Below are 55,837 nucleotides of genomic sequence, written 5' to 3'. Positions count from 1 at the left end.
ATTGCTTCCGCCTACGCCTGTTGGGCTTCGGCGGACAAGTCGCTGTCGCTCGCAATGACGGAGCAAGCGGAATGACGTAATGGAAGCCTTTGGCCTTTTGCTGCACGGGTTCGTCGTCCTCCTGACCTGGAAGACGCTGCTCTTGATGATGGTCGGGCTCGTGCTCGGCATCTTTGTCGGCGTGCTGCCTGGGCTCGGCGGCCCGAACGGCGTTGCGATCCTGCTGCCGCTGACCTTCACGATGGACCCGACGTCGGCCATCGTGATGCTGTCCTGCATCTATTGGGGCGCGCTGTTCGGCGGCGCCATCACCTCGATCCTGTTCAACATCCCCGGCGAGGCCTGGTCGGTCGCCACCACCTTCGACGGCTATCCGATGGCGCAGCAGGGCAGGGCCGCGGAGGCGCTCACAGCCGCCTTTACCTCGTCTTTCATCGGCTCGCTGGTTGCGGTGCTGCTGATCACCTTCCTGGCGCCGATGATCTCCTCCTTTGCGCTCAAGTTCGGTCCGCCGGAATTCTTCGCGGTCTATCTGCTCACCTTCTGCTCCTTCGTCGGCCTCGGGCGCGAGGACAAGCACAAGACGGTGATCTCGATGGCGCTGGGGCTTCTGCTCTCCGCGATTGGCATGGACACGGTGTCTGGCCAGTTGCGCATGACGTTCGGCTCCGCCGATTTGTTGCGGGGCATCAATTTCCTGGTCGCCGTGATCGGCCTGTTCGGCATCAGCGAGATCCTGCTGACGATGGAGGAGCGGCTGGCGCTGAAAGGCCACGCCGCCTCGATTTCGCTGCGCACCGTGTTATCGGTGTGGAAGGACCTGCCGAAATACTGGATGACGTTGGTGCGCTCCTCGGTGATCGGCTGTTGGCTCGGCATCACGCCGGGTGGCGCGATCGCCGCCTCCTTCATGGGCTACAATCTCGCCAAGCGCTTCGCCAAGGATCAGGAGAGCTTTGGCAAGGGCCGCATCGAGGGCGTGTTCGCGCCCGAGACCGCAGCGCATGCCTCCGGCACCTCGGCGCTGCTGCCGATGCTGGCGCTCGGCATTCCTGGCTCCGGCACGGCCGCGATCCTGCTCGGCGGGCTGATGGTGTGGGGCCTCAATCCGGGGCCGCTGCTGTTCGTCGAGCACAAGGATTTCGTCTGGGGCCTGATCGCCTCGATGTATCTCGGTAACGTCGTCGGCCTGGTGCTGGTGCTGACGACCGTGCCGATCTTCGCCTCCATCCTGCGCGTGCCGTTCGCGGCGGTCGCGCCGATGATCGTGGTGTCCTGTGCGATCGGCGCCTATGCCATCCAGAACGCGATGTTCGATATCTGGTTGATGCTCGGCTTCGGCGTGGTCGGCTATATCTTCAAGAAGATCAGGATTCCCCTTGCTCCTTTTACCCTCGCATTGGTGCTCGGCAGCCGTGCCGAGGACGCATTCCGCCAGTCGATGATCATCTCGTCGGGCGATGTGAAGGTGTTCTGGTCGAACGGCCTGGTCGGCACCATTACCACGCTCGCGATCGTGCTCCTGTTCTGGCCGCTGATCGACCGGGTGATCGGAAGCCTGGGCCGGCTGCGCACGCCCGCGGCCAAAGCGCAGGCGTGAGGCGCCGATCAAACGGACGGAAAAAGTGCGTACGATGCTCTGCATCGCATCGTGCCCAGTGCCCAGCATTTGAAATCATCGCGGCCGCGCGCTGAGCGCGCCTGCTGATCGCTTGGCAGAAATTTTGAGTTAGTGGATGGTGCGCGATGCCGGAAGGTCGGCAAGGCCGAGCCGATCGCTGCGATCATCATCCGCTTCGATCAGGTCGTGCGCAATCGCGATGGCCGCCGTATTGGCCTGACGGGCGATCTCCATCGCAGCAAGGAAGGCTTTCAATTCGATTGCGCTCATAAGACCGGTTCCGAAGTCCGCGCAAGCCGCCGTCTTGCGTGTGATCAGCATCTGCTGACGAGGCGACCATAGCCTCGTCCTCTGACGGCCTCAATCCGGCCAACACTGAAGTTTCGGCAGGGTGGCGTTCGGGCCACAGAGACGCATTGCCGCAGCCCGCACTCCTGTTCGGCTGTTGCGCGCGGCTCACACCACCCGGTGCAGCCTGAGATCCGCGATCTCGCCGTCGGTGAAGCCGAATTCGGAAAGGATCTCCTCGGTTTGCTCGCCGAATTCCGGCGGGCGCGCGGCCATCCTGCTCGGCGTGCGCGACAGCGTGAAGGGCTGGTTCACCAGCGTGATGTCGCGGCCCTCGTCGTTCGGTACCTTCTGCGCCATGCCGAGATGCTTGACTTGCGGGTCCTCGAACATCTGGTCGATGGAATAGATCGGCCCACAGGGCACCCCGGCGGCGTTGAGCTCGCTCACCCAATGCTCGGTTGGCTTCTTCACCGTGTGTTCGTTGATTTCAGCGTTCAGCGCATCGCGGTTCTTCGAGCGCGCCGGCGCGGTGGCGTAGTCGGGATCTGCAATCCATTCCGTCGCGCCGAGCACCTGACAGAAGCGTTCCCAGATGCGGCCGCCGGTGGTGGCGATATTGATGTAGCCGTCGGATGTCTTGAACACGCCGGTCGGAATGCTGGTCGGGTGGTTGTTGCCGGCCTGCTTGGCGACGTCCTTTTCCATCAGCCAGCGCGCGGCCTGGAAATCCAGCATGAAGATCTGCGCCTGCAACAGCGAGGTCTGCACCCACTGGCCTTCGCCGGACACCTCGCGCTCGAGCAGCGCGGTCAGGATGCCCATCGCGCAGGAGAGCCCGGCGGTGAGGTCGGCGACGGGAATGCCGACCCGCATCGGGCCTTCACCTGGCGCGCCGGTGATCGACATCAGCCCGCCCATGCCTTGCGCGATCTGATCGAAGCCGGGCCGCTTGTGGTAGGGGCCGTCCTGGCCGAAGCCGGAGATGCTGCCATAGACGATGCGCGGATTGACCTTGCGCACCGCCTCGTAGTCGATGCCGAGCTTGGTCTTGACGTCGGGGCGGTAGTTCTCGATCACGACGTCGGCCTTGGCCGCGAGCCGCATGAAGGTCGCAACGCCCATCGGATGCTTCAGGTTCAAGCTCATCGCCCGCTTGTTGCGATGCAAGTTCTGGAAGTCGGCCCCGTGGCGCGGACCGCCCATCCCTTCGCCGCCGTCTTCCGTCAGCGCGTCGATCTTGATGACATTGGCGCCCCAATCGGCGAACTGCCGCGCACAGGTCGGCCCGGCGCGCACCCTTGTGAGATCGAGCACGGTGAAGCGAGACAGGGCCTGCGAGGCGCGCGGAAAAGCCATGCGAGAGAACTCCGGAGCGTGACACGCCTGTATACGTGACACGCCTGTATAGGAGAGCGCGCGATGCCGGACAATTGCGCGGGCCGCCGCGACGGGGGCATAGCCCATGACGCCGATGCAGGGCTGCCAGCGCGCGTCTATTCGGCGGCCTCCGCCGTCTGGTTGCGGGCGGCCTTGATATCCCGGACCGGCGGCCGGCCGAAGAGCTTGCCATAGTCGCGGGTGAATTGCGGCACGCTTGCATAGCCGACCGCGAAGGCCGCGCTGCCCGCGCTGATGCCTTCCGACAGCATCAGGCGTCGCGCCTCGATCAGCCGCAACTGCTTCTGGAATTGCAGCGGCGAGAGCGAGGTCAGCTTACGGAAATGCTGATGGAACGAGGATGGACTCATGCCGGCGAGCCCGGCGAGGTGTTCGATAGAAACGGTTTGCGCGAATTCGGCGCGCAGCACCGCGACCGCGCGCGCGATCCGTTGCGCGTGGCTGTCGGGGCCGCCGATCCGGCGAATGGTGCTGCCATGCCGCCCGGCCAGCAGCCAATAATGCAGCTCGCGCATCAATTGCGCCCGCAGCACCGGCACCGAGGCTGGACGATCGAGCAAGCGCATCAGCCGCAGTGCCGCATCGGCGGTCTCGCCATCGGTCGGCTCGACCCGTACGGCCGAATGGTCGGTCCCCGAGATGACTCCCATTTGCGCCGACAGGTCTGCAAGCACGGCAAGATCGAGCTCTATCACCAGCGACAGATAAGGCCGGCCAAGGCTGGCGCGGGTGATCTGGCTGAGCGTCGGCACGTTGGCCGTGATCAGCAGCGAATCGCCTGCAGAGAATGAAAAAGCCTGCGTACCCATGGTGACATGCTTGCTTCCCTGCAGCACGAGGCAGGCGAGCGGCCGCTGGATGTCGTAGACCAGCTCGCTCGGTTTGATGGCGCGTACCAGCGTCAACCCGGGGATCGGTGGCCGCGCGATGCCATTGGCATCAGCGTGGGCCATGGCATAGCGGCTGACGGCGGCGAGCAGGTTGGTCATGGCGCGAACCTAACGCGCCGCCGCTCCGCGCGCACGTTGTTTTGGAGGATCAGGCAAAAGACGGCGAGGTTCCGGCAACAGGCGAGGGCTCGCCCGATCGATATCAGGCGGGTCATCAAGGAGCTGACCATGACCAAGATTGCACTCGTCACAGGCGCCAGCCGCGGCCTCGGCCGCAACACCGCCCTCAACATCGCCCGGCACGGCGGTGACGTCATCCTGACCTACCAGAGCCGTATCGATGACGCGCAGACTGTGGTGCGCGAGATCGAAGCCATGGGTCGCAAGTCGCTCGCGTTTCAGCTCGACAGCGGCAATGTCGCGGTGTTTCCCAGCTTTGCCGAGCGCCTGCGCCGCGCCTTGCGCGAGACCTGGCAGCGCGAGAGCTTCGACCATCTGGTCAACAATGCCGGTCACGGCGACCATGCGTTGATCGGCCAGACCACGGAGGCGCAATTCGACCGGCTGGTCAACGTCCACTTCAAGGGCGTGTATTTCCTGACCCAGACGCTGCTGCCCTTGATTGCGAATGGCGGCCGTATCGTCAACCTGTCGTCCGGCCTGACCCGCACCTCGCTGCCCGGCTACGCAGCCTATGCGGCGGTCAAGGGCGCGGTGGAGGTGCTGACCCGCTACATGGCCAAGGAACTCGGCAGCCGGGGCATCGCCGTCAACACGGTGGCGCCGGGCGCCATCGAAACCGATTTCGGCGGCGGCGCGGTGCGCGACAATCCGGAGATCAACAAGCTCTTCGCCGACATGACCGCGCTTGGCCGCGCCGGCGTGCCCGACGACATCGGTCCTGTCATCGCGTCCCTGTTGTCCGAGGACAATCGCTGGGTCAACGCACAGCGCATCGAGGTGTCCGGCGGACAGGGAATTTGATCGGGCATTTGAGCCGTCGGGATGGGACTCGGGATTGCGCCGCCGGCGTTGAGATGCGCGGAGCCGTCACGGCTCTGGATGGGCGAGACTTGGAAATGACGGAAACGACAACGCGCCCGGCCGCGATCGACCGGCTTTACGTTCTGAATGCGGGGATTGCGGTCGCACCGGACCGGTCGGTCTACTCGCCGGGACGATGGCAGGGCGAGCCGGTTACGCTGACCTGCAATGCCTATCTGATCCGGCGGGCCGGCGAGTGGATCCTGTGGGATACCGGCATCGATGATGCGGTCGCAGCCGAATCCGGCGGCCGCGTCATCGCCCACAATATCCGCGGCATCGTTGTCAGGACCATCGCGTGCCAGCTCGCGGACATCGGCATCGCACCCGCGGATGTGAGCCGCGTGATCCTGTCGCACGCGCATTTCGATCACGTCGGCAACGCGAAGCTATTCAGGCATGCGACCTGGCATATCCAGCGCCGCGAGTATGATGCGATGTTCGGCCCGGATTATCAGCAATATGGCTATGCTCCGGAGCTTTATGCGGATCTGAAGCAGGCGCGGGTCGAACTGATGGATGGCGACTGCGATCCGTTTGGCGATGGCGCGATCAAGGTGATTTCTACGCCGGGGCATACGCTCGGCCACTGCTCGCTGCTGGTGCGGCTGGCGAAGACCGGGCCGGTCCTGCTCTCGGGCGATGTCGCCCATGACAGCTACAACATGGAGCACCGCTGCGTGCCGACCATGAACGCGGATGCCGAGGCGACGCGGCAATCAATGGCGCGGGTCGATGCTCTCGTTCGCGAGGAGAGGGCCCAGCTCTGGCTCAACCACGACACGGTGCAGACCGCGACCATCCCGCATGCACCGGCTTATTTTGATTAGAAGCGCGAGCATAAGCCACTAAGAGACCGTCATTGCGAGGAGAAGGCGACGAAGCAATCCAGTCTGTTAGGATGCCAACAGTCTGGATTGCGTCGCTTCGCTCGCAATGACGGAGATCGTCGTTTGGTCAGTTCGCGCTGGTGCGCGGCAGCTTGTTCTCCAGCGCGGCCGCCATCGCCGAGATCAGCGGCTTCATGAAGAACGCGTCGCCCTGCGGCGTGATGTCGGGCTTCAGTCCGTGCGCCGCCAGCTCCTCCGTCACGACGGGACCGATCGAGGCGATCGGCGTCTGCCTCAAGCCTTCGATCAGCCGATCCTCAACGCCATGCGCCCTCGCAACGTCGAACAGCCGGCGCGGCTGGCCGGATGAGGTCAGCGCGATCGCATCGACACGGCCGGCGGCCATCTCGTCCAGCGCGGTGAGGATGTTGGTGTCGGCGGCCTTGGCGTCGTAGACGTAAGGCAGCACAGTATCGACCTCGGCGCCCTGCGCTGATATCGCGCCGATCAGCGCCGCATGATCCTTGTCCGGATAGAGCTGCAGGCCGACCCGATGGCCCTTCAGGTCAAGCCGCGACAGCATCTCGGCGACGCCCTCCGAGGTCGGCTTCTCGGTCGTGACCTGCGGCTCCAGGGCGATCTCGCGCAAGGCGCGCCCCGGCTTCGGGCCGCGGGCGAACTTGCGCGCCTTGCCGAGCGCTGTGATGAAATCCTGCTCCACACCCATGCGCCGGACCACCTTCATCAGCCGGCGCAGCCCTTCGCCCGTCAGCAGCACGAGATCGTCGAGCGGTGTCTCGATGCAGCGCCTGATCCAGGCCTCGATCGGAGCAGGGTCAGGCGCATCGTTGATCGCGACCATCGGACATTGCAGCACGCTCGCGCCCTGCTCGGCGAGCAGCCGCGAAAACTGCGCTTCCTCGCGGGTTTCCAGGATCAGGATACGGTAGCCGGTGAGCCTGTCAGCCATGATGGTGCCTTAACGGATTGATGGTGGTGTTCATCCTGACTCTGGTTCGGCAGTTGGCGCAAGGCAGCGGTCGGTGATAGAGCAGGGCGCAAAACCGCGTCTCTGCCCAATCCCCCATCAGGCGACCCCAATTCCGCACCTCATGTCCGATCATCAATATGTCCTGACCTTGTCCTGCCCGGATCGCCCGGGCATCGTCTCGGCCGTCTCCACCTTCCTGGCTCATAACGGCCAGAACATCCTCGACGCGCAGCAGTTCGGCGACACCGAGACCGGTCATTTCTTCATGCGGGTGGTGTTCACCGCCGCCGATCTCGCGGTCAATCTGCCGGCGCTGCAGACCGGCTTTGCCGCGATCGCCGAGCGCTTTTCCATGGATTGGCAGATGCGCGACCGGGCCGCGAAGCGGCGGGCGATGCTTTTGGTCTCGAAGTTCGATCACTGCCTGGTCGACATCCTCTATCGCTGGCGCACCGGCGATCTTGCGATGGTTCCGACCGCGATCGTCTCCAATCACCCGCGCGAGACCTATGCCGGGCTCGATTTCGGTGACATCCCGTTCCACCACATGCCGGTCACCCGTGAGACCAAGCGCCAGCAGGAGAGCGCGATCCTGAAGCTGGTCGACGAGACCAAGACCGACCTCGTCGTGCTCGCCCGTTACATGCAGATCCTGTCTGACGAGATGTCGGCCTCTCTCTCGGGCCGCTGCATCAATATCCATCATTCGTTCCTGCCGGGCTTCAAGGGCGCCAAGCCCTATCACCAGGCGCATGAGCGCGGCGTGAAGCTGATCGGTGCCACCGCGCATTACGTCACCAGCGATCTCGATGAGGGACCGATCATCGACCAGGACGTCGAGCGCATCAGCCATCGCGACACGCCGGAGGATCTGGTGCGCAAGGGCCGCGACATCGAGCGCCGCGTGCTAGCGCGCGCCATCCGCTATCACCTCGAGGATCGCGTCATCCTCAACGGCCGCAAGACCGTGGTGTTCGTGGACTAACCGAAGAACGGGCGGAATCCCCGCGCGATCCAGCCGAAATCGTTCACCGCCGGCGTCGCGTCGAACGCCATGTCCTGCATCATGCGCAAACCCATCGCGACGTTCGCGCCGGGAAACAGCGGCTGGATCAATGGAAATGCTGCCCGCCACAGGGCGGCGGGCACCGGCACGGTCCGGCGCGGCTTTCCGAGCGCGTCGAAGATCCGCCCGATCATTTCGCGATAGGGAAGCGTCTCGCCGCCCGTCACTGAGTAGACTTTATTGCACGCTGCAGGGTGAGCGGCAGCTTCGATCATGCCGCGAGCAAGATCCTCGGCATGCAGCGGTTGCCGCAATCCCATGCCGCCGCCCACCAGCGGCATCACGCCGATGCGGCGGATCAAGCGTGCCAGCGGCGTGATGTTGCGGTCGCGCCCTTCGCTGTAGATCAGGGTCGGTCGAAGGATGGTCCAGCCGACGCCATTGCGGGTGCAGACCGCAATGATCTGGCGCTCGGCTTCGACGAGTGAGCGCACGCCGCTCCGCTCACTTTCGATTTCGCTGTCCAGCTTGGTCAGGATGCTCGTCGAGCTCAGCACGACAAGGCGCTGCAAGTCGGGACGGATGAAATGTGTCAGGGCCGGTGCCAGCAATGTCGCATGCGCCGTGCAATACAAAATGGTGTTCGGCGCAAGCGTGAACGGTGCCGGACGTTGCAGGTCGTAGGGCTGGTAGACGATATCAGCTCTGGCTGGAGCCGAGCGCATCAGCGTCAGCGGACGTTCGCCGCGGCCGACCAGTTGATCGAGCAGATAACGGCCGACGAGGCCGGTTCCGCCGATCACGGCGCTGCTCTGGCCTTCGCTTGGATGATCGCTCCCCATTCGCCTTGCCGTGCTTGATCCGGCGACTGCGCCCAGCGGTGTCAAGCAGATAGGTGCGAAGATGTTCCTGCACACCATGCTGCAGCCGTCCCGCCTGGATCGCCTGCGAGGCGGCCCGGCCGGCTCAACGCGCCGGCGCCGGCTGCGCCGTCTCCGACCCGACCGGCGGCAGTTTCTCGCGCTCGGCTGCCGGCATCTGGCGGCGGCGCTCGCGCTCCTTCATGAACGCATCATATTGCGGTGTCCCCGGCCGCGGCGGCGCGTCCGCCGGCAACCCGCCGGCCCATTGCGGGATCAGGTCGCCCATATTGGGTCCCGTCGACGCGCAGCCGGACAGGCACGAGGCCATGGCCATCGCGATCAGCGGGATCAGAACAAGGCGAGACTTGGTAGGCATGGTTCAGAGAAGCCGGAATGCGCAGCAACTTGCGGGTGCAGTCGTCGTTCTTGCCTTCAATTGGTAAATTCCGTCTATTTGATGTTCGGTATCAAAATACCGCATCCGCCTTGGCTTCGCGTCCCCGTTACGACTAAAGATGAGCCCACCGGCCGTTGATCCAGAAATTCCGGAGTTGCATGGCTGGCACACGGAATCTATTCCGAATTGCTATAGCTGTTAGAGCGGCCGGCAGATGTTCGGATGCCGTAAATCGCTCTACGGTCGCCAAAAAATATGGATGATCAGATCATAAGCGCCGCCTTCGAGGCGGCGCAAATGGGAGGATGGCGCGTGTACAATCGAATTGCGGGTTTCATGGTGCTCGGTGCGGTCGCTGCCGGGCTCGCCTCTTGTCCGGCTTACGCCGATGACACGTTCAAGATCGGGCTGGTCGTGCCGATGACCGGCGGTCAGGCGTCGACCGGCAAGCAGATCGACAATGCGATCAAGCTGTACATGCAGCAACATGGCGACACGGTTGCCGGCAAGAAGATCGAGATCATCCTCAAGGACGACGCGGCGCTGCCCGACAACACCAAGCGGCTGACGCAGGAGCTGATCGTCAACGACAAGGTCAATGTGATCGCGGGATTCGGCGTGACGCCGGCGGCCTTTGCCGCAGCGCCCCTGGCGACGCAGGGCAAGATCCCGGAGGTCGTGATGGCTGCCGGCACCTCGATCATCACCGAGAAGTCGCCCTATATCGTGCGCACCAGCTTCACGCTCGCGCAGTCCTCGACCATCATCGGCGACTGGGCGGTGAAGAACGGCATTAAGAAGGTCGCGACCCTGACCTCCGACTATGCCCCGGGCAATGACGCGCTCAACTTCTTCAAGGAGCATTTCACCGCCGGCGGCGGCCAGATCGTCGAGGAGGTCAAGGTGCCGCTCGCCAATCCGGACTTCGCGCCGTTCCTGCAGCGCATGAAGGACGCCAAGCCGGACGCGGTGTTCGTGTTCGTGCCGGCCGGGCAGGGCGGCAATTTCATGAAGCAATATGCCGAGCGCGGGCTGGACAAGGCCGGCATCAAGGTGATCGGACCGGGCGATGTCACCGACGATGACCTCCTGGCCGACATGGGCGATGCGGTGGTCGGCGCGGTGACTGCGCACATCTATTCCGCCGCGCACCCGTCCGAGGTCAACAAGGAGTTCGTCGCGGCCTACAAGAAGGCCTATGGCAGCCGCCCGGGCTTCATGGCAGTCGGCGGCTATGACGGCATTCACCTGATCTACGAGGCGCTGAAGAAGGACGGCGGCAAGACCGACGGCGACTCGCTGCTGGCGGCGATGAAGGGAATGGCCTGGGAAAGTCCGCGCGGCCCGATCTCGATCGATCCTGACACCCGCGACATCGTCCAGAACGTCTACATCCGGAAGGTGGAGAAGAAGGACGGCGAGCTCTACAACGTCGAGTTCGAGACCTTCAACGCCGTCAAGGATCCGGGCAAGACCAAGAAGTGACATTGCGAAGCGATGTCATCCCGGAGCGCACGGACGGTGCGCTCCCTCCCCCGCTTGCGGGGGAGGGCTGGGGTGGGGGCGCCACGCGGTACGCTGCCCGTGTGGAGAGACTTCCCCCACCCGCATCGCATCTCTGATGCGATACGACCTCCCCCGCAGGCGGGGGAGGCTGGATCGAGCAAGCGTCGTATGCGTGCCCTTCAGAGGAAGGGATGAGACCGGGGACTGAACTTAGACCCACATGACCGCCATCCTCACCAACCTGTTCGACGGCGTCGCTTACGGCATGCTGCTGTTCGTGCTGGCCTGCGGGCTCGCCGTGACGCTCGGCCTGATGAATTTCGTCAACCTGGCGCACGGCGCCTTCGCCATGGCCGGCGGCTATGTCTGTGCGGTGCTGGTGAACCAGTCGGGATGGCCGTTCTTCGCCGCGCTGCCGCTCGCCTTCGTCGCCAGCGCGGCTATAGGCGCGGCGCTGGAGCGTACGCTCTATCGGCATCTCTATGCCCGCAGCCATCTCGACCAGGTGCTGTTCTCGATCGGCCTTGTCTTCATGTCGGTGGCGGCGGTCGATTACATCATGGGATCGTCGCGCATCTTCATCAACCTGCCGGACGCGCTGCAGGGCCAGTTCGATGTGTTCGGCGTCGGCATCGGCCGTTACCGGCTCATGATCGTGGTGATCTGCGGTCTGCTCACCGCGTTCTTGCAGCTCGTGCTGGCGAAGACTCGCTTCGGCAGCCGCTTGCGCGCCGCAGTCGACGATCCCCGCGCGGCGAGCGGGCTCGGCATCAACGTGCCGCAGGTGTTCGCCTTCACCTTTGCGTTCGGCTGCGGCCTTGCCGGCCTCGGGGGCGCGCTCAGCGCCGAGATCCTTGGCCTTGATCCGTACTTCCCGCTGAAGTTCATGATCTACTTCCTGATCGTGGTGACGGTCGGTGGCTCCTCCTCGATGACCGGGCCGTTCTTCGCCTCGCTGCTACTCGGCATCGGCGACGTTGCCGGCAAGTACTACGTGCCCAAGATGGGCCCGTTCGTGATCTACACCATGATGATCGTCATCCTAATCTGGCGCCCGAACGGCTTATTCGGCCGCACGGCTGCGCGGTGATATTTCGATGACCGCCCAGTCCGACGTCGCCTATCACGCCCGGCAGCATGGCCGGTGGCACTGGAGCGAGATCGCCTTCTGGGTGATCGTGCTCGCCTGCGGCTTCGTCTTTCCCTCGCGCTACCTGATCATGACCGAGGTGGTGCGCCTGGCACTGTTCGCGCTCTCGCTCGATCTCATCCTTGGCTATGCCGGTATCGTCTCGCTGGGGCATGCGGCGTTCTTCGGCGTCGGCGCCTATTGCGCGGGGCTGCTATCAGTCCACGGCGTGATCAACGAGCCGGTGCTGGCGCTGATCGTGGCGGGACTGGCCGCCATGGTGCTCGGCTTCGCCACCAGCTTCCTGGTGATCCGCGGTGTCGACCTGACGCGGCTGATGGTCACGCTCGGCATCGCACTGCTCTTGGAAGCCCTGGCCGAGCGCTTCTCCAACATCACCGGCGGCACCGACGGTCTGCAGGGCATCGAGATGCAGCCGCTGGTCGGCCTGTTCGAGTTCGACATGTTCGGCAAGACGGGCTTCTTCTATTCGCTCGCCGTGCTGTTCCTGCTGTTCCTGCTTGCACGCCGGATCGTCCATTCGCCGTTCGGCCTGTCGCTGCGCGCGATCAAGAACAATCCGCTGCGCGCGGCCGCGATCGGCATTCCCGTCAACAAGCGGCTGATCGCGATCTACACCATCGCCGCGTTCTACGCCGGCATTGCCGGCGCGCTGTTCACCCAGACCACGCAGCTCGCCTCGCTCGACGTGTTCGCCTTCGAGCGCTCGGCGGATCTGATGCTGATGCTGGTGATCGGCGGCACCGGCTATCTCTATGGCGGCCTTTTGGGCGCCGCCGTGTTCAAGCTGCTGCAGGTCGCGTTCTCGACCATCACGCCGCAATATTGGGGCTTCTGGATCGGGCTCGTGCTGGTCGTCATCGTGATGGTCGGTCGGCACCGCATCCATGCGGCGGCCCTGTTCGTACCGAACCTGATTTTGAAGCAGATCGGCGGCCGCAAGGCCGTAGTGGCCTTGACTGACAATGAGGCGCCATGAGTATCGCGCTTGAAACCAGGAATCTGGAGAAGAATTTCGGCGGCCTGCGTGTCACCCGCGATCTGTCGCTGAAGGTCGCAACCGGCGCGCGCCATGCCCTGATCGGCCCGAACGGCGCCGGCAAGACCACCGTGATCAACCAGCTCACCGGCGTACTGAAGCCAAGCTCGGGGCGTATCCTGCTCGAAGGCCAGGATATCACCGATCTGTCGGTGCATGGCCGTGTGCTGCGCGGCCTGTCGCGCACCTTCCAGATCAACCAGCTCTATCCAGATCTGACGCCGCTCGAGACGATCGGCCTTGCGGTGTCGGAGCGGCTCGGGCGCGGCGGCGACTGGTGGCGGCGGATGGGCACCCGCGACGATGTCAATGCGGAGATTGCCGAGACGCTGGCGCGCTTCCGCCTGCTCGACGTCATGAACGATCTGACCTCGACCTTGCCTTACGGCAAGCAGCGCCTCTTGGAGATCGCGGTTGCGATCGCGGCAAAGCCGCGCGTGCTGCTGCTGGACGAGCCTGCCGCCGGCGTGCCGGAAGGCGAGCGCAAGGACATCCTGGCAGCGGTCGCCTCGCTGCCGCGCGATGTCACGGTGCTGCTGATCGAGCACGACATGGACCTGGTGTTCTCGTTTGCTGACAGAATCTCTGTGCTGGTCTCCGGTGCGCTTCTGGTCGAAGGCGCGCCGGACGAGGTCGCGCGCGATCCGCAGGTCAAGGCGGTGTATCTCGGCGAGGCGGCGTGATGGCGGAACTGCTGACGATCGACGCATTGCGCGCCGGCTACGGCCAGGCCGTGGTGCTGCCCGGCATGTCGCTCAGTCTGCCGGAGGGGCAGGTGCTGGCGCTGCTCGGGCGCAACGGCACCGGCAAGACCACGCTGATCAATTCCATCGTCGGCGTCACCCGCCGCTTCTCGGGCAAGCTCGCGCTGGCGGGGCAGGACATCACCGGCCTGCGGGCCGACCAGCGCGCCCGCGCCGGCATTGGGTGGGTGCCGCAGGAGCGCAACATTTTCCGCTCGCTTACGGTCGAGGAGAACATGACCGCAGTGGCGCAGCCGGGGCCGTGGACGCTGGAAAAGGTCTATGCGATGTTTCCGCGGCTCAAGGAGCGGCGCAACAATTTCGGTAACCAGCTCTCCGGCGGCGAGCAGCAGATGCTGGCGATCGGCCGGGCCTTGACCCTGAATCCGAAAGTGCTGCTGCTGGACGAGCCGACCGAGGGGTTGGCGCCGATCATCGTCGAGGAACTGCTTGCCGCGATCGGCACTATCAGCCGTGCTGGCGGGTTGTGCTCGATCATTGTCGAGCAGCACGCGCAGAAGCTGTTAGGTTTGGCCGACCGCGTCGTGATATTGGAGCGTGGCACGATCGTTCACGATGCGCCGTCCAGCGCGTTGAAGGCCGACCCCGCGCCGCTGGAGCGCCATCTCGGCGTGTCCGGGAGGTCCTGACTATTTCTCTCGTCATTGCGAGCGAAGCGAAGCAATCCAGAATCAGGAAGGAAGTCTGGATTGCTTCGTCGCTCCGCTCCTCGCAATGACGGTTGGAGAGGCAAGGAAATCGCAACCGCTTGGTAGGAGGAGACAGATCCATGCAGAGAACAAGAGCCCCATTCCGTGCCGATGAGGTCGGCAGCCTGCTGCGCCCGCAGAAGATCAAGGACGCTCGCGCCAAGCTCGAAAAGGGCGAGATCTCGGCCGATGAGCTGCGCAAGATCGAAGACATGGAAATCGAGAAGGTCGTGCATCGCCAGGCCTCGACCGGCCTGAAGCTTGCGACCGACGGCGAGTTCCGCCGCTCCTGGTGGCATTTCGACTTTCTCGCCAAGCTGACCGGCTGCGAGCTGTTTCATCCCGACACCGGCATCCAGTTCGCGGGTGTGCAGACCCGGCACGACGCGGTGCGCGTGATCGGCAAGCTCGACTTCCCGGCCGATCATCCGATGCTCGATCACTTCCGCTTCCTGAAGAAGCACGCCGACACGGCGCATGTGACGGCGAAGATGACGATCCCGTCGCCGGCGGTGCTGCACTTTCGCGGTGGCCGGAAGTCGATCTCCAAGGAGGTCTATCCCGATCTCGATGCGTTCTATGAGGATCTCGGCAAGACCTACCGCAAGGCGGTGAAGGCGTTCTACGACGCCGGCTGCCGCTATCTGCAGTTCGACGACACCGTCTGGGCCTATCTGTGCTCGCAGGACGAGCTGCAGAAGGCGCGCGAGCGCGGCGACAATCCCGAGGGCCTGCAGCAGATCTATGCGCGCATCATCAACTACGCCATCGCCGAGCGCCCCGCAGACATGGTGATCACGACCCACGTCTGCCGCGGCAATTTCCGCTCGACCTGGATTTCCTCGGGCGGCTACGAGCCGGTCGCCGAGACGATGCTCGGCGGCACCAATTACGACGGCTACTTCCTCGAATACGACACCGAGCGGGCCGGCGGCTTCGAGCCGCTGCGCTTCCTGCCCAAGGGCAACAAGGTGGTCGTGGTCGGCCTGGTGACGTCCAAGAGCGGCGAACTGGAGAAGAAGGACGACATCAAGCGGCGCATGGAGGAGGCGGCGAAGTTCGCCCCGATCGATCAACTCGCGCTGTCGCCGCAATGCGGCTTCGCCTCCACCGAGGAGGGCAACATCCTGAGCGAAGAGGAGCAGTGGGCCAAGCTGCGCCTCTGCGTCGAACTCGCCGACGAGATCTGGGGCAAGTAGGCCGCTCTCGGTTGGCGACAAATGAGCCGGATCAGGCGCCGCCTGGTCCGGCTTTCTCTTTGCGGCACTGTCCACGCAACGCTAATTGGAGCAGGAAAGGCTCTGGAGCTTGGGTCTGTAAGCCTCGAGTTTGTAAGTCTTGGTTAGTCTGTTCGATCAGCCGCAGGCGAGCGCCGTGCCGTGCTGGATGGCCTCGTTCCACGCGCGATAGCCCTCCGCGTTCAGATGGACGCCATCGATCGTGAACGGGGCCTGCACCTCGGGCCATGGCAGCAGGGTGGCGCCGGTGCGCCGCGCCAGGTCGGGCAGCGCCGCGCGGTAGCTGCCGATCGTGGCCATGGCGGTCTTCGCCATGTCAGGCGTCATCCGCGCGCGCGCCTCCACGGGGGGGATCTCGATGAAATAGATGCGATCGGTCAGTTTCGACAGCTCGCGCAGCAGCGCCTCGTAGCGACCGGCAAACGCGTCCGCGTTGCCGGCCGAGTTGGTTGGCACGTCGTTGATGCCGAGCGAGACGATGATCGCGAACGGCCGGCTCTCGCCCACCGCCGGCTTCAGCCAGCCGGCGAGATCGCTGGCGGTCGAGGCGCCGCTGAGGCCGGCATTGACGAGGGCATGTCCGCAGGCGCTCGGCGGCAGGATCGCCGCCTCGACGATGCTGTCGCCGAGCACGATGATGGGCGCCTCAGTCCGGCTCAAGGTGAGGTAAAGGACCTGCTGGCGCACCATGCGATGTTCACTGCCTGGCGGTGGGGTCCGACGCGCCTGCTGCGCGCGCCCCAGCAGGAAGGCCGCGACCACCATCGCCATCAACGCCACAAGAGCCACACCCCAACGTGTCTGCGTCGCATCTCGCATCATCTGCTACGGCTCGATGTTGTTTCGGAGCCGCGCGCCGGCGACGGCCGTTCCCTGGAGCATATGGCTTGCAGGCGCATTTCGCGACGATGCGGCGCGCCGGAACCAGGCCTGCGCCGATTCGCAGCGCCCCCCTTCCTTTGGTGGGCAGATCGTGCTAGGAGCCCAACGCTGTTTCTTGTTGCCCACCCCTGTCCCAATTCACCGCCGGATGACCAACGACCAGATCATTGCCCAGATTTCCGAGTTCTGCCGTCAGGCAGACATGGCGGAATCGACCTTCGGCCGGCGGGCGGTCAATGATGGCAAGCTGGTGCACCGCCTGCGGGAGGGCAAGCGGATCACGATCGACACGCTGGACCGTATCCAGGCCTATATCGCGACCTCGACCGGCACACTGCCGCCGCCGCGGCTCGCCGAGGTGCCGGAGAAGCGCGATCCCAAGAGCAATTTCCGCTTCTTCGAGAACCGGCAGAAATACCTGTTGTTCGTGCACACTTGCAGCGAGAAGCGCGTGGTGGCCGAGCGGGTAGGGCTGGAGCTTGCGGCCATCCATCCGCGCCCACCGGCGCTGCGGGTGTTCGATGCCGGCGTCGGCGACGGCACCGTGCTCTCCAAAGTGCTGCGGACCATGCATGGCCGTTTTCCGCAGATCCCGTTCTACGTCGCCGGCAAGGAGCTCAGCCTCGAGGACGTCCGGCTGACGCTGGAGAAGGTGCCGGACCGGCTGTTCGAGCATCCCGCGAGCGTGTTCGTCTTCACCAACATGAATTACGCCGAGGCGCCGTGGCTGACGCCAGCCTCGCCCGCGGTCGCCGCCAGCATGATCTGGCACGAGGTGGTGCTGCAGGGCGCTTCCTCCGGCGAGTTCGAGGCGCAGATCGCAGGCTTGAAGCCGTTCCTGGACCAGAACTGGCGGGCCAATGTCAGCCCCCGCACCGGCATGCCGGTCTATGAGCGGCCGATCGCGCTGGTGCTGTATCGCGAGGACCACCGCTTTCTCTTGGACGCGATCATCCCCCGCGCCGGCCGGGTCGAGGCCAATTTCGATCTTGTGATCGCCTCGCAGCCCTACCGGGCCAAATCTTCTGTGAATTTCCGCGCCAAGCGGATCATCGCGCCGCTGGCGCGGGCGCTGCGGCCGGGCGGACGGCTGATCGGAATCCACTCCCACGGCCAGGATCCGGGCCTGGAAATCATCCAGGCGGTGTGGCCGGGAGAAAATCCTTTCTCGGTCAGCCGCCATGAGCTATTGCGCGCCGTGAAATACGAGCTGGGGTCGAGTGGGCGGGATTTAAATTTTAACGCCTATGCCGACAATCGCTCGATTTTCAGGTATGACATGGAGGCTCTGCCCAACGAGGTCACCGGGACCATCGGAACCTCGACGGCTTTTGCAGCCTGGAATGCGGCGGTGTATGTCGCCCAAATCGAGGAAGATCGCTTGACCGACATCGCTCACAGTGGCCGCGCTCTCGATGCCGCCAGAGAGGTGCTGCGAAAGCACAACGGGTTGTGGTTCTACGACGAATCCTACGTCATCTCGCGGCGTCGCGACTGACATTCCTGGGATCGATATCAAAAACGACCGCCGTGGGCGGCGAACAAGGGGTTGCTTGATGCGCGCGTCATATCTGTTCACCTCGGAGTCGGTGTCCGAGGGCCATCCAGACAAGGTCTGCGACCGGATTTCCGACGAGATCGTCGACCTGTTCTATCGCGAGGGGCCGAAGGCCGGCATCGATCCGTGGGCCATCCGCGCCGCCTGCGAGACGCTCGCCACCACCAACAAGGTCGTGATCGCCGGCGAGACCCGCGGCCCCGCCTCGGTGACCAATGAGCAGATCGAAAGCGTCGTCCGCGACGCCATCAAGGACATCGGCTACGAGCAGGACGGCTTCCACTGGAAGACCTGCGACATCGAGATCCTCTTGCATCCGCAGTCGGCCGACATCGCGCAGGGCGTCGACGCGCTGCAGCCGGGCGAGACCAAGGAAGAGGGCGCCGGCGACCAGGGCATCATGTTCGGCTATGCCTGCAACGAGACGCCCGATCTGATGCCGGCGCCGATCTTCTACGCCCACAAGATCCTGCGGCTGATCTCGGAAGCCCGCCACTCCGGCCGCGAGAAGGTGCTGGGCCCGGACTCCAAGAGCCAGGTCACCGTGCAATATGAGAACGGCAAGCCGGTTGGCGTCCGCGAGATCGTGGTCTCGCACCAGCATCTGGTCGAGGACATGACCTCTGCGCAGGTGCGCGAGCGCGTCGAGCCTTATGTGCGCGAGGCGCTGCCGCAGGGCTGGATCACGCCGCAGACGATCTGGCACATCAACCCGACCGGCAAGTTCTATATCGGCGGACCGGATGGTGACTCCGGCCTTACCGGCCGCAAGATCATCGTCGACACCTATGGCGGCGCGGCCCCGCATGGCGGCGGCGCCTTCTCCGGCAAGGACCCGACCAAGGTCGACCGGTCCGCAGCCTATGCCGCGCGCTATCTCGCCAAGAACATCGTTGCCGCCGGCCTCGCCGACCGCTGCACCCTGCAGCTCGCTTACGCCATCGGCGTGGCGCGGCCGCTGTCGATCTACATCGACACCCACGGCACCGGTAAGGTGCCGGAGGACAAGCTCGAGAAGGCCGCCGCCGAGGTCATGAACCTGACCCCGCGTGGCATCCGCACCCATCTCGACCTCAACCGTCCGATCTACGCGCGCACCTCGTCCTACGGCCATTTCGGCCGCACGCCGGACAATGAGGGCGGCTTCTCCTGGGAGAAGACCGACCTCGCGGAAGCGTTCAAGCGCGCGGTTTGATGTCTAACCTCTCCCCGCGCTCGTCCGCCGTAGCTCGAAGAGCGAAGGCGGATGCGGGGAGAGGTCGATCGCGCAGCGATCGGGTGAGGGGGTACAGGTCTCACTATGCGCACCATTCGTGCGTCCGCCCCTCACCCATAGCCGATGCTTCGCATCGGCGTTCTAAGATTAGGAGCGGTGGCCGCAGGCCGCCGTTGCCTCTCCCCGTAAGAACGGGGAGAGGGGCTAGACTGCGCCTTTGAAGCGCTCAGTTTCATTTCGTCACGACCAGTCCGAATTCATCCGATCAGGAACCCACACATGCCCGCCTTCACCGACTACATCGTCAAGGACATCTCGCTCGCCGATTTCGGCCGCAAGGAGATTTCGCTCGCCGAGACCGAGATGCCCGGCCTGATGGCGACGCGGAAGGAATACGGCCCGCTTAAGCCGCTCAAGGGCGCGCGCATCGCCGGCTCCCTGCACATGACCATCCAGACCGCGGTACTGATCGAGACGCTGGCCGCGCTCGGGGCCGACATCCGCTGGGTCTCCTGCAACATCTATTCGACCCAGGACCACGCCGCGGCCGCGATCGCCGCTGCCGGCATTCCGGTGTTCGCCGTCAAGGGCGAGACGCTCACCGAATATTGGGACTACACCGCAAAGCTGTTCGACTGGCATGGCGGCGGCACGCCGAACATGATCCTCGATGACGGCGGCGATGCCACCATGCTGGTGCACGCCGGCCTGCGCGCCGAGCAGGGCGATACCGCCTTCCTCGACAAGCCGGGCTCGGAAGAGGAGGAGGTGTTCTTCGCGCTGATCAAGCGCCTCCTCAAAGAAAAGCCCAAAGGCTGGTTCGCCGAGATCGCTGGCAACATCAAGGGTGTCTCCGAAGAGACGACCACGGGCGTGCACCGCCTGTACGAGATGGAGAAGACCGGCAAGCTGCTGTTCCCGGCGATCAACGTCAATGACAGCGTCACCAAGTCGAAGTTCGACAACCTCTATGGCTGCCGCGAGTCGCTGGTCGACGGCATCCGCCGCGGCACCGACGTGATGATGTCGGGCAAGGTCGCGATGGTCGCGGGCTTCGGCGACGTTGGCAAGGGCTCGGCCGCCTCGCTGCGCCAGGCCGGCTGCCGCGTCATGGTCTCCGAGATCGATCCGATCTGCGCGCTGCAGGCGGCGATGGAAGGCTATGAGGTGGTGACGATGGAAGATGCCGCACCGCGCGCCGACATCTTCGTCACCGCCACCGGCAACAAGGACATCATCACCATCGAGCACATGCGCGCGATGAAGGATCGCGCCATCGTCTGCAACATCGGCCACTTCGACAACGAGATCCAGGTGGCCTCGCTGAAGAACCTGAAGTGGACCAATATCAAGCCGCAGGTCGACGAGATCACCTTCCCCGACGGCAAGCGCATGATCCTGCTCTCGGAAGGCCGCCTGGTGAACCTCGGCAACGCCATGGGCCATCCGTCCTTCGTGATGTCGGCGTCCTTCACCAACCAGACGCTGGCGCAGATCGAGCTGTTCAAGAACCAGGGCAAGTACGAGAAGAAGGTCTACGTGCTGCCGAAGACGCTGGACGAGAAGGTGGCGCGGCTGCATCTCGCCAAGATCGGCGTCAAGCTCACCGAGCTGCGGAAGGACCAGGCCGACTATATCGGCGTCAAGCCGGAAGGCCCGTACAAGGCCGACCACTACCGCTATTGATCGTCACACGATCATCGTCTGAAACGCGACGGCCGGGGCATAGCCCCGGCCATTTGCTTTGTACGCTGGCGCCCCACAGATGATCGAGCCGCCCTACGTCGCGCGGGCACGCGAATGCGCGTTGCGGGCGGACCGGATCCGGCCCACCTTCGCCGATGCGATCTTCCGCAGCTTCGCCGCCGCGACCTTGACGTGCTTGGCCGAGCCGCGCTCATGCCGCGCCGCCAGGTGCTTCCGCGGCTTCTCGGCGGCGTGGGCCTCCCGGGTCGTGTCGCCGCCGCGGCGGGAGACGTATTCCTTGCCGTCGATCGGGCCGACATGCGGCGGGTCGTAGCTGAGATAGGGCCGCCCGATGCCGAACTCCTTGCCGTGGGCGTCGATCCATTTCCAGAGCGCTTCGGTGAAAGCCCAGCGCTCGGTGCGGGTGGCGCCCTTGGTGCTGACGATGTCCGCAGCGAGCCCGTGGCCGTAGCCGCCGCGCAAGCTGCCGCCGTGATAGGACTTGTTGCTGGCCGCCTTCAGCCCGCTGGCGATCGACTGGCGATAGTCGTCACGAAACGCGCTGGTGATGCCGGGCGACAGGCCGGCGGCCTCCGCCGCGTGCAAGGTGTAGAACAGCTTCAGCTTGAAATCCCGGTCCATGCCGCCGATCACGTAGTCCTCCATCGGCAGTCCGGCTTTCTCCGAAGCCTTCCGGTCCTTCCACGCGAAATCCTCGTCGACCGATTTGTAGAAGGTTCTGGTCACCATCACCAGCTTGCGCTTCCGCTTGATCGTCACCTGCCTTTGCTCGGGCACCTTGATCGTGTCCTGCTTGGGCGCGCGCTGATACAGCTCCCACAGATACCGATCGACGCAGGTGTCCAGGATGAAGCACTCGTCGGCGGCTTCGCTGACGGCAATGCTATCGGTCCGGTCGCTCGCCTCATGATCCGGCGTGCTGATCGCCATGGCTTGAGGCGCTAAGCGGGGTGCCGGCAGCACCTCCGACGGATTGGCCGAGGCGGTCTGGACGGCCGGTGTCGGCTGGTCCATCGTCTGGGCGCGATCCGGCACGTCAGGCGTAGGAGCTGCGGAGGAGACCTTGGATGCCGGTGCTGCGGCCGCAGCCATTGTCCCGGTCGCGTCATCGGCATGCGCATTGAGGGTAGCCGTCGGCGTCTCGGCTGGCCTTGCTTCACCGCTCGGCGCGGCCGCGCCGCTCTCGACCACCGGCGCCGCATTGGTGCTTTCGATCTCGCTCGAACTGAGCACCTGCGGCCAGGCGACGACACAGCTTGCGAGGACGACGGACCGACACAACGCCACCGTTGCTAATCGTCGCGGCTTCATGATCCCAGCCTCCTGTGATCCGTTCGAGCCAGATACGCAGCCAATCATGCCAACACGGCCGATTGTTCGGATCACGGCCCGCCCGCGCAATAGCGCGGCGGTGGCCGGGATCGGCTTTTCCGGGAACCGTTGCTCGAATGCAACGTGCCCTTGCAGGTGATTTCCGCACGATTTCGGCCGCGGTGGAAGCGCAAATATCGGCTTGCGCAAGCCGCCGCTGTCTGCGCAGCCGATGTCCCGTCTCCCGGGGCGCGGCTCCCGTCAGCGTTGCCTTGATCGCGCCGTCCGGCAATCGCATCATGTCGGCAACCGCAAATGGACGCGCATGACCCATAGAGCCCTCGCATTCCTGATGCTATTGCTTGGCCTGCCGGGTGCGGCCGCACCGGCCAGGGCGGGCGAACTCGACGAGGCCGTCGCCGCCGCGCACCGGGGCGACTACGCCGCGGCGCTGAAGCGGCTGCCGCCACTAGCCGAGAAGGGCGATGCGCGGGCGCAGTTCGACCTCGGCTTCATGCATGCTTTTGGCTGGGGCTATCAGCGCAATCCGGCGGAGGCGATCGCCTGGTATCGCAAGGCCGCCGATCAGGGGCTTGGCGTGGCGCAGCATTTTCTCGGCCTCGCTTACGTCAATGGCGAGGGCGTGCGACCCAATGACGAGGAGGCCGCGCGCTGGTTCGGCCGCGCCGCCGCGCAGGGCTTTGCCCAGTCGCAATACCTGCTGGGGCTGATGCTCCTGGATGGTCGCGGCGTGCAGCAGGACGTCGTGCAGGGCTATGCCTGGATGGTGATGGCGGGGCAGGGCGGTGTCCGCTCCGCCGGCCGCACCGTGCAGCGGCTGGTGCTCACCGAAGCGCAGCGGGCGCAGGCGCAGGACTTCATCGCCCATTGGAAGCCGAAGCCGGAATCCGCGATTGCCAGCGTGGCCAATCCGGGCGCGGACGATCTTCTCGGCCTCGACCGCCATCTCGGCGAGGTCGTGGATGCCACCAGCTGGCCGGCCTCGGCGATCGGCGTCGTCGCGGTCGCGCATTTCTCGACCGGCGGCCATTGCACGGGCACCTTGGTCGGGCCGCGCCTGGTGCTGACAGCCGCGCATTGCCTGTTCAACGGCACCGCGCCGATCACGCCAAGCAGCGTCCACTTCCTCGCCGGCATGGACAAGGGCACACCGGCATCCTCCGCGGCGGCCGAGCGCTTCATCATCGCCAAGGAGTTCATCCCGACCTTGCGCGGCCGCTGGACGCTCGATCGCTCGCCGGCCGATTGGGCGCTGATCGTGCTGCGAGACCCGGTCCCAGCGCGGCCGGTCGCCGTGAGAGCGCTGACGCCGGAGCAATTGGAGGCCGCGACGCAGGCCGGCACGATCTCGCAGATCGGCTATGGCGAGGAGCGGCGCTATTCCCCCACCGCGCAACGCAATTGCCGCGCCGAGCGCACCCGCGACAGCCGGCTCCTGCTGGTCCGGTGCCTCGCCAATTTCGGCTATTCGGGCTCACCGATCCTGGCCGAGATCGACGGCGCGCCGGTCGTGACGGGCGTCTTCTCGGCCTTTCAGGAGGAAACGCGCTTGATGTTCGCGTCTCCCGCCAGCCAGTTCGAGGCCGCCGTCCGCGACGAGATCGCGGCCGAAGCGGCGCCGGCGCGGTGACGCGGCAGCGATGGATCGCGCTTGGTCGTACCCGGCGCTAGCCGGTCATCATCTCTTACTTGGCTGTTTTTGATCCATATGGCGAAGCGCGACTTGCTCTTCCCAGAGCCGTAATTCGATGAAATTGCGCTCGATGTCGGTGAGATAGGTCTTCAGCAATCGCTCGTATCGGCTGATATTATTCCGGTGAGTTTGGCAACTTTCGAACTCAACAAACGCCATCTTGATCCACCCACTATACGTTCATTATCACCACTTGCTTTTGTTTTTGGGAAGCCATCCCGTCGAAATGACCATGTGACGGAGATAATTTCCGCCTTCCAACTATACGAAAGTATGTCAGAACTAATTAATGGCGTCTGCCACAAAGCGAGCATAAGGCCCTGATCAAAAGTGATCTTTTGATGGCATCGGGTAGCTAACTACTTCTGTCGACGTTTCGGCGCAACCTCTGTGCCATCGGGGAGATTTAGAACTCGCGAAACGGACTTAGAAGCTACTCGGGCTTCTGGGCTCAGAAATAGTTCGTAGGGCGGGTTGCTCTTGCGTCATAACGGACGTCATTCGGCGGCGAGGCCGCAGGCCTTGAACCCGGAATCTTCGTATTGGCTTGCGTTTGTTTCGAGATTCGCGGGTCATCGCAAATGCAAGGGCGCTTCGCGCCTTCGCATCGACGATTGCCCCCGGAAACGACAGTGAAAGCGGCTGCTCAGCCCTTCGTGACACAGCGCGTAGGGTAAGTTAGCGACCGCGCTAGGATTCCGAAAATAGAGCGTGTGTTGATGCGCGGTCGCGTAACCCACTAGGGGTACCGAGAAGGTCGGTGGGTTACGCGACCGCCATCTGCGGCAGATGTGCCGAGATCGCAAACCCGCGGTCGCTAACCCACCCTACGCCTTTCGCAACTCATGTTCTCGCCAACCCAATCCGCAAGCGCCGGTTCTGCCGGCCCTTGTTGTCGATCTTCAGGATACGGATGGGTCGCGCATGGCCGGTTGAGGCGAGGTGCGTGCCGCCGCACGCCTGCTGATCCAGGCTTTCGATATCGACGATGCGGATCAGGCCGTCGGCCTGCCGGGGCGGCGCGACCGACTTGGCGCGGAACAGGCCGGCCGTTGCCTCCGCCTCGTCGTAGGCCATGTCGAAGGCGCGGATCGGGCGATCATCTGATATCGCGGCATTGACGGCCCTCTCCACGGCTACCAGCTCCTCCGCCGACACTTTTGGCAGATCGAAATCGATGCTGAACTCATCCGTCGCCGTCATGCGGACTCCGGTCAACAGCGCGCCGTCGAACAGCTTGTAGACCGCGCTGTTCACCAGATGAGCGACCGTGTGCTGCTCGCACATCAGTTGCCGGAAGGTCGTCTCGACCCGCGTCAGGAGCCGCCCTTCGGGCGCGATGTCGGCGTCGATCAGGTGCCAGAGCCCGTTCGCTGCCGCCTCGAAGGCGACGACCTGGCACGTCCTGCCGTTCCACGCGATCGTCCCACGGTCCGGCAGCTGGCCGCCGCCGCCGGGATAGAAGGGGGAGCACGCCAGCAGCACCGCGCCGGGGCGCGCGTCGAGCGCGTCGGCTTCGAGCTCATGCACGCCGGGATGATCGACGGCGTAAGGCCGGGAAAAGAGTTCACTCATGCGATAACGCCGCGACCGAGTTGTCGGGCAGATCGGCACGCCGAACAACCTTGTTGCGGCCAACCAGAATCCAGTACATGGCTCCGCCGCAAAAGCCTGAAAGCGCGGTGGCGAGCCACATCCCGTAGCCGGGAAATGCGAAGCTATTTTCCAGCAGATCGAACACTTGTGCGAGATCAGGAAGCGCCAGCACCATCAAATATTGAAGGTAGGCTCCGAGCCCGATCAGTGCACCTCCATAAGCGTGAAACCAAAACGAGCGGATACCTCGCTGTTCCGAATAGATGATCGTGGGGAGGGCTGGCAAAAGACCAAGAACCGCGGCGAGTTCGCTTGAAACCGCGATCACGATGAGAAGGCCCTTCAGATCATACGAAACTGGAAAGAGAAACAGCTTGCCTGAGTGAATGCTGATCGTCAGCGAAAGCCAGAGAAACAAGATGCTGCCGGCCACGAGGCTGGCGGCCAAATAGGACAACGCAATTGCGCCGAGACGATTACCTCGGGTCATACAAATGATTTGGCATCGTGATGTCCGTCCCGTGTTCGCGGCAGGTACTCCTGGGGTGTGAACGGCCGAATGGCGGTTTGGATCTCATCAGCCTATGTCAGCTCGCCACGAACAGGAACGGTCCGCCGCGATGGCGGCGCCCGCACCGCGAGCTCGACGTGAACTTGGCGCCGCCCAACTTGCTTTTGATGTGGCCGCGTAGCCCGGACGAGCGTCAGCGATATCCGGGGCATCGATATACGTCCCGTATGTCGCTCCGCCCATCCGGGCGACACCATCGATGAAACACTGTGGCCGATCCGACACGTCGGGCAAATCAGCTGCGCGATCTTGCCGTCGCTGGCTTGTGCGGAGGCAGCAAACAAGGGCGAGAAAGCCTGCGTCAAACGACTAATTTCACAAGCGATCTCAACGCGCCGCGTGCTGTCCAGATGGCGCGCGAAAAATATTCCGCTTTCGTTTTCGGAAAATCGTGTCTTCCTTCAGTCCATCCCGCCTCATGCGGAGGGGCGTACGCGTCGTCACGAGACGTAGAGGCGGGCTGCGATGGACGTGCAGGCGACGGCAGACGACCGGCGCAGGCGCGGACGGTGAAATCGTGTGGTCCTGGCCTCCCGGTGCTGAGGCCAAGTCTGCGGATAGCGACGAGCTCGCGGGCGATGGGGGCAATCAAGCCGGTCCCCAGGGAGATCACGTATAAGCCGTAAACCATTCGCGCAGGGAAGGCCGGGCTGTCTTGGCCGATCCTGTGGTGACTGCCGCCTGCTTTCTTTGTCGCAGGCGGGCCATGGGGGCGGCGAGCTCCCGGCCTTCCCTGCGCCCTCCCGATTTTCGAGGGCTCAACGTGAAGCAAAACTCGGGCGATGTCCGCTGCGAGATCGCGGAGTCATGCCGATGAAAGCTTTGTTTGTATCACCGGCATGCTGTGGCGGTGAACCAGGCCATGCCGAGTGCGCCGTCATGCAGGCGGACGCAGGCGGGATCGCCGATCTCGGCAGCATCGTAGACATCGCGCGGGACTGTCGCATCGTGCGGCGCGGCCATCGGTCCCCAGGGCGCGAGCGTGAGATGATAGCTGGCGATGCGGCTGTGGCCGAGATGCTTGCCTGTGATCCGGCTGCGCAGCACCGATTGCGGCGCGCGGTCGAGCAGGACGTTGGCCTGGCCGAGCGCGCCGAATGCATAGGCACCGGTCAGCAGCGCCGCGATGGAGAGGCGCCACCAGCGCCGGCGCAGCCGGGTCTCACGCCTGAGGGCAGCGATCAGGAACACGATGGCAATGGCGGCGGCAAAGGCCGTCAGCGGCAGCCAGCTCAGCAGGTTGAGATCGAACAGGGTGCGCGCGAACAGGGCGCAGGCCGGCACCGCGCAGGCGCTGCCGAGATTCGCCTCGTAGCCGCTGCCGAGCCCGATCCGGAACAGGTCGCGCCGTGCGATGACCGCAGTCATCGCAAGCAATGGCAGTGCGATCAGGAGTGTCATCAGCGCGCCGTAAGGCTGTGGCCGGAACAGCGCCCACACCGCGACGAGGATGGCGATCAAGGTCAATGCGGCGGCGAGTTTCTGGGCCCGGGGGATCGCGTGCCCGCGGCTGTCGCGTACATCGTCCGGATCGTCGCCTGGTTCGGCCATCGGGTGGTCCATTCAAGTGCCGCGCTGTCGGGCCGGTCTCATCTCCATAGCGGGGGAAGATTGATCCATTGCCAACATCGATCCGGATTTGACACGCGGGGTGCCCGTTGTCAGTCTGCGGGCAACAAAATCAAAGGCGGCGTCACGGGAACGCCAAGGGGAACGCCAAAAGGGAAGCCATGTCACCGGAGCATTTCGACGTGCTGATCGTCGGCGCTGGCCTCTCCGGCATCGCCGCGGGCTATCAGCTCAAGCGCAAATGCCCGGGCAAGACGTTCGCGATCCTGGAAGGGCGGGGTGCGATCGGCGGCACCTGGGATCTGTTCCGCTATCCCGGCATCCGCTCCGACAGCGACATGTACACGCTGGGCTATTCATTCAAACCGTGGACCGACCCAAAGGCGATCGCCGATGGGCCGCAGATCCTGAACTATGTGCGCGAGACCGCCTTCGAGAATCGCCTCGAGGAGGCGATCCGCTTTCATCATCGCGTCCGCCGCGCGTCCTGGTCGAGTAGCGAGGCGCGCTGGACTGTCGAGGCCGAGCGCACGGTTGGCGAGGGTGCGATCCAGACCGTGCGCTTCACCTGCAATTTCCTGTTCATGTGCGCCGGCTACTATCGCTATGAGAGCGGCTATCGGCCCGAATTTGCCGGCGAGGCGGACTTCAAGGGCCGCATCGTCCATCCGCAGGCCTGGCCGGAGACCCTCGATTATGCCGGCAAGCGCGTGGTGGTGATCGGCTCCGGCGCCACCGCCGTGACCCTGGTGCCGGCGATGGCGAAGACAGCCGCGCATGTCACCATGTTGCAGCGCTCGCCGACCTATGTGGTGTCGCGCCCGGCGCAGGATGCGCTCGCTAACAAGCTCCGGCAGCATCTGCCCGCACGCCTCGCTTATCACCTGATCCGCTGGCGCAACGTGCTGTTCTCGATGTATTTCTTCCAGCTTAGCCGGCGCAAGCCGCATGCCGTGAAGGAGCTGATCCTTGGCGGCGTCAGGCACGCGCTCGGGCCCGATTACGATGTCGCCACGCATTTTACGCCGCGCTACAACCCCTGGGACCAGCGGCTCTGCCTGATTCCCGACGGTGATCTCTTCAGGGCGATCAGGGACAAGCGCGCCTCGGTGGTGACGGCCGAGATCGATCGCTTCACCGAACACGGCATCGCCTTGAAGGACGGCAGCGAGATCGAAGCCGACATCATCGTCACCGCGACGGGCCTCGTGCTGCAGGTGCTCGGCGGCATCGAGGTCACGGTCGATGGCCGCGCCGTCGATTTCTCGAACACCCTGAGCTACAAGGGCATGATGTATTCGGACGTGCCCAATCTCGCCGCGGCGCTCGGCTACACCAATGCCTCCTGGACGCTGAAATGCGACCTCACCTGCGAATATGTCTGCCGTCTCGTCAACTACATGGACCGGCGAGGCTACAGGCAATGCACGCCGCATAATGACGATCCGGCGATCAAGCCGCAGCCTGCGCTGAGCTTCACCTCCGGCTATGTGCAGCGCGCGATCGCAAAGCTGCCCAAGCAGGGTGACCGGCGGCCGTGGCGGCTGTACCAGAACTATGCGCTCGATATCGTCGCCTTGCGCTTCGGCAGGGTCGATGACGGCGTCATGCACTATTCATGATGGCGCGCCCCGCAAGCCGCGTCAGCCGGCGGGGTCGCGGGTCACAGCAGCGCGATGCCGAGCGCCGCGTCGGCCTCGATCGCATCCTGCACCTGCTTGAGCAGAGCGTCGCAGTCTGGATTGATCTGCGCCTGGCGCCTGTTGATCGGTCCCCAATGCGTGCGCGTATGTCGCAGCGCGACCGCCGCGTATTCAGCGGCGAAAGCCGGGCATTCCTTGCACAACTGTTGAAAGTCGCGACCGTCGCCCGAGCCGAAATTCTCCAGGCCCGACGGCTTGCACCTCACGCCCTCCTTGAACACGTCCAGAAATCCCGATGGCCTTGCCTTGTAGCCGGCAAAGATCTGGCCGAGCAGCGGGCTTGCGCCATTGGCGTCGAAGCTCATCTGGAACAGGCCGGCTTCCGCCGTGTCCGATGTCGTGTTGTGGGCCGTGATGTCGCGTCCTTCGCAATATTGTCCGGAGCTTTCGCGCATGCCGAGGCCGATCAGCAGTACAAACAGATGGCGCAGCGTGTCGGCGCCGTCGGCCGTATTGCTCATGCCGGCGGTGCGGAACAAATCGGCATACCAGGCCAAGGCATCGCGATTGGAATTCCGGGAGTTCTTGCGAGCCATGTCGAGCGCGGCCGCATCCCCGCGCTTGAACTTGGCATAGACCCGTCCGAACACCAATGCCATCCCGACAATGTAACCCTTCGGCGCCCTGCCGCGGTCGCGCCAATTGAAACGGGCGATGTTGCTGTTGGCGGCCATCGTCTTGAGCTCGTCGATCGACGCAGGAGGCGGCCCGGCGGGCGGCGCGGCTGCGGGAGTAGCGAGCGCTGCGGTCAAAGCGGGTGCTGCGGCCACTTCGAGGGACGCCCACGTCCGCGGTCCGACGATGCCGTCCGGCACCAGATCGTGGTCCCTCTGGAACTGCCTCAGGGCCGCCTCGGTGATCGCCCCAAAGCTGCCGTCGATGTCGATCTTCAGATCCGCCTGGAGCTGTCGAACGAGATCTCCGCGTGCGCCGCGCCGCAGGGTCGGACGGCCGTCCGCATCAACAGCGGGAATGATGGTCGGTGCGGGAGCCGTCCCGGCCATGATGCTTGCGACCTGGGTTCGGAATTCGTTCATGTCGAAGGACGGATCGTCCTTGCGGCCCTGCGGCAGGGCATATTCCTTGTGGCCGGCGCACATGATCGGATTGGCGCCGATTTTCTTGAGAATCGCCGCGACGCCTCGGCGATACGCGTCGAGTTGCACCGCAGGCCAGGGATCGCTCGGCAGGCCGGTGTTCTCTGCTTCGATCCCGATGAAGTTCTGATTGCCTTGGCTCAGACCCTGCCACATGCCGACGCCAGCGTGATTGCAGCGGCCTGCAGCGACGACGAAATATGTGCCGTCTCGTCCAAGGCCGAGTTGTGCCAGCGGACCGGCGAGATCAGGCCGTCCGTTGGTGATGATGCCAAGGCTCGGCATGATGCCCTTCGCCGGACCGGCCGTGTGATGGCAGATGACTCCCTTGACGGGTCCCATTTCACCGCGGCCGCGCGAGCGCCAGCCCGGTTGTTCGGCGACCTTGAGGCCGGCTTCCTCAAGGACTTCGGCAAGCCACGTCAGCGAAAATGCCATCTCACTCGCTCCCCCCAATGGCTACAGGCAGCTCCTCGTCGCGCGTCGGTTCATCCAGCGAGAAATCCAGCTCGCAGCCATCGCTTTCGTCGGGATCGTCGGGCTCTTCCGCAGCGTCGGCTTCGACACCGCCGCTGGCCTGGGGCAGCTCCTCATCGGAGGTGGCTTCGTCGGCGACGGGCTCCATGCCGCAAAGGCAATCGTCTGAATCTGAATCGTCGGCCGGTATATCCGAAGCAATCGACATGCTTCTCTCCCGGATACCATCAAATGAATTGCAATATGAAAAACGACTATCAGACGTAGAGTATAGGCGTACGCGTATTAGTCAATCCGAAGATGAATTTCGGTGCGATACACGCCGTGCGGCGGTACCATTCGGTGGAAAGGTGCACGGCGTTTCCGCTCGATCAGCGCGCGTCGGTGGTGCCATCCCGCAGCGGCGCACGGCTGAGCTCGTTGCCGGCGGCGATCGCCTTGCGCAACAGGCGCATCAGCTCTTTGGACTCCGCCGCCGTCAGCCCGCGCAGCATGCTGGCCTGCGCAGCCTCGACCGCCGGCGTGATCGCGCGCAGCGTTGTCTTGCCTTCTTTGGTGATTGTGAGCACGCGTGCGCGTCGATCGCGGCTGGAGGCCTCGCGGATCACGAGGTTCTTCTGCACCAGGCGATCGATGACGCCGGTGATGGTGGTGCGGTCATAAGCGATCAGGCCGGCGAGCGTGATCTGATCGATGCCGGGATTGGCGCCGATCGCCGCCAGGGCCGCGTATTGCACCGGGGTCAGGTCGAAGCCGGCCTGCTCGACCTCCGCAAGAAATACGGCCACCGCGATCTGCTGGAAGCGGCGGGCGAGGTGCCCGGGCATATCTTCCGTCTTTGTCACCGGCAGTCCTCCCCGTCGATCCGTTTGACAAGTATACTGATGATCAGTATACTGATCAATAGCGAAGTGGCTTTCAAGGCCCTCGGCCGGGACCGAGCGAACGTGTCCGGCTGGCTCAGACGGGAGGGATGTCCGATGCAATTCCATCTCAACGGCTTCGAGCCCGGCGATCCCGACATTGCCGATCCGGTCACGCGCGTGCATGGCGGCGGGGCACGCGGGCCAGTGCCCGCGGAGGTCGACGTACTGATCGTCGGCTGCGGACCCGCGGGGCTCAATCTCGCGGCGCAATTGTCGGCATTCCCCGACATCAAAACCTGCATCGTCGAGCAGAAGCCGGGTCCGTTGCTGCTCGGGCAGGCCGACGGCATCGCCTGCCGGACCATGGAGATGTTCAACGCCTATGGCTTTGCCGAACGCGTGCTGCGGGAGGCCTGCTGGATCAACGAGACCACCTTCTGGAAGCCGGAGGAGGGACGAAGTGAGAGCATCATCCGCAGCGGCCGCGTGCAGGACGTCGAGGATGGCTTGTCGGAGATGCCGCATGTGGTGCTGAACCAGGCCCGCGTGCATGATTTCTTCCTCGACGTGATGCAGCGGTCCGCAGCGAAGTGTGAGCCGTACTACGCGCGAAAGCTTACGGCCCTGCAGGTCGATCGTTCGGCCGGCATCGAGGATCACGCCGTCACCGTCACGCTCGAGGGCTGCGACGCCGCGCATGAAGGGCAGGTCGAGACGGTCAAGGCGCGCTACGTCGTCGGCTGCGACGGCGGGCGCTCGGCGGTGCGCAAATCGATCGGGCGCGAGTTGCGCGGCGATTCAGCGAACCATGCCTGGGGCGTGATGGACGTGCTCGCCGTGACCGACTTTCCCGACATCCGATTCAAGTCGCTGATCCAGTCGGCGCGCGACGGCAGCCTGCTCGTCATTCCGCGCGAGGGCGGCTATCTGGTCCGGCTTTATGTCGAGCTTGCCAAGCTCGAAATCGGCGAGCGGGTCGCCAGCCGCAACATCACGCTGGACGCGCTGATCGCAAAGGCGCAGCGCATTCTCAAGCCGTATACGCTCGAGGTGAAGGAGGTGCCGTGGTGGTCGGTCTACGAGATCGGCCAGCGGCTGTGCGACAAGTTCGACGACGTTCCGGAGGCTGAGGTCGAGACGCGGCTGCCGCGCGTCTTCATATCGGGCGATGCCTGCCACACCCACAGCCCGAAGGCGGGGCAAGGCATGAACGTCTCGATGCAGGACACGTTCAATCTCGGCTGGAAGCTCGCCGCCGTGCTGCGCAAGCGCTGCACGCCGCGGCTGCTGCACAGCTATTCGGCCGAGCGGCAGGCGATCGCCAAGGAGCTCATCGACTTCGATCGTGAATGGGCGGCGCTGCTCGCCTCTGCGGCCAAAGGTACGGAAGGTTTCGATCCGGCGAAGACGCAGAGCTATTTCGTCCGCAGCGGGCGCTACACGGCGGGCACGGCGACGCATTACGCGCCGTCGATCATCACCGGCAAGGCGCACCATCAGCATCTGGCATCCGGCTTTGCGATCGGCACGCGCTTCCATTCCGCGCCGGTGATCCGCCTTGCGGATGCCAAGCCGGTGCATCTCGGTCACGTCGTCAAAGCCGATGGACGCTGGCGCGTCTTCATCTTCGCGCCCGCCGGGCAGCCTGAGCAGGCGAGCGCTTCGGTCCGCGCGCTCTGTGATGCTCTCGCCGGGGACATTGACTCGCCGATCAGAAAATATACGCCCGATGATGCCGACATCGATGCGGTGATCGACGTCCGCGCCGTATTCCAGCAGGAGCATCGCTCGCTCGCGATCGAGACGATGCCGCCGCTGCTCGTCCCTGCGAAGGGAAAGTATGGCTTACGTGACTATGAGAAGATCTTCTGCGCCGATCCGAGAGGAGACATCTTCGCAATGCGCGGCATCGATCGGGCGGCGGGATGCATGGTCGTGGTGCGGCCCGATCAATATGTCGCCCATGTGCTGCCGCTCGACAGCACGGCAGGGCTCGCCGCGTTCTTCGATCGTTTCATGCTGTCGGCGCGGTGAGCTGATGGTGCGAGGTTAATGGAAGCTGAAAATGCGGCACACAGTCCGAGCTGTTCCGCTAGCCAGATCCAAATCTTTACTGCCTACAACTTTCCGAACCGATGCATGCTGTGCTGACTGAGCGGATGAGAGATCGAGATGCTGGCGAACCGACGCAAGAGTGAACGTCGCTTGTGCAGGAGGATTGCGAAGATCCATTGGGGTACCGGCTCGTTGCCGCGCGATTGCACGATCACCGACATCTCGGACGGCGGCGTCAAGGTGGTCGCCGAGCTCTTGGAGATTCCCCAGCACTTCAACATCATCTTCTCACCGGATAACTCGCGCAAATGCCGCTTGGCCTGGCGTATCGGCTGCGAGTTCGGTGCCGAGTTCATCGACTGAGGGATGCGCGGCGGGCCCTCGGCAGCATTGGCCGTCTTAACGGGACCTTAGGGTTAATAGGGCAGCGTGCCTGAACCATCGCTTTTTGATTGTTCAGTGCATGCGTCGATCGCCTCGTCTCCGTCCGCTCGCCAGACCGGCGATCTTCACCGCGTCTTTCGCGGTGGTGCTGCTTGGCCTTGGCGCCTGCCAGACCACCGATCTCGCCGAGGTCACCGGCGCGCTCAGCGACAAGGCCGAGAACAGCCGTCCTGCCGATGCGCGCGCGGACGTGGAGGTCTATCGGGAGCGCTTCCGCGCCTCGCCTGGCGATCCCGAGATCGCATTGAGATATGGCAATGCGCTGCGCGCCACGGGCCAGCGCTCGCAGGCCGTCGCCGTGCTGGAGCAGGCGACGATCGCCAATCCGAACCACAAGGAGCTGCTCGCCGCCTACGGCCGGGCGCTGGCCGACAACGGCAATTTTCAGCAGGCCTATGACGTGCTGAGCCGGGCGCACAGCCCCGAGGATCCGGATTGGCACATCCTGTCGGCGCAGGGTGCCGTGCTGGACCAGCTCGATCGCCACGACGAGGCGCGGCAGTACTACGCGACCGCGCTGAAGATCGCGCCGGACGAGCCCTCGGTGCTGTCCAATCTCGGCCTGTCCTATCTGCTCGCCAACGACCTGCCCAAGGCCGAGGAGACCCTGCGCAAGGCCTTTGGCCGGCCCGATGCGGACAAGCGGGTGCGCGTCAATCTCGCTGTTGTCGTTGGGCTCGGTGGGCGCCTCGGCGAAGCCGAAGCCATCATGAAGTCCGGTCTGCCGCCGGACGAAGCGGCCGCGAGCGTGACCTATCTGAAGCGGCTATTGGCGCGCAAGCAGACCGCGCAAGCCGCGCAGAAGGATCAGAAAGCATCGGCGGCGCGGCGGGAGCAGGCGAGAGCGGCGCCCGACAAGGAGCTTGCAAAAATGCTCAGCCGCGAGGACTGAGCCCTTCGTCTCAGCCTACTTGACGCCCAAGAGCCGTGCGATCGGCGCCAGCAGCGAACTGCGCTGCGGCCGGTGGTCGACGTGGCCGGCGAGGCGCTTGGCAAGCCCGTGGAACAGCTTGGTGGTGCGGCTGAGCGCCGCGATCTCGGCGATCATCTGCCCGTTATTGGCGGCGGTGCCGAACAGCTTGCAGTCGAACGGGATGGTGGCGACCGGCTCGCTCTCGACCGTCTTGGCGAAGCGCTTGAGGTCGATCTCCGGCCGTTTCGGCATGCCGACCTGGTTGAGGCAATAGAGTGGCGGCCGGTCGTTCGGCCGCGATGACTTCAAGGTGGCCAGCAAATTCTTGGTGTTGCGCAAGTTGGCGAGATCGGGCTCGGCGACCACCAGGATGTCGTCGGCATTGATCAACGCGTGCCGCGTCCAAGCCGACCATTGGTGCGGGATGTCGAGGACGATGCATTGCTGCGTCATGCGTAGCGTGTCGAAGATGGCATCGAAAGCCTCGGCACCGAAATCATAGACGCGCTCAAGGGTCGCCGGCGCCGCCAGCAGGTTCAGATGCTCGCCGCATTTGGCGAGCAGGCGTTCCATCAGCGCGGTGTCCGGCCGATCCGGCTGGAAGATCGCGTTCGCGATGCCTTGTGCAGGGTCCTGGTTGTAGTCGAGGCCGGCAGTGCCGAAGGCCATGTCGAGGTCGATGACGACGGAATCCAGCGTCAGGTCGCGCGCCATGGTCCAGGCGATGTTGTGAGCGACGGTGGAGGCCCCGACGCCGCCCTTGGCGCCGACGACCGCGATGATCCGTCCCGTCGTCACGGCCTCTGAGGCCGAGAACAGGCTGCAGATGCAGCGGATGATATCGAGCGTCTCGACCGGCCCGACCACATAGTCGTTGACGCCACGGCGCACCAGCTCGCGGTAAGCCACCGTATCTTCGGGGCCGCCGATGACCACGACTCGCGTACCGGGATCGCAGACGGTGGCGAGCTCGTCGAGCCCGTCCAGCACGCTGGTGCCGGGCTTGGTCTCCAGCACGATGACGTTCGGTGTCGGCTGCGAATGATAGGTCTCGATGGCGCGCGCCATGCCGCCCATCTTGATCGTGATGTGAGCCTTGCCGAGCCGGCGGTCCTGGCTCGCGGCCTGGATCGCGGCCGAGGTCTGCTCGGTCTCGCAGAAGGCCTGCACCGAGACGCGCGGGACCGGTGCGATGTGATCGTCGGCGGCGAGCGGCTGCGGCTCGGCCGGCTGCTCCGAATTCTGTCGGGACGCGCTGATCATTTGCCTGTGTCGCTGAGTTTGGCTTTTTCGGCTTCGGGATAGGTGATCGCGGTCGACTCGCCCTTGCGATATTTCTCGAACGCGGCCGAGCGGCGCGGCGTATAGGCCGCGGTCTCCGAGCGAGGCTGCTCGAGGTCGGCCGGATTGTCGATCATCGCAGCCAGATTGCGCTGGGTCGCGCAGCCGAAATTATAGTAATGGCGGTTCTCGTTGTATTCGGGGTTCATGATGTTGGGGCCGAGATCCTCCGGCCACAGGCCACAGGGGCCGGCGACCGCCGCGATCCTGGGATAGCTGATGCGGATCGCCGCCAGCTGATACGGGTTTTCGGGCTGGTAGGGCCGCATCGTGATCGCGCGCGGCGGCACCCCGCCCTCAGCAAGCACCTCGCGGATCTCGCGATAGGCATCGGCCGCGGCGCGTGCGTTCGGCGTATCGACCGGCACGCGGGTGACGATCACGCCCGTGCCCTCGCGCTGCCATGATCGCGCCACGCCGGCGACGTCGGCGCGCTGCTGCGCGGTCAGTCCGCCACGGCCTTGGCCGACGAAGATGGCGAGCGATTGGTTGGCTTCCTGGATTGCGATCGGATGCCGGTGCTTGTAGTCGTCGGGCACGGTCGCTGTCACGACCTCCGTGCTCGTCAGGGTGCAGGCTCCAAGCGATAGCGAGAGGCCGGCAAGCGCGCCGATCAGGCGCAGGCGCTCGGCCAGTGTGCTCGACATTGTCTATTCCTCCCGTCCGCAACGACCGTCGATCTCAATCGATGATGAAGCCGAAATCGGTCTGGTAGCCCGCAACCGGCTCGACCCGGCCGGCGATGCCGTAGAGCCGATTCAGGCGGCCAAGCAGCGCCGACTGCGAATCCGAAGCCGACGCAAAGCCGTCGTCCGGACGCGACAGCTGGTTCTGCGCCACCGCGCGCACCACATAGGGCGTCACCAGCACCATCAGCTCGGTCTCATTGTTGACGTAGTCCTGGCTGCGGAACAGCTGGCCGAGCACCGGCACCTGGTCGAGGCCGGGCAGGCCGTTGATCGCCTGTTTGGTCTGGTTCTGGATCAGGCCAGCCATCGCCATCGAACCGCCCGAAGGAACTTCCAGCGTCGTCTCGGCGCGCCGGGTCTGGATCGCAGGAATCGTGACGCCGCTCAGATTGACCGAATTCTGGTTGGAGATTTCGGACACTTCGGTCATGACACGCAGGCTGATGCGGCCTTCGGTGAGCACCACCGGCGTGAAGTTAAGCGAGATGCCGAACTTCTTGTAGGCCACCGAAAGCTGGCACTGCTGCACGGAGCCTGCGCTTGTCGCCGGTTGGCAGGTATAGCCCGCGGGGATAGGGAACTCCCCGCCTGCGATGAAGGTGGCGGACTCGCCGGAGATCGCGGTCAGGTTCGGTTCGGCGAGCGTCTTGATGACGCCGGCGCTTTCCATTGCGCGCATGGTTGCGCTGACGGATCCGAAGCCGCCCAGCGCGGCGGCGGCGGCGCCGTTGCCGCTGACCAGCGGCACATTATTGGCCGTGAACGGATTGCTGTTGTTGAATTTCACGACCGCGGTGCCGTAGTTCATGCTGGCGCTGAGATCGATGCCGAGCTGCTTGATGATATCGCGCCGGACCTCGGAGACGCTGACCTTCAGCATGACCTGGTCGCGGCCGCGCACCACGATCGAGTTGACGACCTTGTCGGTGCCGCCGACCAGCCTTGCGGCGATCTCGCCCGCCTGCTGCGCCTCGACCGGGCTCGATACCGAGCCCGTCAGGATGACGCCGTCGCCGACGCCGTCGATCTGCACACCCGGCGTGCTCTGGCGCAGCGCCGATCGCACGCCGTTGAGATCGCGCTTGATCGCGATGTCGTAGGCCGCGACCTGCTGGCCGTCCGCATTGAAGAACACGACATTGGTCTGGCCGACCGCCGCGCCAATGATGTAGGCCCGGCGTGCGGAGCGCACCACCGCGTTGGCGATCTTCGGATCGGCCACCAGCACGTCCTTCACCTCATCGGGAAAATCGATCACGACCGACTTGCCGATGCCGAGCGACAGGAAGCGCATCTTGGCCGAGCTTGCCGAGACGACTGGCGTCTCGGCGTCGGCGGCGAGCACAGGTGCAACAGCCGGATTCAGCGTGAGCGCCGCCGCGGCGGAAAACGACAGCGCGCGGACCAGCCAAGTCCGCTTCAAACGCTGATTTTCGCTGCTCTTCATCACGGTCGTCCTCACTTCTGCGTCGTTATCGTGCTGGAAATGCCGTAGCGGACGACGGCAATGCCGCGGGGGCGGCTGGTCTCATCGATCCTGTTCTCTGCGACGTTGACATCGGCAATCGAGCGCAGTGCCAACGACAGCGAGCCGGCCGAGCGCGCCGCCGTGAGCGTCGCAGTCTGCTCAGGTCGTAGTTCCAGAGTGACGGTCTTGCCGACCACGGTGGTCTGGCCGTCTTTTTCCTTAGGTGCCTGATCGATCGCGAGCACGCGGATATTCGCCAGGATGATCTCTGAGATCGAAATGTCGGATTGGTCGGGATGATCCGGGTTCTTCTGGCGACGGGTCAGCAGAACGTCGACCCGATCGTTCGGGAGAATGAAGCCGCCGGCACCCGTCTCCGGAGATATCTCGGTCGAGACGGCGCGCATGCCTGTTGGCAGGATCGCGGCCATGAAACCGGAGCCGTCGGCTTTCACGAGCTTCTGCTCGCGGATCGGCTCGCCGGTGAGGAAGGGGAAGCGTGCGATCGATCCGACCAGCTGATTGGTCGCATCAGGCCGGTCGCTGCGGCGAATGAAGACGTTGCTTGCAGCTTCCGGCCAGGCCTGCCACGACAGGTCACCGGGCTTGATCGCCTGGCCGAGTCCGATGTCGACCTTCGCCACCAGCACTTCGGCGGTCGGAAGCTGTACGACCGGCGCGGTCGGCGCTTGTTGCTGCTTGTCGGTGTTGCTCACCAGATAGGCCGCGACGCCGCCTGCGCTGAGAGCGATGGCTAACACCACGATGCGTGCGGTCATCATACGCGTGACTACTCTTAACCGATACGCCGGGACGCGCGAATAAGCCGATGAGAGCTTCCCCGTCGCGTATGACTAAGCGGCAATGGTATAAGCGATCTTGCAAAGCCGAGCCGGCCACGGTTGCCGACTACGACGATTGCACCGATGGTGAATGGAGCGTTACGGTCAAACAGTGTAGCTCGACGAGCGCGTTATTAGTTCTGCAAGTTCGTCTCTTCGCGACAAGGGTGAGGCCCCATGACACCGAACTTACTACGGGTTGCGCCCGCTGACGTTCGTTAACTACGTCGTCCGATAAAGCTCCACTTGATCGCCGATATCTGCCCGGCACCGTGCGTTACAACTCACGGGCGCATTGTCAGGATTGAAGCGTAGTTCTGATGGCAGCGCCACGCGCGGCTTGCTCTCTATCAGCTCCAGAACAGATGCTGTGGTTACCGCGACCGATCAATCTCGCTTTGATCGCGGCATTCCGAGCTCTTCGAGGCTCGGGAAGGCCGGTTGCGAAGCTCCGTAGTTGCACGGGGTCGGATCTTCAGGGTTTCGAAAGGGACCGCCCGTACGATCCCTTAGGGCGAATCTGTCCGCATCTTTTCAAAATTCGTTAGGGTCTTCGCGCGCAGTCTTTGCGCATGAAGATCGGCACTTTCCTGCTCCGTGCATCTCGGCCGGATCGGTCCATCGCGGTTGTGCTGGACGCGTCCTGTCCTCCACCTCTTGGGCGGCGCCGAACCACGACAGGCTGTCTTCCTGGATCTTCGGGATTCTAGGAGCGCGCTATGTCGGTTACACGGTTTCTCAAACAGCGCGCCGTCAGGATTCAGGCACCTGGCACTTACACGCTACCGAATTGGTATGATCCGGAGGGCCGTTTGAGGACCTTCGCGTGCCGGACCACGCGTGTCTCGCCGTTCCGCATGCTGCTGGACGTACCGGTCGTGGGCAAGGTAGGTGATCGCCTGACCTCGTATTTCCGGGAGTTCGGCAAATTCGACGGCCACATCAGCGACACCGTGCATGGCGGCATTCTGCTCGAGCTCGACATGACACGTGCCGAACGGGCGCGACTTGCCGATATGCTGGTCTGGCTGGAGAAGAAGCACAAGGATCCGACCATCCGCGATGCGCGCAAGGCGGCGCGTTATGTGCCGACCAGCCCGCACTCGGCGCTGACGCTCGCCGATGGCAGCGTCGTGCCGTGCTTCGTGATCAATGCGTCGATGTCGGGCGCAGCGGTCTCGGCGGCAATCCAGCCATCGGTTGGGACCCCGCTTGCGGTCGGCAGCTGCGTGGGACGCGTTGTCAGGCGGTTTTCGGAAGGCTTTGCGGTCAAGTTCGCCGAGGTGATGCCGAGCCTCGGTGATCTCGAACGCCGCGTCATCACGCCACCGGTGCGTCCGAGATATTTGACGCCGGTGCAGGAACTCCACGCGCGGCCGGAGCGTGCGGAGGACTATGGCCTGGTCTGAGCGAGGTGCGCTGCTTGAGCTCGCGGCCTGCACGGTTAACGCCGTATTAATCCACATGATGAAAGCTTCTGGCGCCGGGATGCTCGTGCCAGGAGAAATCCCATGGAGGCCCAGAAGACCGCAGTGGAGGCCGTCGTCGTCTTGACCGGCTGCGACCGCGAGGCGGTGACCATGTTCATCCGCCGCCTGTATCTCGCCGGCGTCAGGGATCCCAAGCGACTCACCTTCAAGGGGCTGCAGGCGCTAGCGCAGCACTGATAGGGCAGGTTGTCCGGCGCGATAAGCTGCACGACCAGGATCCGGTATTAGCTGCTGCCGTCGCTATAGGAACGTGCCTCCTGTTGCCGTCGGGGCACGCGGAAGCAAAATCGCGCCTCGTATCCGGTCACATCTTGCTCACGAGGGGGTGCAGCACATCGCACTTGCCGATATGGTACGGGGTTGCGGCCTTATCGCTGGATTCCGGCCGGCCTCGCCGATCGAGGCCAGGGCAGGGGAAGTCCGGACAGGCGCGATCTTGGGAACCGGACATGTTGAGACAGCTTTTCGCACCACAGCTCGTCGCGCTCTATATTTTGATCGGCACGACGATCTACGTGCATTTTCGCGGCAAGCAGCGGCTTCGCTTCGCGCGCCAGCTCGGCGACCACTCGACCTATCTCGCGCCCTATAACGTCCTGTTGTATGCGGGTTCGGCGGTGCCGAACCAGCCGGTGATTCCGGTCGAGCAGTTTCCGGAACTGCAGAAGCTCACCGACAACTGGCAGATGATCCGCGACGAGGCGCTGCGGTTGTTCGATGAGGGCTTCATTCGCGCTGCCGCGGGCAACAACGACTGGGGCTTCTATTCGTTCTTCAAGAGCGGGTGGAAGCGCTTCTATCTCAAATGGTACGACGATTTCCTGCCTTCGGCGCGCACGCTGTGCCCGAAGACGGTCGAGCTGTTGAATTCGATTCCGTCCGTGCACGGCGCGATGTTCGCGATGCTGCCGCCGGGCGGCAAGCTCGGGGCTCATCGCGATCCCTTTGCCGGCTCGCTGCGCTATCATCTCGGGCTCGTGACGCCGAACTCGGACAAGTGCAAGATTCTCGTCGACGGCGTGCCCTGCGTCTGGCGCGACGGCGAAGCCTTCATGTTCGACGAGACCTTCATCCACAGCGCCGAGAACGCGACCGACGTGAACCGCATCATCCTGTTCTGCGACGTCGAGCGCCCGATGAAGTACGGGTTCATGACCGCGATCAATCGCTGGGTCAGCCATCACATCGTCAAGGCCTCCGCGACCCAGAATGTCGAGGGCGAGCATGTCGGCGTGCTGAACAAGGTGTTCGGCAAGCTGTACGAGATCCATCTCGCCAGCCGCAAGGTCAAGGAATGGAATCGGACTGTGTATTATGCCGCGAAGTACACGCTCACGGTCGCGATCGTCGGCGCGATCGTGGTGTCGGCGTTTAGGTGAGGGTGAGAGAGTAGGGCGGATTAGCACAGCGTAATCCGCCGCAGTCATTCGCGGACGAACGGCGGGTTACGCCTACGGCTAACCCGCCCTACGAGCTGCTGATTGAGCCCTCAGCGCGAACGGCTGCTCAGCCGCGCGGCTCGCCGATCGAGACCTTCAGCGTGCCGACGCCGTCGACGCCGCATTCGATCTTGTCGCCTGGGACCAGCGCGGCGACGCCGGCCGGCGTTCCCGTCATGATGATGTCGCCGGCGCCGATCTCGACCTGCTGGGAGAGCTTCCAGATGATTTCCGGCACGCTCCAGATGAGTTCGGTGAGATCGCCCTTCTGCCGCTCGGTGCCGTTCACCGACAGCCAGATCTTGCCCTTCGTGGGATGGCCGATCTTCGATGCCGGCTGCACGGCGGAGCAGGGCGCGGAGTATTCGAAGGACTTGCCGATCTCCCAGGGGCGCTCCTTCTTGCGCGAGGCGGTCTGCAGGTCGCGACGGGTGAGGTCGATGCCGACGGCATAGCCGTAGACGTGGTCGAGCGCCTTCTCGACCGGGATGTTGGCGCCGCCGCTCTTCATCGCGACGACCATCTCGACTTCGTGGTGCATGTCCTTGGTCAGCGACGGGTAGGGGATGACCGCGCCGTCCGGGACCAGCATGTCGGCGTGCTTGGCGAAGAAGAACGGCGGATCGCGCTCGTCATTGCCCATCTCACGGATGTGCTCGAGATAGTTGCGCCCGACGCACCAGATGCGGCGGACTGGGAACGCGCCGGCTTCGCCGACCACGGGCAGCGAGGCTTGCGGCGGGGCCGGAATGACGAAATGAGGGGCGGTCATGAAATCGATCTCGGGGTGAGTGGCGAGGGAAACGTCAGGATGCGGCGCTGATCGGCGCGATCAGAGGCACCGGCCCCATGTCGCGCTGCTGCAGGCGGAAGAACGAAGCATAGCGGCCGCCACGGCGCAACAGATCGTCATGCCGGCCCCGCTCGACGATCTCGCCGGCCTCGACCACCAGGATGGTGTCGGCATGCATGATGGTGTGCAGGCGGTGGGCGATCACGATCGTGGTGCGGTTCTGGCAGAGATGCTCGATCGCCTCCTGCACCTGGCGCTCCGATTCGGAGTCGAGCGCCGCAGTGGCCTCGTCCAGCAGGATGATGGGAGCGTTGCGAAGCAGCGCGCGCGCCACTGCGACGCGCTGGCGCTGGCCGCCGGAGAGCTGGGTGCCGTGCTCGCCGACCGGCGTGTCGTAGCCGAGCGGGAAGCTCATGATGAAATCATGCGCGCAGGCTGCTTTCGCGGCCTCGATGATCTCAGCCTCGGTGGCATCTGGCTTGCCGAAGGCGATGTTGGCGCGGATGGTGTCGCGGAACAAATAGACGTCCTGGCCAACATAGGCTGTCTGCTCGCGCAGGGATCGTCGGGACACCTGCGAGATCGACTGGCCGTCGATCAGGATCTCGCCTTCGGTCACCTCGTAGAAGCGCAGGAGCAGCGCCAGCACCGTCGACTTGCCGCCGCCGGACGGGCCGACGAGCGCGGTCATCTTGCCCGGCTCGGTGATGAAGCTCATCCGGTTCAGCACCGGCTCCTTGTCGCGATAGGCGAAGCTGACGTCGCGCAGCTCGATCCGCGCCTGCGACAGCTTGAGCGGTGGCTTGTCGTCGTCGGATTTCTCGCTGGCCGGGCTGTCGACGACCTCGAGCAGCATGCGCGCGCCGACCAGCTGGCTGTTGAGGTCGATGTTGAGCCGAGCAAGCCGCTTGGCCGGCTCGGTGGCCATCAGGAACGCGGTCATGAAGGAGAAGAACTGGCCGGGCGTCGCGTTGAGCGCGACCACGGCATAGCCGCCATACATCAGGCAGCCGGCCACCGCGAAGCCGCCGAGCATCTCCATCAGCGGGTTCGAGCGGTTGGAGACCCGCGCCATCTTGTTGGCATTTTGCTCGACGATCGCGATGTTCTCGTTGATGCGCGCGCGCATCGCGTCTTCCAGGGTGAATGCCTTGACCGTGCGGATACCCTGCAGCGATTCCTGCATGGTCTCGAGAATGTCGGCGGTGCCGGTGAACTGGTCGTAGGCCAGCCCCTTGATGCGCTTGACCAGCTTGCGCAGCACCAGCATCGCCGGCGGCACTGCGACGAGCCCCAGGAACGACATCAGCGGATCCTGCGCCACCATCACCGCGATCATGCTGATCAGCAGCAGGAGATCGCGGCCGATCGCGTTGATCAGCATGTTCAGCACGTCGGTGATGGACTTGGCGCCGGCGGTCAGTCGCGCCAGGAACTCGGACGAGTGCCGCTCGGAGAAGAAGCCGATGCTCTCGCTCATCAGCTTGGCGAACAGCCTGCGCTGATTGTTGGCGAGAATGGCATTGGAGATCTTGGACAGGATCACCGCATAGCCGTAGGTCGTCACGCCCTTGACGAACAGCAGCAGCACGGTGACGCCGGAGAGCGCGACGATGCCGGGTATGCTCTTCTCGACATAGGCCTTGTTGATGACCTGGCCCAGGATATAGGCAGCACCGGCGCTGGCCCCGGCCGAAAGGCCCATCAGCGCGAACGCCATCAAATAGCGCCGCCAATAGGCGAGCCCCTGTTCCATGAACAGGCGGCGGATCAGGACCGCGGCGCCATAGGGATCGTCGGTGATCTTCTTCGGAAACTCGGCCATGCTCATCCCTGGGCCGGGGCCGGGTCAAATCACCCGGTCGGCACAGGGCTGCTTGCCCGCTCGGGACGGCTTTTTCAAGCCCAATAAGGGGTTGCGGCGGCGGCCAGATCAGGCAGAGACCAGCTGCCGGACCTCCCCGTGGCGTTCCCGAAACAGTTTCTCCTCCCAGGCGAGCGCATGGGCGGCAATGGTCTCCAGATCGTCGCAGACCGGCGTCCAATCCAGCGTGGTTCGGATGCGGCCGATATCGGCGACCATGGTCATGATATCCCCTGGCCGCCGGGGTGCGAACTGCACCGGAATCTTACGGCCAGAGACGCGACGCACCGCTTCGATCGTCTCCAGCACGGAATAGCCGTGGCCATACCCACAATTCAGCGTGATCGAGCTGCCGCCGGCGCGGAGATAGGCCAGTGCCGAGCGATGGGCCTGGGCGAGATCGGCGACATGGATGAAGTCCCGAATGCAGGTGCCGTCGGGCGTCGGATAGTCGGTGCCATAGACGTCGATCTTGGCGCGCTGGCCGGTTGCGACCTCCATCGCGATCTTGAGCAGATGCGTGGCGCCGACCGTGGCGAGCCCGATACGCGCCAGCGGGTCGGCGCCGGCGACATTGAAATAGCGCAGCACGACGTAGCTCATGTCGTGCACCGAGGCCACATCATGCAGCATGATCTCGGTCATCAGCTTGGAGCTGCCATAGGGCGACGATGGGCGCGTGCGCGCCGTCTCCGGCACCGGAACCTGCTCGGGATTGCCGTAGACCGCAGCCGTCGACGAGAAGATGAAGCGGCTGACGCCGCGCTTCACCGCCGCATTGAGCAGGCTGCGCGTCGTCATGGTGTTGTTGCGATAATACAGCAGCGGGTCGCGCACCGATTCCGGCACGACCACGGAGCCCGCGAAATGAATGATGCTTTCGACGCCGTGCTGGCTGATCACGCCGTCGACGAGGTTTTCGTCGCCGGCATCGCCGATGAACAGCGGCACGCCTTCCGGCACCATGCTGGAAAAACCGGTCGAAAGATTGTCGATCACGACGACGCTCTCGCCCGCCTCAACCAACGCGAGCACCATGTGGCTGCCGATGTAGCCGGCACCCCCAGTGACGAGCACGGTCATTGTTTGACTCATTCCCTGTTGTTTTGACGAAGCTAGTCCGCTTTGGGTGAAGGGAGGGTTTCGATAAAGCCGAACTGGCGACTATCCTTAATGTTGCGTATAGGGAGCTGCATAAAGGGAGCCCGACGTGCCGACCGACACTTGTCCTGCCGCGGATATCGACGTCATCGTGCCTAACCTGCATCGCCGCTATTCGGGCGTCACGGCGACCAATCGCATGGTGGCGCCGAAGCTGGCGCAGCGCTTTTGCGCGGTGTGGTTCGGCTCGCATGCGCCAGGCGGCATCGCGCGCCTGGGGATGGCTGATCTTCTCACGCTGTGGCGACGCAGGCGGCCGTTGATCTGGCACGCGCGGCGTAACAACGAGATGATCGCAGGCGTCTTGCTGCGCGCGCTCGGCTGGCCGCTCAAGCTGGTGTTCACCTCGGCGGCGCAGCGGCACCACACCTGGATCACGCGCTGGCTGATCCGCCGCATGGATGCGATCATCGCGACCAGCGAGATATCCGCATCCTACCTGAAGCGTCCGTCCACCGTGGTCATGCATGGCGTCGACACGGATGTCTATACGCCGCCTGCCGATCGCGCAGCTGCCTTCGCCGAAAGCGGCTTGCCGGGTGCCTATGCGATCGGATGCTTCGGCCGCGTGCGCGCGCAGAAGGGCAGCGACGTATTCGTCGCGGCGATGTGCCGGCTGCTGCCGCGCTATCCGGATTTTTCCGCCGTGCTGGTCGGCGCGGTGACGCCCGAGCAGGCGCCGTTCGCGGGTGAGCTGAAAAAGCAGATCGCCGCCGCCGGATTGGAGCAGCGCATCGTCATCACCGGTGAGCTCGACATCGCGGATGTGCAGCGCTGGTATCAGCGCCTGACGATCTACGCCTTCACCTCGCGTAACGAGGGCTTTGGTCTGACGCTGATCGAAGCAATGGCGGCAGGCGCCGCGCTGGTGGCCTCACGCGCGGGGGCGGCCGAGCTCGTGATCGAGGACGGCGTGACCGGCGTGCTGGTGCCGCCGGGCGATGTCGATGCGCTGGTGGCCGCGCTCGAGCCGCTCATGCAAGATCCGCCTGCTGCGCGCGCCATGGGTGAGCGCGCCCGCGTGCGCGTCGTGGCAAATTTCAGCCTCGATGCCGAAGCCGACAAGATTGCGGCTGTTTACCGCACGCTGGTTTGAATCATCACCCCGGCGACGAAGGCATCCAGATCGCCGCCCTTGAACAGGAAGCCGGGCAGGCCGGCGGCTTGCGCGGCTGCGATGTCGGAGGAGCGGTCGCCGATGACGAAACTGCCTTCGCGGCGCACCGGCCAATGCGCCATCAGGTCGAGGATCATGCCGGGTGCGGGCTTGCGCCAGGGGTGCTCGCGCAAGTAAGCCTCGACAGAGCCCTCGGTGTGATAGGGGCAGTAGCGGATGTCGTCGATGCGCGCGCCTTGTGCTGTCAGCTCCGCGCACATCCAGTCGTGCAGGGTGACGACGTCATCCTCGGTGAACAGGCCGCGCGCCACGCCGGATTGGTTGGTGAACAGGAAGACGTGATAGCCGGCGTCGTTCAGGCGCCGGATCGCCTTCGCGACGTTCGGCATCCAGCGGATGCGCTCGCGCGTGCCGATATAGTCGTCGTCGTGATTGAGCACGCCGTCGCGGTCGAGAAAGGCGGCGGGCTTGAGTGTTCTCGTATCGCTGCTCATGACTGCGTGGATGTCCGCATCAGCGCCTGCTCGACCGCGGCGCAGATGCCATGTGCGGTCGCCAGATGAATCTGCTGGATGATCGGCGTGTCCTCGCTGGGTGCGACCAGCAGGAGATCGCACAAATCGCCCATCGCCTGACCCTTGCTGCCGGTGAAGCCCACGGTGGTGAGGCCGCGCGCGCGAGCATTGATGAGCGCATTGAGGATGCTGGGTGAGCGTCCCGAGGTCGAGATCGCGAGCAGCACGTCGCCGCGCTGGCCGAGCCCCTCGACCTGGCGCGCGAACACCTGGTCGTAGCCATAGTCGTTGCCGATCGCGGTCAGCGCCGAGGTATCAGTAGTCAGAGCGATCGCGGCATAGGCCGGCCGCTCCTGCTTGTAGCGGCCGACGATCTCGGCCGCGATGTGCTGGGCGTCGGCGGCACTGCCGCCATTGCCGACGAGGAGCAGCTTATTGCCGGCGCGAAGCGCCGCCACGATCGCAGCGGCGATCTTGCGTGCAGTTTCCAGCAGTGTCGCATCCTCGCTGGTGCGCTCGAACGCGGCGAGGGACTCCGCGAGATGGCTGGCGATCAGGTCGTTGCTGCTCATGTCTGCTTCGGAAATTCTCATCGTGTCTTGGTATCTATCGTGATCCTGCTCCGCAACGATCCGATCCTGTCAGCGCGCCGCGCGTGCACCGGCTTCAGCCAGCACCCGCGCGGTGATCGCAGCGACGTCGGAGGCCGAAATGTCGCGCATGCAGCGGTGGTGCTTCATGCGGCACACAGGGCGGTGGCAGGGCTGGCAGGGCACCTTGGTCTTGGTCTGCACCGTGGCCGCAAGGCCGTTGAGCGGCGCCCAGTGATAGGGGCTGGTGGGTCCGAAGATGCCCATGGTCGGGGTCCCCAGGGCGGCGGCGATATGCATCAGGCCCGAATCGTTTGATATGGCGACGCTGGCCGCCGCCATCGCGAGCACGCCGTTGCGCAGGTCAGTTCCGGTCAGGTCACGCACGCCGGAGCCGCCGGCAGCGACAATCTCGGCCGCTAAGGCCTTCTCGCCGGGGCCGCCGACCACCCAGACGTCCAGCCCCTGGGCGATCAGCAGGCGGGCGGCCTCGCCATAATAGGGCCAGCGCTTGGCCGGTCCGACCGACCCCGGCGCCAGCGCCACTCCGGGGCCGCTGCCGAGCCCATTGGCCTGACGCCAGCGCTCGATCTGCTCCGGCGGCACCCGCAGCTGCGGCACCGGCCATTCCGGCGGCAGGGCTGCGCCATCAGGTAGTGCCAGCGCGGCATTCTTGTCGATGAAGCGGGGCAGCTTCCGCTCGCCCCAGCGCCAGCGGTTGATCAATCCGAACCGGAACTCGCCGACGAAACCCACCCGCTCCGGGATACCTGCCAGGGTCGGGGCGATCGCGGCCTTCCAGGTGCGCGGCATCACCAGGGCAGTCCGGTAGCGCCGTTCCCGCAACATCGCTGCCAGCTTCCATTGCTTGGCCAGCGCCAGCCGGCTGCGCGGCAGGTCCCAGACGATTCCAGCGCGGACGCCGGGCATGTAATCCGCCAGCGGTGCACATAGCCTGGTGGTGAGCAGGTCCACCGGGCGATTCGGCCAGCGCTCCTTCAGCACCCGCACCACCGTATGGCCGCGCACGAAATCCCCGATCCACATATAGGGAATGATCAGGATCGGGCTGGTTTCGTCAGCGTCGGCGTTGATTGAATGAATATTCATTCTTTGTGCATCTGGACCATCAGCAGGTGGGTAGCGACTCGCTCACAGAAGGTAAAGCGGCCGGGCTAAATCGCTTACACTTTGCGGAATGATGGGCTAGGCAGGGCGCCGACAGGGACCATCGAGATAAGGTAACCGAATGTTGCTGGTGACCGGCGGGGCCGGCTTTATCGGATCGAATCTGGTCGCCGCGCTGAACGAGGCCGGCCGCACCGATGTCGTAGTCTGCGACTGGCTCGGCGATGAGGGCAAGTGGCGCAATCTCGCCAAGCGGCACCTGGCGGATTTCGTGCCGCCTTCAGAGCTTGCCGATTGGCTAAAGGGCCGCCGGCTTGATGCCGTCCTGCACATGGGCGCGATCTCCGCGACCACGGCTGTCGATGGCGACCTCGTTATCGACAGCAATTTCCGCCTGTCGCTGCGGTTGCTCGACTGGTGCACCGCAAGTGCCACGCCGCTCATCTATGCCTCCTCGGCGTCAACCTATGGCGACGGCGAACAGGGCTTCTACGACAATCCTTCGCTGGCGGCGCTGAAGGCCTTGCGGCCGATGAACCTCTACGGCTGGAGCAAGCATCTGTTCGACATGGCGGTGGCCGCGCGCGCCGAACGGCACGAGAAGCTGCCGCCGCAATATGTGGGGCTGAAGTTCTTCAACGTGTTCGGTCCCAACGAGTACCACAAGGGGACGATGATGAGCGTGCTGGCGCGGCGCTTCGACGACATCAAAGCTGGCCGCGTGGTGGAGCTGTTCAAGTCGCATCGCGAGGGCATTGCCGATGGCGACCAGCGGCGCGATTTCATCTATGTCGACGACGTGGTGCGGGTGATGATGTGGCTGCTGGCGACACCCAGCGTGTCGGGCCTGTTCAATGTCGGTACGGGCGAGGCGCGCAGTTTCAAGGACCTGATCCTCGCAGCCTATGGGGCGCTCGGCACGACGCCCAACATCGTTTATATCGACATGCCCGAAGCGATTCGCGGCAGCTATCAGTATTTCACGCAAGCCGAGGTCGATCGGCTGCAGGTCGCCGGCTATAACGGCGGCTTCACGGCGCTGGAGGACGCGGTCGGCCACTATGTCAGGGGCTACCTCGAGTCCGCCGACCGCTACCGCTGACGCTTGCCTCGGGACACGTAACGATGTTCGATTTTGACGCCCTGTCGCAAGCGCTGTGCCGCCAGACCGTGCTTTGCATCGGCGACCTCATGCTTGACGAATTCGTCTATGGCGAGGTGTCGCGGATCTCGCCGGAAGCGCCGGCACCGGTCATTGCCGTCCAGCGCAGCGAAACCAATATCGGCGGGGCCGGCAATGTCGCGCGTAACATTGCAGCGCTCGGCGCACGCTGCATCTTCGTCGGTCTGGTCGGCGATGACGCCGCCGGCACTGAGCTGCGCACAACGCTGATGTGCGAACCCGGCATCGAAAGCGTGCTGGTGACCGATTCCGGCCGGCCGACCACGCGCAAGGTGCGCTTCGTGTCGGAACATTTCTCCACCCACATGCTGCGCGCCGATTGGGAGCGCGCCGCACCTGCCGCACCCGAGATCGAGCAGAAACTGATCGATACGATCCTGCCGCTGCTCGCACGCGCCGACATCGTGCTGCTGTCGGATTATGCCAAGGGCGTGCTCACCGCGCGGGTGATCCGCAACGTGATCGATGCGGCGCGAAAGCGCGACATCCGCATCATCGTCGATCCCAAGAGTGCGAATTTCGCGATCTATCGCGGTGCCACTCTGCTGACGCCGAACCGCAAGGAGTTTTCGGAAGCCACCCGCAGCCGCGCCGAGACGGTGCAGGAGATCGCCTCCGCGGCGCAGGACGCGATCCAGCTGGCCGATTGCGAAGCGATCCTGGTGACGCAGAGCGAGCGCGGCATGACCTTGGTGCCGCGCCAGGGCGAGCCGGTCCATGTGCCGGCTTTTCCAGTCAAGGTGCGCGACGTCTCCGGCGCCGGCGATACGGTCGCCGCCGTGCTGGCGGCGACCTTCGCGGCCGGTGCCGAATGGGAGGATGCGCTGCGGATGGCGAGCGCGGCCGCAGCCGTGGCCGTCAGCAAGCAGGGCACTGCGAGCGTGAGTGCGGACGAATTGCGGCGGAAGATCCTGCCGCACGCTTATCTTGCCGCCGAAGAGAAGATCCTCGCGACCGACGATGACCTCTACGCGCGGCTCGCCGATTGGCGGGAGCAGGGCCTGCGGATCGGCTTCACCAATGGCTGCTTCGACATTCTCCACCCGGGCCACGTCAAGGTGCTGACCGCGGCACGCGCGGCCTGCGACCGGCTCGTGGTCGGGCTGAACAGCGATGCCTCGGTGAGGCGGCTGAAGGGCGAGAGCCGTCCGGTTCAGGACGAGCGCGCCCGCGCCGAGGTGCTGGCAGCACTGGAGGCGGTCGACCTGGTCGCGATCTTCGCCGAGGACACGCCGATCCGCCTGATCGAGCAGATCAGGCCGAGCGTGCTGGTCAAGGGCGGCGATTACACCCGCGAGCAGGTGGTCGGCCACGAGATCGTCGAAGCCGCGGGCGGACAGGTGATCCTGGTCGATATCCTGAAGGGCTTCAGCACGACCGCGCTGGTCGATCGCGCCCGGGGAGACAAGCGATGAGCACGCTCGCCGGACATTCCAGCGCGGCGATGCTGTCGCGGCGGTGGCGCGACCCGGCGGCGTGGCGCACCACGGTGGACGTGGTCGCGATCCTGCTGGCGCTCGCATTACCCTGGTCGACCTCGCTGGTGTCGATCTTCGGCGTCGTGCTGATGCTCACCATGGTGCCGTTACTCGATGTCGAGGCGTTCGTGGCGTCATTGAGACGCCCGATCTGCCTGGCGCCGATCGCGCTGTTCGTGTTGGCGCTGGTCGGGACCTTATGGTCCGACGCCGCCTGGGGCGTGCGGTTCTATGCGGTCGGACCGGCCGCGAAGCTGCTGGTGCTGCCGGCACTGTTCTATCATTTCGAGCGCTCCGAACGCGGCACCTGGGTGTTCGTTGCATTTCTCGGCTCCTGTGCGCTGATGGTGGTTGCCTCGACAATTGTTGCCTTCGATCCGGCGCTCGCGCTCAAGCCGCATGCCGATCGCGGCATCTTCGTCAAGAACTACATCGATCAGGGCCAGGAGTTTTCGCTCTGCGCCGTGGCGCTGGCCTATCCGTTGGCAAACTTCGCCGGCCAGCGACGGTGGTGGTCGGCGCTGCTGCTGTTGGCGCTCATGCTGCTGTTCCTCGCCAACATGGTCTTCATCGTCACCTCGCGAACGGCGCTGGTGACGATCCCGATCATGCTGGCCGTGTTCGGCCTCATGCATCTCAGATGGCGGGCGAACCTGGCGATCGCCGTCGCCGCGATCGTGGTGGCCGGAACCGCCTGGATGGCCTCGCCGCAATTGCAGCAGAAGGTCGCGACCTTCAGCAGCGAGTATCAGGCCTACAAGGAAGATCGCGCGACCACCTCGATCGGCGAGCGGCTGGAGTTCTGGCGCAAGTCGCTGCACTTCTTCGTCGAGGCGCCCTTGATCGGTCATGGATCAGGCTCGACGCGGCATCTGTTCGAGCTGGCGAGCGATCATTCAGACCTTGCCTCCGGCCAGGTGATCGGCAACCCGCACAACCAGACGCTCTACGTCGCCGTACAGTGGGGCGCGGTTGGGGTCGTCATCCTCTGGACGGTGTGGCTGTCGCATCTGCTGCTGTTCCGCGGCGAGGGGCTCGCCAACTGGATCGGCCTGCTGGTCGTGGTGCAGAACATCTTCACGTCTTTTCTTAACTCCCACATTTTCGATTTTCATGAGGGCTGGATGTATGTGCTCGGCGTAGGCGTCGCCGGCGGCATGGCGCTGAAGGCGCAGCGGCTGCAAGCCGCTGCGCCCGTCGGCAGCTCGCCGCAGCCGGAGGGCGCTGCGTCATGACATCGGCTCTCGCTCATTGGGCGGCCGCCGCATGACGCGCCTGTCCCGCCTGACATACCGCAACGTGCTGATCATCGTGCACGACCTGCTGGCGACCGTCGTGGCGCTGTTCGCCGCGTTCTACATTCGTTTCGAGGGCAGCAACAACTTCTGGGATCGCGTACCCCTGCTGTTGCAGATCCTGCCTTATTTCATCGCCTTCAGCTTCCTCGTCTTCTATCTGTCCAACCTGATGACCACCAAATGGCGGTTCATCTCCTTGCCGGACGCGCTGAACATCGTGCGTGTCGCCACCATCCTGACGCTCGCGCTCCTGGTGCTCGACTACATCATCGTGGCGCCGAACGTCCGCGGCACCTTCTTCCTCGGCAAGGTGACCATCGTCCTCTATTGGTTCCTGGAAATCTCCGGCCTGAGCGCACTGCGTTTTGCCTATCGTTATTTCCGCTACACCCGGGTGCGTTATCACGCCAAAGCCGAGGATGCCGCGCCCGCACTGCTGATCGGCCGCACCGCGGATGCCGAGGTGGTGCTGCGCGGCATCGAAAGCGGCGCGGTGAAGCGGATCTGGCCGATCGGAATACTGTCGCCGTCCATCGCCGACCGCGGCCAGCTGATCCGCAATGTTCCGGTGCTCGGCGGCTTCGACGATATCGAGGACGTGTTTGCCGACTTCGCCAAGCGCGGCAAGCCGATTGCGCGCGCGCTGATGACGCCGTCCGCGTTCGACCCGGAATTCCATCCCGAGACGTTCCTGATGCGGGCGCGGCGGCTGCGGCTGATCGTCAGCCGCCTGCCGGCGCTCGAGAGCGGCGATGCGCCCAGGCTCGCGCCGGTCGCTGTCGAGGACCTGCTGCTACGGCCGAGCGAGAAGATCAATTATGGCCGCCTGGAAGCCCTGGTGAGAGGCAAGGCGGTGGTTGTCACCGGCGGCGGCGGCTCGATCGGCGCCGAGATTTGCCATCGCGTCGTGACCTTCGGTGCCGCGCGGCTGCTGGTGATCGAGAATTCAGAGCCGGCGCTCTATGCGATCACCGAAGCGCTCGCGGCCAGCGGTGAAGGGGGCGCGACAGTCGAGGGCCGGATCGCCGATATACGCGACCGTGAACGGGTGTTCCGGCTGATTGCCGAATTCAAGCCGGATCTGGTGTTCCACGCCGCGGCGCTGAAGCACGTGCCGATTCTCGAGCGCGACTGGAGCGAGGGCGTCAAGACCAACATCTTCGGTTCGATCAACGTGGCCGACGCCTCGGTGGCGGCGGGCGCCGAGGCGATGGTGATGATCTCGACCGACAAGGCGATCGAGCCGGTCTCGATGCTCGGGCTGACCAAGCGCTTCGCCGAAATGTATTGCCAGGCCCTCGACCGCGAGCTGGCCGAGCGTCGCACGGGTAAGCCGGCGATGCGGCTGATCTCGGTGCGATTCGGCAACGTGCTGGCCTCGAACGGCTCGGTGGTGCCCAAGTTCAAGGCGCAGATCGAGGCGGGTGGCCCGGTGACCGTCACGCACCCGGACATGGTGCGCTATTTCATGACCATCCGCGAGGCCTGCGATCTCGTCATCACGGCAGCGTCGCACGCGCTGGCGCCGGAGCGGCCGGGCGTCTCGGTCTATGTGCTGAACATGGGCCAGCCGGTGCGGATCGTCGAGCTCGCCGAGCGCATGATCCGGCTCTCGGGCCTGCAGCCGGGCTACGATATCGAGATCGTTTTCACCGGGATCAGGCCGGGCGAGCGTCTGAATGAGATCCTGTTCGCCAGCGAGGAGCCGCCGGTCGAGATCGGCCTTGCCGGCGTGATGGCGGCCAAGCCCAACGAGCCGCCGATGCAGACTCTAAAGAAGTGGATCGCCAGCCTCGACCAGGCGATCGAGCGCGACGATCCCGTCACCATCAAGGCGATCCTGAAGGACGCCGTGCCGGAATTCGGCTCAAGCGCGGCCTGAGATCCGCGGGCGCGCGAAACGGCGCAGCACGACAGCGACGGCGGCTAAGCCTGCAACCAAGAGCAGGACGTCGATCGCAGGCGCATCGAGTACGATTGACGCGACCGCCAGCGCCGCGAGCAAGAGGTTGAGGACGAACACCTCGCCGACCACGCGCGTCACG

At 64.5% G+C, this 55,837-nt stretch carries 51 protein-coding genes (1 of these 51 only partly in view); 26 read left to right on the top strand and 25 right to left on the bottom strand.

The annotated features are described in order from the left end of the window. The first annotated feature begins 79 nt into the window (after positions 1-79). Positions 80-1,600: a tripartite tricarboxylate transporter permease gene (locus tag P6U24_RS28005; RefSeq protein ID WP_407155675.1), complete on the top strand. Its 1,521-nt coding sequence runs from the start codon at positions 80-82 to the stop codon at positions 1,598-1,600. Between the two features lie 129 nt (positions 1,601-1,729). On the opposite strand, the gene P6U24_RS28000 is transcribed toward P6U24_RS28005, so the two are convergent. From P6U24_RS28000 to P6U24_RS27990, 3 genes are all read right to left on the bottom strand, one after another. Continuing rightward, positions 1,730-1,891, bottom strand: coding sequence for a hypothetical protein (locus tag P6U24_RS28000; RefSeq protein ID WP_407155674.1), 162 nt, complete (start codon positions 1,889-1,891; stop codon positions 1,730-1,732). Between the two features lie 186 nt (positions 1,892-2,077). Further along, complete coding sequence (locus P6U24_RS27995; protein WP_407155673.1) at positions 2,078-3,268, bottom strand: CaiB/BaiF CoA transferase family protein; 1,191 nt, start codon at positions 3,266-3,268, stop codon at positions 2,078-2,080. A gap of 137 nt (positions 3,269-3,405) precedes the next feature. After that, positions 3,406-4,299: an AraC family transcriptional regulator gene (locus P6U24_RS27990; RefSeq protein ID WP_407155672.1), complete on the bottom strand. Its 894-nt coding sequence runs from the start codon at positions 4,297-4,299 to the stop codon at positions 3,406-3,408. Positions 4,300-4,428: 129 nt separating this feature from the next. Here P6U24_RS27990 and P6U24_RS27985 point away from each other — a divergent pair, with 129 nt between their 5' ends. Both P6U24_RS27985 and P6U24_RS27980 read left to right on the top strand, forming a co-directional pair. Beyond that, positions 4,429-5,184 carry an SDR family NAD(P)-dependent oxidoreductase gene (locus P6U24_RS27985; RefSeq protein ID WP_407155671.1) on the top strand — a complete coding sequence of 252 codons (756 nt, stop codon included), beginning with the start codon at positions 4,429-4,431 and terminating at the stop codon, positions 5,182-5,184. A gap of 95 nt (positions 5,185-5,279) precedes the next feature. Then, positions 5,280-6,074 carry an N-acyl homoserine lactonase family protein gene (locus P6U24_RS27980; protein WP_407155670.1) on the top strand — a complete coding sequence of 265 codons (795 nt, stop codon included), beginning with the start codon at positions 5,280-5,282 and terminating at the stop codon, positions 6,072-6,074. Between the two features lie 127 nt (positions 6,075-6,201). Here the strand turns inward: P6U24_RS27980 and P6U24_RS27975 are convergent, their stop codons facing one another. Next, on the bottom strand, positions 6,202-7,044 hold the full coding sequence (locus P6U24_RS27975; protein ID WP_407155669.1) for a uroporphyrinogen-III synthase: 843 nt from the start codon (positions 7,042-7,044) through the stop codon (positions 6,202-6,204). 142 nt (positions 7,045-7,186) lie between these two features. Here P6U24_RS27975 and purU point away from each other — a divergent pair, with 142 nt between their 5' ends. After that, a complete protein-coding gene (purU, locus tag P6U24_RS27970) occupies positions 7,187-8,050 on the top strand; it encodes a formyltetrahydrofolate deformylase (RefSeq protein WP_407155668.1) in 864 nt (287 codons plus the stop codon). Here the strand turns inward: purU and P6U24_RS27965 are convergent. Continuing rightward, positions 8,047-8,913, bottom strand: coding sequence for an NAD-dependent epimerase/dehydratase family protein (locus P6U24_RS27965; RefSeq protein WP_407155667.1), 867 nt, complete (start codon positions 8,911-8,913; stop codon positions 8,047-8,049). The two genes, purU and P6U24_RS27965, sit on opposite strands and share 4 nt — an antisense overlap. A gap of 124 nt (positions 8,914-9,037) precedes the next feature. Continuing rightward, entirely contained in the window at positions 9,038-9,310 is a 273-nt protein-coding gene (locus P6U24_RS27960; protein WP_407155666.1) for a hypothetical protein, read from the bottom strand. A 357-nt stretch (positions 9,311-9,667) separates the two neighbouring features. On the opposite strand from P6U24_RS27960, the gene P6U24_RS27955 reads away from it, so the two are divergent. From P6U24_RS27955 to P6U24_RS27930, 6 genes are all read left to right on the top strand, one after another. Continuing rightward, a complete protein-coding gene (locus tag P6U24_RS27955) occupies positions 9,668-10,816 on the top strand; it encodes an ABC transporter substrate-binding protein (RefSeq protein WP_407160613.1) in 1,149 nt (382 codons plus the stop codon). A gap of 241 nt (positions 10,817-11,057) precedes the next feature. Then, positions 11,058-11,927, top strand: a complete 870-nt coding sequence (locus tag P6U24_RS27950) for a branched-chain amino acid ABC transporter permease (RefSeq protein WP_407155665.1) — start codon at positions 11,058-11,060, stop codon at positions 11,925-11,927. Between the two features lie 7 nt (positions 11,928-11,934). Then, positions 11,935-12,966 (top strand): branched-chain amino acid ABC transporter permease, encoded by a 1,032-nt coding sequence (locus tag P6U24_RS27945; RefSeq protein ID WP_407155664.1) that lies wholly within the window; start codon positions 11,935-11,937, stop codon positions 12,964-12,966. Continuing rightward, positions 12,963-13,709 (top strand): ABC transporter ATP-binding protein, encoded by a 747-nt coding sequence (locus P6U24_RS27940; protein ID WP_407155663.1) that lies wholly within the window; start codon positions 12,963-12,965, stop codon positions 13,707-13,709. Before P6U24_RS27945 ends, P6U24_RS27940 begins: the two co-directional genes overlap by 4 nt. Further along, on the top strand, positions 13,709-14,419 hold the full coding sequence (locus P6U24_RS27935) for an ABC transporter ATP-binding protein (protein ID WP_407155662.1): 711 nt from the start codon (positions 13,709-13,711) through the stop codon (positions 14,417-14,419). Before P6U24_RS27940 ends, P6U24_RS27935 begins: the two co-directional genes overlap by 1 nt. Before the next feature lie 140 nt (positions 14,420-14,559). Beyond that, positions 14,560-15,678 carry a cobalamin-independent methionine synthase II family protein gene (locus P6U24_RS27930; protein ID WP_407155661.1) on the top strand — a complete coding sequence of 373 codons (1,119 nt, stop codon included), beginning with the start codon at positions 14,560-14,562 and terminating at the stop codon, positions 15,676-15,678. A 156-nt stretch (positions 15,679-15,834) separates the two neighbouring features. Here the strand turns inward: P6U24_RS27930 and P6U24_RS27925 are convergent, their stop codons facing one another. Then, complete coding sequence (locus P6U24_RS27925) at positions 15,835-16,539, bottom strand: SGNH/GDSL hydrolase family protein (RefSeq protein ID WP_407155660.1); 705 nt, start codon at positions 16,537-16,539, stop codon at positions 15,835-15,837. 208 nt (positions 16,540-16,747) lie between these two features. Between P6U24_RS27925 and P6U24_RS27920 the strand changes: the two genes are divergently transcribed. The 3 genes from P6U24_RS27920 (at position 16,748) to ahcY (ending at position 21,059) form a co-directional block, all read left to right on the top strand. Beyond that, the gene (locus tag P6U24_RS27920) at positions 16,748-18,097 is read left to right on the top strand and encodes a hypothetical protein (RefSeq protein WP_407155659.1); all 1,350 of its coding nucleotides are present in this window, start codon (positions 16,748-16,750) and stop codon (positions 18,095-18,097) included. A 58-nt stretch (positions 18,098-18,155) separates the two neighbouring features. Continuing rightward, entirely contained in the window at positions 18,156-19,352 is a 1,197-nt protein-coding gene (metK, locus tag P6U24_RS27915) for a methionine adenosyltransferase (RefSeq protein ID WP_407155658.1), read from the top strand. A gap of 300 nt (positions 19,353-19,652) precedes the next feature. Beyond that, positions 19,653-21,059 (top strand): adenosylhomocysteinase, encoded by a 1,407-nt coding sequence (gene ahcY / locus P6U24_RS27910; protein ID WP_407155657.1) that lies wholly within the window; start codon positions 19,653-19,655, stop codon positions 21,057-21,059. Positions 21,060-21,152: 93 nt separating this feature from the next. Here ahcY and P6U24_RS27905 read toward each other — a convergent pair whose 3' ends face one another. Beyond that, positions 21,153-22,391, bottom strand: a complete 1,239-nt coding sequence (locus P6U24_RS27905; RefSeq protein WP_407155656.1) for a peptidase M15 — start codon at positions 22,389-22,391, stop codon at positions 21,153-21,155. A gap of 325 nt (positions 22,392-22,716) precedes the next feature. On the opposite strand from P6U24_RS27905, the gene P6U24_RS27900 reads away from it, so the two are divergent. After that, complete coding sequence (locus P6U24_RS27900) at positions 22,717-24,042, top strand: trypsin-like serine protease (protein ID WP_407155655.1); 1,326 nt, start codon at positions 22,717-22,719, stop codon at positions 24,040-24,042. Between the two features lie 906 nt (positions 24,043-24,948). Here the strand turns inward: P6U24_RS27900 and P6U24_RS27895 are convergent. The 3 genes from P6U24_RS27895 to P6U24_RS27885 all read right to left on the bottom strand — a co-directional run bounded on the left by P6U24_RS27895 (position 24,949) and on the right by P6U24_RS27885 (position 27,823). After that, positions 24,949-25,680 carry an alanyl-tRNA editing protein gene (locus P6U24_RS27895; protein ID WP_407155654.1) on the bottom strand — a complete coding sequence of 244 codons (732 nt, stop codon included), beginning with the start codon at positions 25,678-25,680 and terminating at the stop codon, positions 24,949-24,951. After that, positions 25,673-26,158 (bottom strand): hypothetical protein, encoded by a 486-nt coding sequence (locus P6U24_RS27890; protein WP_407155653.1) that lies wholly within the window; start codon positions 26,156-26,158, stop codon positions 25,673-25,675. Before P6U24_RS27890 ends, P6U24_RS27895 begins: the two co-directional genes overlap by 8 nt. Positions 26,159-27,103: 945 nt before the next feature. Then, positions 27,104-27,823 (bottom strand): hypothetical protein, encoded by a 720-nt coding sequence (locus tag P6U24_RS27885; protein WP_407155652.1) that lies wholly within the window; start codon positions 27,821-27,823, stop codon positions 27,104-27,106. A gap of 179 nt (positions 27,824-28,002) precedes the next feature. Between P6U24_RS27885 and P6U24_RS27880 the strand changes: the two genes are divergently transcribed. Beyond that, positions 28,003-29,463, top strand: a complete 1,461-nt coding sequence (locus tag P6U24_RS27880; RefSeq protein ID WP_407155651.1) for a flavin-containing monooxygenase — start codon at positions 28,003-28,005, stop codon at positions 29,461-29,463. Between the two features lie 41 nt (positions 29,464-29,504). Here the strand turns inward: P6U24_RS27880 and P6U24_RS27875 are convergent, their stop codons facing one another. From P6U24_RS27875 to P6U24_RS27865, 3 genes are all read right to left on the bottom strand, one after another. Beyond that, positions 29,505-31,079 carry an N-acetylmuramoyl-L-alanine amidase gene (locus P6U24_RS27875; protein ID WP_407155650.1) on the bottom strand — a complete coding sequence of 525 codons (1,575 nt, stop codon included), beginning with the start codon at positions 31,077-31,079 and terminating at the stop codon, positions 29,505-29,507. Position 31,080: 1 nt separating this feature from the next. Next, positions 31,081-31,326 carry a hypothetical protein gene (locus tag P6U24_RS27870; RefSeq protein ID WP_407155649.1) on the bottom strand — a complete coding sequence of 82 codons (246 nt, stop codon included), beginning with the start codon at positions 31,324-31,326 and terminating at the stop codon, positions 31,081-31,083. A 163-nt stretch (positions 31,327-31,489) separates the two neighbouring features. Beyond that, positions 31,490-31,945 (bottom strand): MarR family winged helix-turn-helix transcriptional regulator, encoded by a 456-nt coding sequence (locus tag P6U24_RS27865; protein ID WP_407160612.1) that lies wholly within the window; start codon positions 31,943-31,945, stop codon positions 31,490-31,492. 153 nt (positions 31,946-32,098) lie between these two features. Between P6U24_RS27865 and P6U24_RS27860 the strand changes: the two genes are divergently transcribed. The 3 genes from P6U24_RS27860 to P6U24_RS27850 all read left to right on the top strand — a co-directional run bounded on the left by P6U24_RS27860 (position 32,099) and on the right by P6U24_RS27850 (position 35,375). Next, positions 32,099-34,018: an FAD-binding monooxygenase gene (locus tag P6U24_RS27860; protein ID WP_407155648.1), complete on the top strand. Its 1,920-nt coding sequence runs from the start codon at positions 32,099-32,101 to the stop codon at positions 34,016-34,018. 138 nt (positions 34,019-34,156) lie between these two features. Further along, the gene (locus tag P6U24_RS27855) at positions 34,157-34,402 is read left to right on the top strand and encodes a PilZ domain-containing protein (RefSeq protein WP_407155647.1); all 246 of its coding nucleotides are present in this window, start codon (positions 34,157-34,159) and stop codon (positions 34,400-34,402) included. 100 nt (positions 34,403-34,502) lie between these two features. After that, positions 34,503-35,375: a tetratricopeptide repeat protein gene (locus P6U24_RS27850; RefSeq protein WP_407155646.1), complete on the top strand. Its 873-nt coding sequence runs from the start codon at positions 34,503-34,505 to the stop codon at positions 35,373-35,375. Between the two features lie 15 nt (positions 35,376-35,390). On the opposite strand, the gene P6U24_RS27845 is transcribed toward P6U24_RS27850, so the two are convergent. The 4 genes from P6U24_RS27845 to cpaB are packed head-to-tail and all read right to left on the bottom strand — an operon-like array spanning position 35,391 to position 39,676. After that, positions 35,391-36,659 carry a CpaE family protein gene (locus P6U24_RS27845; RefSeq protein ID WP_407155645.1) on the bottom strand — a complete coding sequence of 423 codons (1,269 nt, stop codon included), beginning with the start codon at positions 36,657-36,659 and terminating at the stop codon, positions 35,391-35,393. After that, complete coding sequence (locus P6U24_RS27840) at positions 36,656-37,384, bottom strand: CpaD family pilus assembly protein (protein WP_407155644.1); 729 nt, start codon at positions 37,382-37,384, stop codon at positions 36,656-36,658. The genes P6U24_RS27845 and P6U24_RS27840 overlap by 4 nt, the downstream gene beginning before the upstream one ends. 34 nt (positions 37,385-37,418) lie before the next feature. Next, a complete protein-coding gene (locus tag P6U24_RS27835) occupies positions 37,419-38,873 on the bottom strand; it encodes a type II and III secretion system protein family protein (RefSeq protein WP_407155643.1) in 1,455 nt (484 codons plus the stop codon). A gap of 11 nt (positions 38,874-38,884) precedes the next feature. Further along, positions 38,885-39,676 (bottom strand): Flp pilus assembly protein CpaB, encoded by a 792-nt coding sequence (gene cpaB, locus P6U24_RS27830; protein WP_407155642.1) that lies wholly within the window; start codon positions 39,674-39,676, stop codon positions 38,885-38,887. 779 nt (positions 39,677-40,455) lie between these two features. On the opposite strand from cpaB, the gene P6U24_RS27825 reads away from it, so the two are divergent. The 3 genes from P6U24_RS27825 to P6U24_RS27815 all read left to right on the top strand — a co-directional run bounded on the left by P6U24_RS27825 (position 40,456) and on the right by P6U24_RS27815 (position 42,605). Continuing rightward, positions 40,456-41,145: a PilZ domain-containing protein gene (locus P6U24_RS27825; RefSeq protein WP_407155641.1), complete on the top strand. Its 690-nt coding sequence runs from the start codon at positions 40,456-40,458 to the stop codon at positions 41,143-41,145. 102 nt (positions 41,146-41,247) lie between these two features. Continuing rightward, positions 41,248-41,403 carry a hypothetical protein gene (locus tag P6U24_RS27820; RefSeq protein WP_407155640.1) on the top strand — a complete coding sequence of 52 codons (156 nt, stop codon included), beginning with the start codon at positions 41,248-41,250 and terminating at the stop codon, positions 41,401-41,403. Between the two features lie 272 nt (positions 41,404-41,675). Next, positions 41,676-42,605: an aspartyl/asparaginyl beta-hydroxylase domain-containing protein gene (locus tag P6U24_RS27815; protein WP_407155639.1), complete on the top strand. Its 930-nt coding sequence runs from the start codon at positions 41,676-41,678 to the stop codon at positions 42,603-42,605. A 127-nt stretch (positions 42,606-42,732) separates the two neighbouring features. Here P6U24_RS27815 and P6U24_RS27810 read toward each other — a convergent pair whose 3' ends face one another. The 3 genes from P6U24_RS27810 to galE form a co-directional block, all read right to left on the bottom strand. Next, positions 42,733-43,437, bottom strand: a complete 705-nt coding sequence (locus P6U24_RS27810) for a fumarylacetoacetate hydrolase family protein (protein ID WP_407155638.1) — start codon at positions 43,435-43,437, stop codon at positions 42,733-42,735. A 34-nt stretch (positions 43,438-43,471) separates the two neighbouring features. Then, a complete protein-coding gene (locus P6U24_RS27805; protein WP_407155637.1) occupies positions 43,472-45,283 on the bottom strand; it encodes an ABC transporter ATP-binding protein in 1,812 nt (603 codons plus the stop codon). Between the two features lie 108 nt (positions 45,284-45,391). Further along, positions 45,392-46,405 (bottom strand): UDP-glucose 4-epimerase GalE, encoded by a 1,014-nt coding sequence (gene galE, locus P6U24_RS27800; protein WP_407155636.1) that lies wholly within the window; start codon positions 46,403-46,405, stop codon positions 45,392-45,394. 127 nt (positions 46,406-46,532) lie between these two features. On the opposite strand from galE, the gene P6U24_RS27795 reads away from it, so the two are divergent. Beyond that, entirely contained in the window at positions 46,533-47,579 is a 1,047-nt protein-coding gene (locus P6U24_RS27795; RefSeq protein WP_407155635.1) for a glycosyltransferase family 4 protein, read from the top strand. Here P6U24_RS27795 and P6U24_RS27790 read toward each other — a convergent pair. From P6U24_RS27790 to waaF, 3 genes are all read right to left on the bottom strand, one after another. After that, positions 47,561-48,094, bottom strand: coding sequence for a D-glycero-alpha-D-manno-heptose-1,7-bisphosphate 7-phosphatase (locus P6U24_RS27790; RefSeq protein ID WP_407155634.1), 534 nt, complete (start codon positions 48,092-48,094; stop codon positions 47,561-47,563). The genes P6U24_RS27795 and P6U24_RS27790 overlap by 19 nt on opposite strands. Beyond that, the gene (locus tag P6U24_RS27785; RefSeq protein ID WP_407155633.1) at positions 48,091-48,687 is read right to left on the bottom strand and encodes a D-sedoheptulose 7-phosphate isomerase; all 597 of its coding nucleotides are present in this window, start codon (positions 48,685-48,687) and stop codon (positions 48,091-48,093) included. Before P6U24_RS27785 ends, P6U24_RS27790 begins: the two co-directional genes overlap by 4 nt. 69 nt (positions 48,688-48,756) lie before the next feature. Next, on the bottom strand, positions 48,757-49,815 hold the full coding sequence (gene waaF / locus P6U24_RS27780; protein WP_407155632.1) for a lipopolysaccharide heptosyltransferase II: 1,059 nt from the start codon (positions 49,813-49,815) through the stop codon (positions 48,757-48,759). Between the two features lie 139 nt (positions 49,816-49,954). On the opposite strand from waaF, the gene rfaD reads away from it, so the two are divergent. From rfaD to P6U24_RS27760, 4 genes are read left to right on the top strand one after another with little or no spacing between them, the layout of a single operon-like run. Then, the gene (rfaD, locus tag P6U24_RS27775; RefSeq protein ID WP_407155631.1) at positions 49,955-50,935 is read left to right on the top strand and encodes an ADP-glyceromanno-heptose 6-epimerase; all 981 of its coding nucleotides are present in this window, start codon (positions 49,955-49,957) and stop codon (positions 50,933-50,935) included. A gap of 23 nt (positions 50,936-50,958) precedes the next feature. Continuing rightward, positions 50,959-52,431, top strand: a complete 1,473-nt coding sequence (gene rfaE1 / locus P6U24_RS27770) for a D-glycero-beta-D-manno-heptose-7-phosphate kinase (protein ID WP_407155630.1) — start codon at positions 50,959-50,961, stop codon at positions 52,429-52,431. After that, complete coding sequence (locus P6U24_RS27765; protein ID WP_407155629.1) at positions 52,428-53,729, top strand: O-antigen ligase family protein; 1,302 nt, start codon at positions 52,428-52,430, stop codon at positions 53,727-53,729. The genes rfaE1 and P6U24_RS27765 overlap by 4 nt, the downstream gene beginning before the upstream one ends. Before the next feature lie 31 nt (positions 53,730-53,760). Then, the gene (locus P6U24_RS27760; protein ID WP_407155628.1) at positions 53,761-55,674 is read left to right on the top strand and encodes a polysaccharide biosynthesis protein; all 1,914 of its coding nucleotides are present in this window, start codon (positions 53,761-53,763) and stop codon (positions 55,672-55,674) included. On the opposite strand, the gene P6U24_RS27755 is transcribed toward P6U24_RS27760, so the two are convergent. Beyond that, positions 55,660-55,837 carry the end of an MraY family glycosyltransferase gene (locus tag P6U24_RS27755; protein ID WP_407155627.1) on the bottom strand. The gene runs 842 nt beyond the window's last position, so only the last 178 of its 1,020 coding nucleotides appear in the window; the start codon falls outside the window, past its right edge; the stop codon is at positions 55,660-55,662. The two genes, P6U24_RS27760 and P6U24_RS27755, sit on opposite strands and share 15 nt — an antisense overlap.

The organism is Bradyrhizobium sp. STM 3557 (assembly GCF_045571465.1).
Classification (GTDB): Bacteria; Pseudomonadota; Alphaproteobacteria; order Rhizobiales; family Xanthobacteraceae; genus Bradyrhizobium.
This window is presented reverse-complemented; position numbering and strand designations above follow the sequence as displayed.

Bases quoted from the DNA above. Each gene is read 5' to 3' on its own strand.
- P6U24_RS27805 (WP_407155637.1), bottom strand. From the start codon at position 45,283: ATGGCCGAGTTTCCGAAGAAGATCACCGACGATCCCTATGGCGCCGCG.
- P6U24_RS27955 (WP_407160613.1), top strand. From the start codon at position 9,668: ATGGTGCTCGGTGCGGTCGCTGCCGGGCTCGCCTCTTGTCCGGCTTAC.
- P6U24_RS27825 (WP_407155641.1), top strand. From the start codon at position 40,456: ATGTCGGTTACACGGTTTCTCAAACAGCGCGCCGTCAGGATTCAGGCA.
- P6U24_RS27885 (WP_407155652.1), bottom strand. From the start codon at position 27,823: ATGGCCGAACCAGGCGACGATCCGGACGATGTACGCGACAGCCGCGGG.
- ahcY (WP_407155657.1), top strand. From the start codon at position 19,653: ATGCCCGCCTTCACCGACTACATCGTCAAGGACATCTCGCTCGCCGAT.
- rfaD (WP_407155631.1), top strand. From the start codon at position 49,955: ATGTTGCTGGTGACCGGCGGGGCCGGCTTTATCGGATCGAATCTGGTC.
- P6U24_RS27945 (WP_407155664.1), top strand. From the start codon at position 11,935: ATGACCGCCCAGTCCGACGTCGCCTATCACGCCCGGCAGCATGGCCGG.
- P6U24_RS27840 (WP_407155644.1), bottom strand. From the start codon at position 37,384: ATGTCGAGCACACTGGCCGAGCGCCTGCGCCTGATCGGCGCGCTTGCC.
- P6U24_RS27865 (WP_407160612.1), bottom strand. From the start codon at position 31,945: ATGCCCGGGCACCTCGCCCGCCGCTTCCAGCAGATCGCGGTGGCCGTA.
- P6U24_RS27850 (WP_407155646.1), top strand. From the start codon at position 34,503: ATGCGTCGATCGCCTCGTCTCCGTCCGCTCGCCAGACCGGCGATCTTC.
- P6U24_RS27855 (WP_407155647.1), top strand. From the start codon at position 34,157: ATGCTGGCGAACCGACGCAAGAGTGAACGTCGCTTGTGCAGGAGGATT.
- P6U24_RS28000 (WP_407155674.1), bottom strand. From the start codon at position 1,891: ATGAGCGCAATCGAATTGAAAGCCTTCCTTGCTGCGATGGAGATCGCC.
- P6U24_RS27790 (WP_407155634.1), bottom strand. From the start codon at position 48,094: ATGAGCAGCGATACGAGAACACTCAAGCCCGCCGCCTTTCTCGACCGC.
- P6U24_RS27815 (WP_407155639.1), top strand. From the start codon at position 41,676: ATGTTGAGACAGCTTTTCGCACCACAGCTCGTCGCGCTCTATATTTTG.
- P6U24_RS27990 (WP_407155672.1), bottom strand. From the start codon at position 4,299: ATGACCAACCTGCTCGCCGCCGTCAGCCGCTATGCCATGGCCCACGCT.
- P6U24_RS28005 (WP_407155675.1), top strand. From the start codon at position 80: ATGGAAGCCTTTGGCCTTTTGCTGCACGGGTTCGTCGTCCTCCTGACC.
- purU (WP_407155668.1), top strand. From the start codon at position 7,187: ATGTCCGATCATCAATATGTCCTGACCTTGTCCTGCCCGGATCGCCCG.
- P6U24_RS27860 (WP_407155648.1), top strand. From the start codon at position 32,099: ATGCAATTCCATCTCAACGGCTTCGAGCCCGGCGATCCCGACATTGCC.
- P6U24_RS27785 (WP_407155633.1), bottom strand. From the start codon at position 48,687: ATGAGCAGCAACGACCTGATCGCCAGCCATCTCGCGGAGTCCCTCGCC.
- P6U24_RS27965 (WP_407155667.1), bottom strand. From the start codon at position 8,913: ATGGGGAGCGATCATCCAAGCGAAGGCCAGAGCAGCGCCGTGATCGGC.
- P6U24_RS27905 (WP_407155656.1), bottom strand. From the start codon at position 22,391: ATGAAGCCGCGACGATTAGCAACGGTGGCGTTGTGTCGGTCCGTCGTC.
- P6U24_RS27820 (WP_407155640.1), top strand. From the start codon at position 41,248: ATGGAGGCCCAGAAGACCGCAGTGGAGGCCGTCGTCGTCTTGACCGGC.
- P6U24_RS27875 (WP_407155650.1), bottom strand. From the start codon at position 31,079: ATGGCATTTTCGCTGACGTGGCTTGCCGAAGTCCTTGAGGAAGCCGGC.
- P6U24_RS27845 (WP_407155645.1), bottom strand. From the start codon at position 36,659: ATGATCAGCGCGTCCCGACAGAATTCGGAGCAGCCGGCCGAGCCGCAG.
- waaF (WP_407155632.1), bottom strand. From the start codon at position 49,815: ATGAATATTCATTCAATCAACGCCGACGCTGACGAAACCAGCCCGATC.
- P6U24_RS27760 (WP_407155628.1), top strand. From the start codon at position 53,761: ATGACGCGCCTGTCCCGCCTGACATACCGCAACGTGCTGATCATCGTG.
- P6U24_RS27995 (WP_407155673.1), bottom strand. From the start codon at position 3,268: ATGGCTTTTCCGCGCGCCTCGCAGGCCCTGTCTCGCTTCACCGTGCTC.
- P6U24_RS27935 (WP_407155662.1), top strand. From the start codon at position 13,709: ATGGCGGAACTGCTGACGATCGACGCATTGCGCGCCGGCTACGGCCAG.
- P6U24_RS27940 (WP_407155663.1), top strand. From the start codon at position 12,963: ATGAGTATCGCGCTTGAAACCAGGAATCTGGAGAAGAATTTCGGCGGC.
- galE (WP_407155636.1), bottom strand. From the start codon at position 46,405: ATGACCGTGCTCGTCACTGGGGGTGCCGGCTACATCGGCAGCCACATG.
- P6U24_RS27980 (WP_407155670.1), top strand. From the start codon at position 5,280: ATGACGGAAACGACAACGCGCCCGGCCGCGATCGACCGGCTTTACGTT.
- P6U24_RS27900 (WP_407155655.1), top strand. From the start codon at position 22,717: ATGACCCATAGAGCCCTCGCATTCCTGATGCTATTGCTTGGCCTGCCG.
- P6U24_RS27930 (WP_407155661.1), top strand. From the start codon at position 14,560: ATGCAGAGAACAAGAGCCCCATTCCGTGCCGATGAGGTCGGCAGCCTG.
- P6U24_RS27895 (WP_407155654.1), bottom strand. From the start codon at position 25,680: ATGAGTGAACTCTTTTCCCGGCCTTACGCCGTCGATCATCCCGGCGTG.
- P6U24_RS27835 (WP_407155643.1), bottom strand. From the start codon at position 38,873: ATGAAGAGCAGCGAAAATCAGCGTTTGAAGCGGACTTGGCTGGTCCGC.
- P6U24_RS27950 (WP_407155665.1), top strand. From the start codon at position 11,058: ATGACCGCCATCCTCACCAACCTGTTCGACGGCGTCGCTTACGGCATG.
- P6U24_RS27975 (WP_407155669.1), bottom strand. From the start codon at position 7,044: ATGGCTGACAGGCTCACCGGCTACCGTATCCTGATCCTGGAAACCCGC.
- P6U24_RS27920 (WP_407155659.1), top strand. From the start codon at position 16,748: ATGACCAACGACCAGATCATTGCCCAGATTTCCGAGTTCTGCCGTCAG.
- P6U24_RS27985 (WP_407155671.1), top strand. From the start codon at position 4,429: ATGACCAAGATTGCACTCGTCACAGGCGCCAGCCGCGGCCTCGGCCGC.
- P6U24_RS27880 (WP_407155651.1), top strand. From the start codon at position 28,003: ATGTCACCGGAGCATTTCGACGTGCTGATCGTCGGCGCTGGCCTCTCC.
- P6U24_RS27925 (WP_407155660.1), bottom strand. From the start codon at position 16,539: ATGATGCGAGATGCGACGCAGACACGTTGGGGTGTGGCTCTTGTGGCG.
- P6U24_RS27870 (WP_407155649.1), bottom strand. From the start codon at position 31,326: ATGTCGATTGCTTCGGATATACCGGCCGACGATTCAGATTCAGACGAT.
- metK (WP_407155658.1), top strand. From the start codon at position 18,156: ATGCGCGCGTCATATCTGTTCACCTCGGAGTCGGTGTCCGAGGGCCAT.
- P6U24_RS27960 (WP_407155666.1), bottom strand. From the start codon at position 9,310: ATGCCTACCAAGTCTCGCCTTGTTCTGATCCCGCTGATCGCGATGGCC.
- rfaE1 (WP_407155630.1), top strand. From the start codon at position 50,959: ATGTTCGATTTTGACGCCCTGTCGCAAGCGCTGTGCCGCCAGACCGTG.
- P6U24_RS27810 (WP_407155638.1), bottom strand. From the start codon at position 43,437: ATGACCGCCCCTCATTTCGTCATTCCGGCCCCGCCGCAAGCCTCGCTG.
- cpaB (WP_407155642.1), bottom strand. From the start codon at position 39,676: ATGATGACCGCACGCATCGTGGTGTTAGCCATCGCTCTCAGCGCAGGC.
- P6U24_RS27765 (WP_407155629.1), top strand. From the start codon at position 52,428: ATGAGCACGCTCGCCGGACATTCCAGCGCGGCGATGCTGTCGCGGCGG.